This window comes from Microbacterium sediminicola (assembly GCF_039531125.1).
Lineage (GTDB): Bacteria > Actinomycetota > Actinomycetes > Actinomycetales > Microbacteriaceae > Microbacterium > Microbacterium sediminicola.
In genome coordinates this window covers 346029-402690 of the sequence record NZ_BAAAPL010000001.1, presented here as the reverse complement: position 1 = coordinate 402690, position 56662 = coordinate 346029, and the positions used below count along the sequence as shown (strand labels likewise).

Genomic DNA, 56662 nt, shown 5'->3' with positions numbered 1-56662 from the left:
CGGGTCGCGTCGATGACGAACCAGGAGCCGTCGAGGTAAGCCTCGGCCACGGCGTGGAAGTCCATCGGTTCCAGACCCGGCGCATAACAGGCGGTGTAGCGCGCAGGGATGTCCATGGCGCGCAGCAGTGCGATCACGAGGTGCGCATAGTCGCGGCACACGCCCTGGCCGGTCATCAGCGTCGTCACGGCCGAATCCGTTCCGAGGCTGAGGCCCGGGGTGTAGGTGACCGTCTCAGATACGAACGTTGAAACAGCGACGACGAGCTCCTCACCCGCCAACCCCTTGAACTGACGGCGTGCCTGCGCGAAGACCTCGTCCGACTGCGCATACCGACTCGGTCGCAGGTACGTGATGGCCTCGAGGTCACTCGTGGCTCGGGTCACGGTCTGCTGATCGATGACCGCCTCGTAGCGGACTTCGAGTGCGCCGGGCTCCCCCGTGAGGCGGTGGAGGCGACTCCCGGTCTGGTCGATGATCTCGATCGGGGCGTACACACGATCGCCCTGGGAGAAGCTCAGCGACTCGCTCACCACCGGCGTGTGCTGGGCCGCGGTGATTTGGAAGATGAGGTCGATCGAGGCTCGAAGATCGAGGTCGAGTTCGGCGGTCACGAGGCGTTGCACCGAGGAATCCTCGCATGGATTCGGGTCGCGGATGTTACGGCTCCGCCCCGCCTCGTCGGCAGGCGTGATCGCCGGTGGTAATCTCGATCAGTCCGCCTCCGTAGCTCAGGGGATAGAGCGTTGGTTTCCGGTACCAAAGGTCGCAGGTTCGATTCCTGTCGGGGGCACGACATGACGAAAGGGCCGTCCCGACGGGGCGGTCCTTTCGTTATCTCTACGCTCCAGTCGGAGGGGCCCCTGCCGCCCGAGGCTCCGCGCGCCCCGCAGCGGCGGGTGGAGCGGCGGTAGGGCGCGGGGGCACGACATGACGAAAGGGCCGTCCCGATGGGGCGGTCCTTCCGTCATCTCTGAGGCGCTCCTTTCCGATGTTGCCTTCCCTGTCGATGTCCACGGCGGTAGCCTGCGGTCACCACCACGGGAGGAATACGGCATGGCGCACCTCTTCGGCGAGCTCGGTCACACCGTTGTCGACACAGGCTTCTACCGCGGCGACTTCGATTTCGAGGTCCGCATTCAACTCGGTCAGGCACCATTCGGCGGCGCTGACATCGGCGAAATCTTGCGCACGATCGCAGGAGTGAGCGAGGGAGATCACGACGGCTGGTACGCGGCATGGTCGAGACTCGGTGAACGCCTGCGCACGCAGGCAGATGCGAGCGCGAACGACGACCGGCGCACGAGTGCGGCGTCAGCGTACCTGCGAGCGGCGAACGCCTTCTCGGTCGCTGTGAACGCCGCGGAGGCCCTCGACGACGAGGATCGGATCACGGCCTCCTTCGCCGCGCACCGCACTGCCTGGGACTCGTTCGTCGATCGCGCTCCCTATCCCGTGGAACGTGTCGCGATCCCCTATGAGGACACCACGATGCCGGGATACTTCTTCTCCGCATCCGCCGACGCTCCACCTGCACCCACGCTCATCTTGGTGAACGGCAGCGACGGTGCCGTCAGCAGCATGTGGGCCACCGGCGGCCTCGGCGGGCTGCAGCGCGGCTACAACGTCCTGATGTTCGACGGGCCGGGTCAGCAGTCGATGCTCTTCGAACGCGGCATCCCGTTCCGTCACGACTGGGAGGCTGTCATCACACCGGTCGTCGACATGCTGGTCGCCCGAGAAGATGTGGATGCCTCCAAGCTCGCGGCGTACGGCATCAGCCAGGCCGGATACTGGCTGCCGCGCGCGCTCGCTTTCGAGCATCGGATCGCCGCCGCGGTCGCAGATCCAGGCGTGGTCGACGTCTCGCAATCCTGGCGCGCAGGCATCCCGCACAGCGAGATGGCACTGGTGGAACGGGGCGAGAAAGAGAAGTTCGACAAAGAGATGGAGATGGCGATCAAGTATTCGCACGCCATCTCGACGGTGTGGAAGTTCCGCGCGCGCCCCTTCGGAAAGACGAGCCCCTACGACACGATCGTCGAGGTGCTGAAGTATCGGCTATCGCCGCAGGATGCCGCCCGGATCACGACGCCGCTCCTGATCACTTCCCCCGAGAAGGAGCAGTTCTGGCCGGGTCAATCCGAGCAGCTTGCGGCCATGGTGCCGGGGAGCACGCTCCAGCCGTTCACCGCGGAGGAGGGCGCGGACTACCACTGCCAGCCCCTGGCCCGCTCTCTGACCGACCAGCGCATGTTCGATTGGCTCGATGCGCAACTCGCGCGATGATCCGCAGACCAGGGTGAGCGGTGCAGCCTGGCTTCGCGCGAGGCTCAGGCGCGGCGGAGCTGGGAGCCGACGATGACAAACAGCGCGCCGAGGCCGGCAACCAGGGCGCTCACGCCGTAGGCGAGCACGGATGTCATGAGCGAGGTCCGCAGGGATGCCGCGGTCGAGAGCGCTGCGCTCTGACCACGCAATTTCTTCTGCTCGTCGCTGCCGTCCTCAACGTCCCGCAGCGCCGCGCTGATGTCGGCGAAGGTGCGCCCGCCGGCACTGCGTTCGGCATTGCCCTTGATCACCAGGGCCTCCACGTACGCGGTGACAGGATCCTGCACGGTCTTGCCGGCGAGGATCGGCGCGTTGTCGGGAACGATGATCTTTTCGTCTCGCAGCTGTCGCGTGACCGCCACCCACGCGGCAGTTCCGGCGATCACGAACAGCGAGCCGGCCAGTCCCATCACCGTTCCAGCGCGGCGGGTCGCGGGTAGTCCATACGTCGAAGTCATCGGAAGGCCTTTCGAGGGCGAGACATGGTGGGTCGGCGTTCGCCAGCGTAGTGCGAACGCCGTGCGACCGAGGACCACGATCAACCAGGCCGTGCGGGTGTCCCGGTGCATGAGATTCCCTTCAGACGAAGAACAGGGCGTCGAGCAGCCCCGGGTTGTGGGCGTGGACGAGCACGGCGAACACGACCGCGTCGAACAGCAGATGCACGGTCACGACGTACGCCAGTGAGCGGGTGACGAGGAAGATGTAGCCCTGCACGAGCGCGAAGGGGACCGTCAGCAACGGCCCCCACGCCTGGTAGCCCAGCTCCCAGAGGAACGACACGAACACGATCGTCTGCAGCGCGTTGGCGATGACCGGGTGCAGGTGTCGCAGGAGCAGCACGAACACCGTGCAGATGAAGAACAGCTCGTCCCAGATGCCGACCGCACCCACACCCACGAACAGTCTTGCGATCAGCTCGGGAGTGTCCACCACCGGCCAGTTCAGGTACACCCCGGAGGTGATGAAGTAGAACGGCAGGATCAGCCACCCGAGCACCAGCACTCCGGCCAGCCACGCCCACTGAAAGGTGCTCCACGCCCTCCCCCCGCGCCAGGGGAACCCGATCGCGCGGTCGCGGTAGACGAACCGCGAGAGCAGGTATGGCACGGCCACAGCCCCGCCCAGGACCACTCCGAAGCGGAGCATCGCGAGGTTGTCGAGCTCGGCTTTCAGCGGGATCGCGCTGACGATGAGCATCCCGATCGCCACGAGGGAGAGATCCCTTAACAGGACGGGACGGCGTGACACCACCCGCGCGTTCTCGTGGCGTGCACCGGCCGAGACGACCGGGCGGTCCACGGGCCGCGCGAATCGTTCGATCGCGAATGCGCAGCCGAGTCCCGCACCCAGGAGCACCCAGCCGACCCACGCGACCTGGAGCACGAAGAACGCGGGGGCCGCGAGCACCACGAGCAGTGCCGGGACGATGCGCCAGGTCAGCACCGGATGCCGGGTGCGGCCGACCGCCGAGAGGTGAGACATCGAACTCACATCGACACCAGTCGGTAGGTCAGGTCGCGGATCTCACGCCCGGCGCGGGCGCCCTTCCGCTCGAACGCCGTGAGGATGCGCCCCTCGAACCGCGGCGCCCACTCACCCTCGAAGGCGCGCGAGAACGCCGGCGCGGCATCCATCACCGTGCGCATCTGGTCGGCATACTCCTGCCAGTCGGTGGCGAGCCGCAGCACACCCCCGGGTCGGAGCGCGCGCGCGGCGAGTGCGGCGAACTCCGCCGTGACCAGACGCCGCTTGTTGTGCTTGGTCTTGTGCCACGGGTCCGGGAAGAACACCCACAGCTCGCTGAGCGATCCTTCGGGCAGCAGGTGCTGCAGCACCTCAGGGGCGTTCGCCTCCACCAGTCTGAGGTTGGTGAGTCCCGCCCGGTCGGCGTCGAGCATCGTGCGGGCAAGCCCGGCACGGAAGACCTCGATCGCGAAGAAGTCCTGGTCGGGGTGCGACGTCGCGGCGTGAACGATCGCGTGCCCCTGGCCCGAGCCGATCTCGGCGATCACGGGCGCTTCCCGACCCCAGATCGCGGGGGGTGAGATCGCGGACCCCGCGCGCACACTGGTGGCGGCGACATCGCGAGGGGTGTCGAGCAACATGCGCGGTCCGACCTCCCGCCAGGCACGCTCTTGAGCCTCCGACATGCGGCCGCTGCGCCGCACGAACGACACCGGACGGTCACGATAGCGCGGTCCCCCGCCCTCCCCTGCCGGGGCGTCCGCGGGACGCCCCGCGGATCCTGCGCGGCCGGTCACGGATACCCGATCGTCCAGAGCAGGAACACCGCCACAACCTGGAGTGCCAGGCTCCCCAGGAGCAGCCACTGCCGGCGGTTCCTGGTCGCCGAGAAGCGCTCGTCGCCCAGGAGGGGCGAGAGCGGCATCATCAGACGGAAGGTGCTCTGCTGGGGGAGGAAGACACCGAAGAGGTACAGCCCATAGCTGGCGGCAAATGCCACGACGACCAGCCCCAGGCGGCGGACCGGGCGCGAGAACATCCACCACGCGAACGCCGCCATGACCGCCAGCACGAACAGGATGCCGAACACGCCGAGGTAGGTACCGAAGAAGCGGAACCACGGCGTGAGCGGAACGAAGGCACCCTCGCCGACCAGCGGCACCCACCACGCCATCTCGGTGCGGAGGTACGCCTGCGGCTCGCCGGTGACGAGATCCGCGATCCAGGTCCACGACAAGCCGGCGACCGCGATCGCGAGGCCTGTTGCCGCGAGCGAGATCCGCTCACGCCAGGGGAACGGATCGGCCGACCGCCGCAGCCACCGGACGACGAACACGATGCCGAGGGCGAGGGCGAGGGCGAGTATGCCCGGCCTCGTATACGCAGCGAGCACTCCGATGGGCAGCACCCAAAGGTACTTCCGTCTGAGGGTGAGCAGCAGCGCGGTGAAGGTGAGGAAGAGGAAAAGCGACTCCGCGTACGCCAAGACGAACACGAACGACAGCGGCGCGAAGGTGAACAGCACCATTCCCCACCACGCTGCCGACGGGGTCGTCACCTCGCGCAGCAGCAGGAAGAGCGCCAGGGTCGCCCCGAGGCTCGCGGCAACGCTCACGAACACCCCCACGACTCCGGCATCCACGCCGGTGAGGTCGTGCACCGTCCGCTCGATGAAGGGCAGGACCGGAAGGAACGCCCAGTCGTTCTCCTGCACGACACCACCCTCGATGGGAAGTCGCACCGGGTAGCCGACCTCGGCGATGCTCAGGTAGTGGTCAGCGTCCCAGCCGGTGAGAAAGGTCAGGAAGTGCCGCACATGGATGCCGTGCGGACCGAAGCCGAGATCCGCGAGACGGGAGATCTCGAAGAAGAGCCAGATCAGCAGAAAATTCACGGCGCGGCCGACGGCCCAGATTCCGACCACCTTGGTGAGGGTCCCCGACCGGATCGGCTCGACACCTTCGCGGGGAGCGGTCAGGTCATCGACCCACTGACGCAACGCCCGCGGGCCGCGACCGGGCCGCGGGCGCCGGTTGACCACGACCTGCTGTGACGAAGATCCCACTCAGCACCTCTCGAGCGCACCAGAGGAGGCGAGACCCCCTCACCCCCGAGTATGCCAGGCGGGGAACCTCAGCCCGCAGCCGTGACGTAGTCGATGAGTTCCTCCACCCGACCCAGCAGGGCGGGTTCGAGGTCCCGATACGAGTGGACGCAGGCGAGGATGCGACGCCACGCCGCGGCCAGATCGCGCGGCGTCTCACTCGGCCAGCCGAGCGCCCGACAGGTCCCCACCTTGATGTCGGTCCCCCGCGGGACATCGGGCCACGCGGCGATCCCGACCGCGCGCGGGGCGACACACTGCCAGACATCCACGCGGGGATGACCCACGATGTGGAGGTGAGCCCCGTGGCGGCCCCGGGCGATCGTCTCCGCGATACGCGCTTCCTTCGAGCCGGGAACGAGATGATCCACCAACACGCCGTAGCGGCGTCCAGGCCCCGGGGGCTCCGCGTCCAGCATCTCGGCGAGGTTGTCGAGTCCGGCGAGGAACTCGACGACGACGCCCTCCGCGCGAAGATCCGCACCCCACACCTTCTCGACCAGCTCCGCGTCGTGCTTGCCCTCCACCAGGATGCGGCTGGCGCGGGCGACCCGCGCGCGCTGCTCGGGCGCTGCGATCGATCCCGATGCGGTCCGCGCCCGACGCGGGGCCGCGGCGGGACGGTGCGGCACCAGCACCACGTGCACGCCGTCGATCATGAAGCCCGGGCCGAGCGCGAACCGGCGGCGGGCGCCGACGCGGTCTTCCAACTCCACAGAGGCCGCATCCGACGCGGTCACGGCACCACAGAAACCATCCGCCATGACTTCGACGACCAGCCCCGGCTCGGCCTCGACACGGCGGCTGTCGACACGCCCATGGCCCTGCCAGCCGTCGGCGAGCACATCGATTCCGTAGCGATCGTCCATCCCGGATCCTTCCGTCCGGCCACCATCCAACCATCCACCCCTCGGCATCGAAGAGAGCTGTCGCGTGTCCACCGCCCCTGCGTAGGATCGAGGTGCGGAAGATCCGCACTCGGGAGGATTCTTCGATGCGCGCTCACTGGCCGATCTCGATCGTGCTGGCTGCGCTCCTTGCCGTACTGGCACCCGCCGGCGCGCACGCCGCGGATCCCGTGACGCTCGGCGCGGGGTACGTCCTCGATGAGGTCGGCGCCCTCTCGAGCGCCGAGACCGCCGCGGCCGAAGCAGAGCTGGCGCACCTCTACACCGAGACCGGCGTGGACCTGTACGTCGCCTTCGTCGACACGTTCGAGAATCCTTCCAGCAGTCAGGAGTGGGCCGACGAGGTCGCGGCGATGAACGGACTGGGCCCGTCGCAGTACCTGCTGGCGGTCGCGACCGAGTCTCGCCAGTTCTACACATCCGCCGACAGCGCCGGGCCCCTCTCCGAGGCCGAGCTCACGGCGATGGAGGCCGCCGTCAAGCCGGAGCTGAGTGACGGCGACTATGCCGGGGCGATCACGGCCGCGGTGGCGAGCGTGAGCGGGGATACCTCGACGAGCGGTGACTCCGGCGTGGGGGCGGGCCTGGTGTGGGCTCTGGTCGCGGTCATCGCGATCGGCATCGTCTGGTGGATCATCTGGGCGATGCGACGACGTCGCGCGCGGGCGAAGCGTGCCGCGACCGCGGCCGCCGATGCCGAGCAGCTCGCCCGACAGGCGTCGTCCGCCCTGGTGGCGACGGACGACGCGATCCGCACGAGCGCTCAGGAAGTGGAGTTCGCCCGCGCAGGGTACGGCGACGCGGCAGTGTCGCCCTTCGAGAGTGCGATCAGCGAAGCCCGCGCACTGCTGACCTCGGCGTTCGCGATCCAACAGCAGCTGGACGACGCCACACCCGACACCCCCGAGCAGATCGAGGCGTGGAACACGCAGATCGTCGAGCTGTGCGAGCGCGCGAACGGTCTGCTCGATGAGAAGGCGAGGGCATTCGATGAGCTCCGCCAGCTCGAGAAGAACGCCCCGGCGGCGTTGGCCGCACTCGCGCCGCTGCGCGAATCCACGTCGGCGGCCATCGAGAACGCCGAAGCCACCCTCGCGGGATTGGCGTCGCCCTACCACCCCGACGCGCTCTCATCGGTCGCGGACAATCCCCGACAGGCGCGGGACCGGATTGCGTTCGCCGACGAGCGGATCGTCGCCGCGCAGACGGCGCTGGAGGCGGGCGACACGGCACAGGCCGCCATCGACATCCGTGGCGCCGAGGATGCGCTCGCGCAGGCGGCCGACCTCGAGAAGGCCATCGACACGCTCGCGTCCGACCTTGCCGCCGCCGTCACCGCTGCCGGTGCCCTCATCGCCGAACTCGAAGGTGACATCGTCTCCGCCCGCGCACTCCCAGACCCCGACGGACGTCTGGCGGGCATCGCGACGTCGACCGCCCGCCACATCGACCAGGCCAGGGAGATGCTCGCACCGGGCGCGCAGCGACCGCTGCGTGCACTGCAGTCCCTCGAGGCGGCGAACGCCCAGATCGACCAGGTGATGCAGGCAGCGCGCGACGCGCAGGCGCAGGCGCAGCGGGCGTCGCAGATGCTCGCCCAGGTCTCGGCGCAGGCCGGATCTCAGATCAGCGCGACCGAGGACTTCATCGCGTCCCGCCGTGGGGCGGTCGGCGCGGAGGCGCGCACCCGACTGTCGCAGGCACAGGCGAGTCTCGCCGCCGCGCAGCAGTCGCCCTCGCCGACCACCGCGCTCCCCCATGCACAGCGGGCCGCCCAGCTGGCGGGGCAGGCGCTCAGCGCCGCCCAGCGGGATGTCGGCTCTTTCGGTGCTCCCGGATATGGGCAGCGCTCAGGCGACTCCGGTGCGATGCTCGGCGCCGTGCTCGGCGGCATCGTCATGGGGTCGATGATGGGCGGCGGCCGTCGCCGGGGCGGCTTCGGCGGCGGCATGCCGGGGGGCTTCGGCGGTGGACGCCGCTCGGGCGGCTTCAGCGGCGGTGGCCGCGGACGACGCGGGGGCGGGCGCTTCTGACGCCCGGCGATCACGACAGACCTCACAGCGCAGTGCACGACATCTAGAGAAGGAAGACATCATGGCAAAGCAATCGATCCTCGGCCGCATCTCGACCCTCATCCGCGCGAACGTCAACGCGCTGATCGACCAGGCGGAAGATCCCGAGAAGATGCTCGACCAGCTCGTGCGGGACTACACCAACAGCATCGCCGACGCGGAGTCGGCGATCGCTGAGACGATCGGGAACCTCCGCCTGCTCGAGCGTGATCACGCCGAGGATGTACAGGCCGCCGGGGAGTGGGGCGCGAAGGCGCTGGCAGCCAGCCGGAAGGCCGACGAGATGCGCCAGGCCGGTAGCGCGGCGGATGCCGACAAGTTCGATGCCCTCGCCAAGATCGCCCTGCAGCGACAGATCGGCGAGGAAAATGACGCCGCGGCCATCGCGCCGACCATCGCCGCCCAGACCGAGGTCGTCGCCAAGCTCAAGGACGGCCTGAACGGCATGAAGCAGAAGCTGGAGCAGCTGAAGTCGAAGCGGTCGGAACTGCTCGCGCGGGCGAAGGTCGCGGAGGCGCAGATCAAGGTGCACGATGCCGTCAGTTCGATCGACATCCTCGACCCGACCAGCGAGCTCGGCCGCTTCGAAGACAAGGTGCGTCGCCAGGAGGCACTCGCAGCGGGAAAGCAGGAGCTGGCCGCCTCGAGTCTGGACGCACAGTTCGCAGAGCTTGAGGACATCGGCGAGCTGACCGAGGTCGAAGCGCGTCTGGCCGCGCTCAAGGCCGGCGGCACGACCGCGATCGGCGGCTGAACCCGCGACTCGGCAGTTCGCACGCCTCGCAGACAGGAGAACGGATGGCGCACTTCGTCGTCGTCCCGCAGTGGCAGGGCTCGGCATCCGCGCGAGCCATGCAGCTGATCGACGGGGCGGCCGCGATCCGCGGGGATCTCCCCTCCTCGGCCTGCACGGCGGTGGAGGTGCCGGCAGAGGCCGGCGAGAGCCAGGGCACGGGGGTACGACGCCTGTCGTCCCTGGTTCGCACCTGGGAGCGCGTCCGCGAGGCGGTCGCGGCCGCTCCGCCACCGCCGATCGTGATCGGAGGTGATCGCGGCATCGCCGCAGCGGCGGCGGATGGCACTGTCGGCTCCGACGTCGGTCTCATATGGTTCGATGCTCGCGCCGCCCTCCACGATCCGGATCCTCTGACGCCGAGGGCTTTCGAGGATTCGACGCTGCGCGCGATCCTCGGCGGCGGTCCCGCGGCGCTGCGTCTTCCGGCCGGCCGGATCGACCCGACCCGTGTCGTGCTGGCGGGGGTCCGCGAGATCGAGGAGGCGGAGGTGCGGGCGATAGCCGACCTCGGCATCTCCCGCGTCACCGTCGAGGGGCTGCGCTCCCCCGACGCGCTGCGGGCCGCGCTGATATCGACGGGCGTGTCACGCGTGTTCATCCACCTCGATCTGAGCGTGATCGATCCCTCCGGCATCACCGGCGTCTCCGCTCCCGTGCCGTTCGGCCCGGATGCCGCGACACTCATCACGCGCATCCGCGATGTCCGCGCGATCGCCGAGATGACCGGCGCCTCGCTCACGGGCTTCGCGCCGGCCAGCCCCGACACCGCAATCGAGGACCTCCCCACGGTGCTCCGTCTGATCGGAGCACTCGCATGAGAGGAGCCTTCGACGAGAGCGCCGCCGAGGACGCCGTTGCGCGGGGTCAGCGGATGGACCAGTGGATCCCTCTCCTGGACTCCCCCGCTTCGCGCCTGGGTGCGGAGATCGCGACCGCCATCGGATTCGTCTGGGGAGCCCTGTGGAGCACGGGGCAGATCCGTCGGATCGACGGCCTGTGGGTGTTCGCCGGGATGCCGTCCTGGACCTTTCCCCGCGGCGGTGTGTGCGTGGGGTCGTGTTATCTGACCGCGGACAACACCGCGGCGCGCGTGCTGCGCCACGAGCGGGTGCACGTTCGTCAGTGGCGTCGCTACGGCCTGCTGCTGCCGATACTGAACGTGATGGCCGGACGCGACGCGCGACGCAATCGGTTCGAGATCGAGGCGGGACTCGAGGACGGCGGCTATCTTCCGCGCACCGGCGGGATCAGCACGCGGTAGGCAGGCCGTACACCGCGGGGGTGCGGATCGACGCCGCCGAAACACCGTGGATGCCGATGAGGTGATCGACGATGTCCGCAGTGGCGAGGTAACCGGCGAGCAGCTCCACACGTGTGCCCTCAGCGCCATCGCAAAGCATCTCATCCGCCCACGCGGTCACCGCACGGCTCAGCGCGTGCCCCGGGGAGCGCAGCGCAGCGCCCCGCGATCGCGCGAGCCATGTCACCGTCATCCGGGACGGCGCCGTCAACGGAACGATCCATGATGCGTCCGGCACCTCGATGAAGACGCGACCGGACGAGCACAACGGGAGCGACGCGAGCAGCGCATCGAGCGCCCCGAGGGCCTGCTCGTCTGCTGCGATCACGAACTGCGTGCGCGTGCGGCTCATGCCGCGTCGAGCGGTGCGGGAGGAAACGGCAGCGGAGGTCATGACTCCTCCACTATAGGTCAGAGAAGGCTCTCCTAACCAGGCGGTGTCGGTGACTGTCACCGCGCGATCAGGACGGCGCGCAACTCCGAGAGCTCGTCGTCCGACATGCCGTTCGCGCGCAGGTAATCCGACACCGACCCATACCGGGCATCGATGTCGGCCAACAGGGCCTGCATGACCGGTGCGGGCGACCGCGTCGCGAGATCTTCCAGGTGGACCGCATCCGGGAAATGTCGGCGTAGGCGCGCGAGAACATCCTGATTCCGGGCATCCGGCAGCAGACTCTCGGTGCGGGCATAGTCGTCCACGACGGCCGTCCGATCGACACCGGCGGCGGCGAGGGTCACGGCCACCGTGACCCCGGTTCGGTCCTTGCCCACCGTGCAGTGGACCAGCACAGGTTGATCCGTGATGATGCCGCGCACCACCTCGACCACACGCGGGGCCGAATCCTCGACGAGGCGTCGATAGAGCTCGGCGAGCGGGATGTCCTCGTGGAAGAACGAGGCCACCGAACCGAGGAACAGCGGCTCATGCTGTGTGATCGCCGCCGTCTGGTCGATACGGCTCGGCGCGTTCGCGACCTCCTGCTCATCGCGCAGATCGATCACTCGTCGGATACCGAGAGCAGCGAAGCTCCGCTCCCCCGCCGTATCGAGCCCCGCGAGGTTCCCCGAGCGGTAGAGCACCCCGGCCCGCGTGGCAGCCGTCCCGGCGGGCAGACCCCCCACGTCGCGAAAGTTGACCGATCCTGGGATCTCGATGGTGCTCACGCCCGGTAGCCTAACCGTGCCATGACCCCTGCAGACGATGAATTCCGTTTCCTTCCTGACGACGCCGTCACGGTCGGTCGGCGCGGTCCGCTGCCCTCCGTCGAACGGATCGCGATGACACTCGAGGATGGTCGCACCCTCAGCGCCCTGCGCTTCGGGGACGACGATCCCGTGGTGACCTTCCTCCACGGCGGTGGCCTCAATGCCCACACGTGGGACGCGACGATCCTCGCTCTCGACCTCCCCTCCTTGGCGATCGACCTGGCCGGACACGGCGACTCCTCCTGGCGCGACGACGCCGCCTACACCGGTCGCACGCTCTACCCGGATGTCGTGGCCGGCCTTTCCCAGTGGACGAACGCGCCACAGCTGGTCGTCGGTCACTCGTTGGGCGGACTGACCGGGGCGGCCCTGGCGGCCGGAGCACCGGAGGTCGTGCGCCACCTCGTGATGGTCGACATCACCCCGGGCATCGACCCGAACGCGGGGGCGGCACAGATCCGCGCCTTCTTCGCCGGACCCACCAGCTGGGCGAGTCGCGACGAGATGGTCGACCGCGCACTCGCATTCGGCTTCGGCGGCGGTACCCCCGAGCGCGCCGCCCGCGGGGTCTTCCTCAACTCTCGCGTCCGCCCCGACGGCCGCGTCGAGTGGAAGCACCACTTCGCCCACGCGGCGGCAGCGCTCGCGGCCGCCCCGGAACAGGCTGCCGCCGTGGATGCGCGAAGCGACGCCCTCACCGAGATCCTCAGCGCCGACGGATGGCACGATATCCACGCGCTGGTCGCGCCACTGGACCTCATCCGCGGGGAAAGCGGATTCGTGACCGCGGCGGACGCCGACGACCTCCTCGCGCATCAGCCGAGGGCGCGCGTGCATGTGATGCCCACCGGCCACAATGTGCAGGAATCCGCCCCCGCCGAGCTCGCGGCGCTGCTCGCCGAACTCGACCGATGAGGCAACGATGACGTCACGGTGCACACCGCCGATGCGCTGATATGCGCGGACGGACCCTAGGCTTAGCTACCGCAGATCCTCCGCGCCCGAAAACGCGGCTCCCTCCGGGAAAGGACCCCTATGTTCCGCCCCACAGCTTGGACAGCATCGGCGATCCTCGCCGCATCCGTCCTCGTCCTGTCCGCTTGCTCCGACACGTCAGCGCAGACGACCGTCACAGGTGACCCCGATCCGGATGCCAGCGTCGCGATCCGACTCGTCCTGGAGCCGACGAACCTGGACATCCGACAGACTGCGGGCGCTGCACTCGACCAGGTCCTGATCGACAACGTGTACCAGGGGTTGGTGTCCCGCACCCCCGAGCAGGACATCGTCCCTTCCCTGGCCACCGACTACGACGTCTCGGCGGATGGGCTTACCTACACCTTCGACATCCGCGAAGGTGTCACCTTCCACGACGGCCAGGAACTGACCGCGGACGACGTCGTGTGGTCTCTGACGGCACACCGTGACACCCCGGAGTGGGTGGATGCCGCTCGACTGGCCAACGTCGCCTCGATCACCGCAGACGGCCAGACAGTCACGCTCACCCTCAGCGAGCCGGACTCCAGCCTGCTGTGGAATCTCTCGGGACGCGCAGGCCTGATCTTCAAACAGGATGATGCGGTCGACTACGCCACCGCAGAGAACGGCACCGGTCCCTTCACGGTGGGCAGCTGGATCCAGGGCGACAGCATCTCGCTCGAGCGCTACCCCGACTACTGGGGAACGCCTGCGGGCGTCGCCGAGGTCATCGTCGACTTCATCCCCGACAACCAGGCGGCGCTCAACGCGGCACTTGCCGGTGAGGTGGACGTGCTGACCGGCTTCGATGCGTCGCTCGGCGACGCCATCGAGGCGGACGGAGACTTCGCCCTCGTGACCGGGCAGTCCACCGACAAGGGCACCCTCGCGATGAACAGCAACGCCGACTACCTCGACGACCAGCGGGTGCGTCAGGCGATCCGCCAGGCCATCGATCACCAGGCTTTCGTCGATGCCCTCGGCGCCGGCGAGACGCTCTACGGCCCCATCCCGGCGCTCGATCCGGGGTACGAGGACCTTTCGGATGTCGCGCCGTATGACCCCGATGCCGCGCGCGCATTGCTGTCGGAAGCCGGAGCCGAGGACATCGAGCTGACGCTCACGATCCCGAGCTTCTACCCCACGACGATCGCGCAGATCCTCGTGTCCGACCTCAACGAGGTCGGCATCACCCTCGTGGTCGACAGTGTCGACTTCCCGACCTGGATCAACGACGTCTACGTCAACCAGGACTACGAGCTGAGCTTCGTGCTGCACACCGAGGCGCGCGACTTCGAGAACTGGGCGAACCCCGACTACTACTTCACCTACGACAATCCTGAGGTCCAGGCCCTCTACGCACAGTCGCTGGCCGCGACCAGCGAGACAGAGGCCGCCGACCTGCTGGCCGAGGCCGCTCGCATCGTCTCCGAGGATGCCGCGGCCGACTGGCTCTACAACGGCGCGTCGGTGCTGGCGGTCGGAACGGGGGTCTCGGGGATGCCGGTGACGAATGTCAACTCCCGGATGAACCTCGCAGACCTCACCAAGACCGCGGACTGACGAGCGGTCGTGGCGAGCGCGGGCGCGCCGCGGGCGGCGGCGGGATCGAGCAGCGACGGATGATCCGATCGGTGCTCGTCCGGCTGGCACTGCTGGTCGTCGGGTTGCTCGTGTCGAGCGTCATCATCTTCCTCGCCCTCCGCGTCCTTCCCGGCGATGTGGCCCAGCTCATCGCCGGGACACAGAGCACGCCCGCCCAGATCGCGGCTATCCGCGAGCAACTCGGGCTGAATGAGCCGCTCCCGCTGCAGTACCTCGACTGGATGGCCGGCGTGCTCACCGGCGACCTCGGCTCGTCCCTGCTCACCGGCACACCCGTCATCGAGGAGATCGTGCAGAAGGCGCAGGTGACGCTCCCGCTCGGCGTCCTCGCGCTCACCATCGCGCTGCTGATCAGCATCCCACTGGGAGTCGCGGCGGCCGTCCTGCACGCCCGTCGCCGCGGGATCGCCCTGAATGTCGGCGCCCAGGCGATTGCCGCGGTGCCGGTCGTCTGGGCGGGGATGATGCTCGTGGTGGTCTTCGCGGTCTGGCTCGGATGGCTTCCTGCTCAGGGCTTTCCCCGCGACGGTTGGAGCGATCCGTGGGCGGCGTTGCGCGCGCTCATCCTGCCCGCCGTCACGATCGGGATCGTCGAGGGCGCCATGCTGATGCGCTTCGTGCGCAGCGCGACTCTGCAGGCCATCGGACAGGACTACGTGCGCACCGCCGCGGCAAAGGGTCTGACGCGCACGCACGCACTCGTGCGCCACGGCCTTCCCAACGTCGGGTTGTCGATCATCACGGTGCTCGGGCTCCAGGTGGCGGGCATCATCGTGGGAGCGGTCATCATCGAGGAGCTCTTCGCCCTGCCCGGCATCGGTCGGATGCTCGTCGACGACGTCGGCGCCCGCGACCTCCCCATGGTCCAGGGCGAACTCTTGGTGCTCACCGGGTTCGTGCTGGTGATCGGGTTCCTCGTCGACCTCGCGCATCAGGCGCTGGATCCCCGACAGCGGGAGGCGGCATGACCTCGCGGACGCGCACGCGCCGTCTCCTCTCAGGGCTGCGACGCCTGTGGGGTGGCGCGGCGGGACGCATCGGACTGGTCGTCGCCGCCGCCGTCGTCCTCACCGCCGGCGTGGCGCTGGTGTGGACGCCGTTCGATCCCGCCCAGGTCGAACTCGACCAGCGCTGGCTCGCGCCGGGATGGCCGCACATCCTCGGCACAGACGGCACCGGCCGCGACCTGCTGAGTCTGATCATGGCGGGGGCCATCACCACGGTGAAGGTCGCGGCCGGCTCTGCGGCGATCGCCGCGGTCGTGGGCATCGCACTCGCGGCGCTCGGGGCCCTGACCGCCCGCTGGATGCGCGAATCGATCGCGGTCGTGATCGACATCCTCATCGCCTTTCCCGTGCTGCTGATCGCGATGATGATCGCCGCCGTGTGGGGCGGGTCGCTCGGCGTCGTGATCTGGTCGGTCGGTATCGGCTTCGGCGTCAACATCGCGCGCGTGACCAGACCCGAGCTGCGCCGCGTGCTGCACAGCGACTTCGTGCTCGCGGGCACGGCGGCCGGCCTCACCGCCTGGCAGAACCTGTGGCGGCACCTGCTGCCCAATGTGGCCTCCGTGTTCATCGTTCAACTGTCGTGGGCGATGGCGGTGGCGGTTCTCGCCGAAGCGGGACTGTCCTACCTCGGCCTCGGCGCCCCCGTCACGGAGCCGTCGTGGGGCGTGCTCCTGCGCGATCTGCAGCAGTACCTGACGGTCCACCCGCTCGCCGTGCTCTGGCCGGGCCTGGCCATCACGGTGACGGTCCTGGGGCTGAACCTGCTCGGCGACGGCGTGCGAGAGGCGAGCGACCCCACACTGGCTCCGCGCGACGGCAGCGCACGGCGTGCCCGTACGCACATCCCGGAGGTCGTGTCGTGAGCCTGGAGGTCACGGACCTGGCCGTCGAGATCGGCGATCGCAGACTGCTCGAGGGGATCTCGTTCCACGTCCCGGACGGGGCGCGAGTGGGTCTGATCGGCGAGTCCGGGTCGGGCAAGTCTCTCACCGCCCTGGCGATACTCGGACTCCTGCCGGAGGGGGCGCGCGTGCGCGGCAGCATCCGCTGGGACGGCCGCGAGCTCGTCGGTGCGTCGGATCGCGAGCTCGCGCGGCTGCGCGGGGACGAGATCGGCATGGTCTTCCAGGATCCGCAGACCGCGCTCAATCCGATCCGCACCGTTGGTCGCCAGATCTCCGAATCGGTGCGCATCCACGAAGGGCTGTCGGGTCGCGCGCTGCGCTCCCGTGCGGTGGAGGAGGCCGCGCGCGTCGCGCTGCCGGATCCTGAGCGCATCGTGCGCCGCTACCCACACCAGCTGTCGGGCGGGCAGCGGCAGCGCGCGGCGATCGCGATGGCGCTGGCCTGCAACCCCCGGCTTCTGGTCGCCGACGAGCCCACCACGGCGCTGGACGTCACCATCCAGGCCGAGATCCTCCGGCTCCTGGGCGCGCTGACCCGCGATCAGGCGATGGGCCTGCTGTTCATCACCCACGACCTCGCCGTGCTGTCCCAGGTCGCGACCCACGCCGTTGTCCTGGCAGAGGGTCGTATCGTCGAACAGGCACCCGTGGCGGAGCTGCTGACGGCGCCCGCATCCGCGGTCGCCCGGGGCCTGCTGCGGGACGCCACGGCCACACTGTGGCGAGGCGGTGACGAGGCATGACCGAGCCGATCCTCCGAGCGCGCGGGCTGACGCGACACTTCCGCGAGCCCCGCGCGCGACTGTTCGAGTCCGCGCGTGAGAGCGTCGCGCTGCAGGACGTCGACCTCGAGGTATCGCAGGGCGGAAGCCTCGGGATCATCGGGGAGTCAGGGTCAGGAAAGACGACCCTCGTCCGGCTGCTGTTGGGATTGGATCGCCCGACCACGGGCAGTGTCGAGATCGGTGGTCGGCTCGTCGACCCACGGGCACGGGCCCGCGACCTGCGGTGGCTGCGAGCGCAGACCGGAATCGTCTTCCAGGATCCCTACTCGTCGCTGGATCCGCGCATGAGCGTCGGCCGCATCGTCGGCGAGCCGCTGTGGGCGCTCGGCATCGACGGTGACAGACGGGCCCGCGTGCACGAGGTCCTCACCCGCGTGGGCCTCGAGGCGGCATCCGCCGACCGCTACCCGCACGAGTTCTCGGGGGGGCAGCGTCAGCGCATAGCCCTGGCACGGGCGATCGTGCACCGCCCCCGCCTTCTGATCGGGGACGAGCCGCTGTCCGCGCTCGATGTCACCGTCCGCGCGCAGATCCTGGAGCTGTTCCGAGGGCTGCGGGACGAGGGCACGTCGATCATCATGGTCTCCCACGACATCGGGGTCGTGCAGCACCTTTGCGACCGTGTCGCTGTCATGAGCGAGGGTCGCGTCGTCGAACAGGGGCCGACCGCGCGGGTACTGACCCACCCTCGCCACGAGTACACGCGACGCCTGCTCGCGGCGATTCCGAAAATCTCACCGGATCACGTGTCGGGGTGACAATCCGCCCGCGGACTCAGCCGCGCCGGAACAGCCCCTTCTTCTTCGGCGTGCTGAGGGACTTCTGCAGGTAGATGGTTCCGAGCCACCGACCGAACTTGAAGCCGACGCGTCCCATCCGCCCCACCTCGACGAAGCCGAGCTTGCGGTGCAGGGCGACCGAGGCATCCGCGCCCCTGTCGCTGATCACCGCGACCATCTCGCGGATCCCCTTCTGCTCGCACGCCTCGATGAGAGCTTCCAGCAGCGCGCGCCCAAGGCCCTTGCCGGCGGCAGCCTGACCGAGATAGATGGAGTCCTCGACCGTATAGCGGTAGGCGGTCTTACCCGCCCAGGGCGCAACGAGCGCGTAGCCGAGGATCTGCCCCGTCGGGGACTGCGCCACCAGGAAGGGCAGATCGAGCTTGCGCAGATGCGCGAACTTCTCGCGCCACTTCCGGTGCGACCAGACCTTCTCGTCGAAGGTGACGACCGAGTTGGTCACGTAGTAGTTGTAGATCTCCCGGATGTCGGGGAGGTCCTTCTCCCGTGCGGGACGGATCTCGTAGGCGAAGTCCGGTTCAGCCGCGGGCACCCTCCGCAGGTGGAACGGAAGGACGCGCTTGCGCTCGTACTCCTCTTCCAGCATGCGCCCAGCCTACGCGTCGACCTCGACGCGCCAATCGATCGGTGCGCCACCCTGCTGTTCGAGCAGCGCGTTCGCGCGGGAGAAGGGACGTGACCCGAAGAAGCCCCGACTGGCGGACAGCGGTGACGGATGCGGGGACTCGATGGCGGGCGTGTCCCCCAGCAGCGGTCGCAGCGTCGCCGCATCCCGTCCCCACAGGATCGCGACCAGCGGCAGGTCCCGGGAGGCGAGCTCCCGGATGGCGTGCTCGGTGACAGCCTCCCACCCCCAGCCGCGATGCGACGCCGGCGCGCCCGGAGCGACCGTGAGCACACGGTTCAGCAGCAGCACGCCCTGATCGCTCCACCGCGATAGATCGCCGTGCGCTGCGGGCGGGATGCCGAGATCTGCCTCCAGCTCGCGGTAGATGTTCGAGAGGCTGCGCGGCAGCGGTCGCACATGCGCGTCCACCGCGAAAGACAGGCCGATCGGGTGCCCCGGCGTGGGGTACGGATCCTGCCCGACGATCAGCACCCTGACATCCGAGAACGGTCTGGCGAACGCGCGGAGCACCCGGTCACCTGCCGGGAGATAGCTCCGCCCGGCAGCCGTCTCGGCGCGAAGGCGGTCGCCGAGCTCCGCGATGCGCGGCGCCACCGGCGCCAGCCGCTGCGCCCACTCCGAATCGATGAGGCCGCTCGCGGCGAGTTCGGGAAGGGTCGAGGCCATCACCAGCTCCGCGGCGTTCAGGCGCTCGCAGGCGCCCCGGCGTCCTCTTCGATGACCGATCCCTGCCACGACCACGGGAAATCGATCCACAGGTCGGTGTTCTTCCAGCTGTAGTCGGGCTGGATGATCGTCGTCGGCTTCGTGTAGATGACCGCCGAGCGGACCTCCGCACCCTGATCTGCCAGCAGACGCACCGCCAGATCGAGCGTGCGGCCGCTGTCGGCGACGTCGTCGACCAGTAGCACGCGCCTGCCCTCGAGGTACGTCATGTCGAGCTCAGGAGGCAGCAGCTCGGGAGCCGGGAGCACCGTGCCGATGCCGGTGTAGAACTCCACGTTGATGGCGCCGCAGTTCTTCATCCCCAACCCGTAGGCGATCGCTCCCCCCGGCAGCAGCCCCCCGCGCGCGATCGCGACGACGACCTCGGGCATGAATCCGTCGGCGACGATCACACGGGAAAGCTCCCGCATCGCGTCTCCGAATCCCTGCCAGGTGAGGTGTTCCCGTTCGTGCTCCACGTGCTGCTCCTGTCGTCGTGTCCGCGAATCAGACTAGGCGACGGCGCAGTGCTAATGTCGCGGCATGTCTGCGCCTTCCCCGAGCGAACCGCCAGCATCTCTCCCCTCCGCGACGCCGCTCGACCGGCTCCGCGGCACGGGACTGGGCATCACGGCGGGCCTGATCGGCTGGTTCGTGCTCGTCGAGTTCGTCAGCGGGATCCTGCAGGGCTACTACGTGCCGCTCTTCAGCGACATCGTCATCGCGCTGGACATCCACGACTCGGATGTCAACTGGTTCGAGGCGGCGCAGTTGCTCCTGTCGGCGATCGTCGTGCCGATCCTCGCCAAGCTCGGCGACATGTACGGTCACAAGAAGATCCTGCTCATCTCGTCGCTGCTCACGGCGGGAGCGACCTGGTGGCTGGTGTTCGCGAACGATTTCTGGACGTTCCTCATCGCCTGGGCGCTGCAGGGCTTCTACGTCGTGTGGCTGCCTCTCGAGGTCGCCCTGATCTTCGAGCGTGGGCGGCGCCAGAACCGCGGCATCTCGGCGACGCGCCGCGCCGCGGGTCTGCTGGTGGTGGGACTCGAGGCCGGCGCGATCGCGGGCGCGCTCGCAGCCGGCCAGATCTTCAAGGCGACCGGCGACCTGACCGTGACCATGATGATCCCCGCGATCGCCGTCACCCTCGTGGCGATCGTCATCTGGCTCGGTGTCCCCGAGTCCGAGCCGGTTCCGGGAAGGGCGCTGGACACCTGGGGCTTCGTCCTGTTGACCTGGGGTCTGATCCTCGTCACCGGGGCCCTCGTCTACATGCGCCTCATCTCCCAGCTGGACCTCGGCCCCGCCGCCTGGTGGTGGGTTGCCGGCCTGTTCGCCGCCGGTATCGCGGTGTTCGTGTGGTTCGTGCGGTACGAGCTCGGCCACAAGGACCCCGCCATCGACATCCGCGTGTTGCGCCGTCCCGAGATGTGGCCGGTGCAGATCACCGCCTTCCTCGTCGGCATCTCGCTCCTGGGGGCGCAGGGGCCGCTGTCGACCTACGCGGGGACCGACTCGTCTCTCGGCTACGGGCTGGGACTGGGCGCATCCGAACGCTCTTACGTGATCGGGGTGTACCTGATCTCCCTCATCATCGGAGCCGTGATCTTCGCCATCCTCTCGCGCCGCGCGAACCCTCGGCTGATCCTCATCGGCGCCTCGGTGCTGGTCGGCGTGGGGTACACGCTGTTCCTGCCGTTCCACACTGAGCTGTGGCAGGTGCTGCTGAACCTGATGATCGCGGGCCTCGGCTCGGGTGCACTGGTGGGGGCGCTGCCGGCGGCGGCCGCCGCCGCAGCGCCACGGGGACAGACCGGTATCGCTTCGGCCCTGACCAACACCACCAAGACGATCGGTGGCGCGTTCGCCTCCGCCGTCTTCGGCGTCCTGCTCGCGGTCGGGGCGGGCACGCTCGCGAGCGAGACCGCCGCGTCCCTCGGCGGCTACCTGGCCGTGTGGGCGATCTGCGCCGGCGGCGGATTCCTGGCGGCCGTGCTGCTGCTGTTCGTGCCGAAAGTCGCCTTCGCCGACACCGATGACACCGCCGTCGTCCTCAGCGAGCCGCGCGCGGCCGGCTGAGGCGCGCCGAGGTCAGTCCGCGCGCACCCGGAGAGGGCCGCGGGCGACGACGTGCTGCGCAGCCTGAGCGACGGGACGAACCGTCACGAGGTCGAGGTTGACGTGGCCGGGTGCCATCAGTGCGTACCGGATGACATCCGCGACGTCGGCAGCGGTGAGGGGGTTCTGGACGCCCTCGTACACCGCGTCGGCGCCGGACTGGTCACCACGCAGCCGATTGAGGCTGAATTCTTCGGTGTGCACCATCCCGGGGGCGATCTCGATCACCCGCAGCGGCTCTCCCGCCAACTCCAGCCGCAGGGCGCTCACGAGCATCGACTCCGCCGCCTTGGCGGCGTTGTATCCCCCGCCGCCGGCGTAGGCGACCTGTGCGGCGGTGGAGGTCACGAACAGCAGGTCGGCATTGCCCGATTCCGAGGCGTCGCGTAGCAGCGGCAGCATGCCTGCCGTCAGTCGCTGGGCCGAGAGCACGTTCGCCTCGTACATCCAGCGCCAGTCGTCGAGGGAGCCGTCTTCGACACGGTCGACGCCCATCGCACCGCCGGCAACATGGGCCAGCGCGTGCACCGGGCCGGAATCCTTCAGGAACGCCAGCAGCGCCGCGACGTCGGCATCGCTGGTGAGGTCGGCGGCGAAGGCGACGGCGCCCGTCTCCTCCTCCAGCGCGGCGAGGCGCTCAGCGCGACGCGCGACGGCGACGACCTCCCACCCCGCGTGACGCATGGCGCGCGCTGTCGCCGCACCGATACCCGAACTTGCTCCTGTCACGACAACACGTCTGCTCACCCCACCACGCTAGTGCGATCGTGTTACGTCACATTTCCGTTTCCTTGTTGACAGCCGCCACGCTCTCTACCCTCTTTCTAGGCCGGTCAGCCGCCGACCGTCCCCGACAGATTTCAGGAGTTCCCATGTCCGCAGTCGAGAACTGGAAGTTCGAAACCAAGCAGATCCACTCCGGCGCCGCGCCCGACCCGGTCACCAAGTCCCGCGCGACCCCGATCTACCAGACGACCTCGTACGTGTTCGACAACGCCGATCACGCCGCGAACCTGTTCGCGCTGGCCGAGTTCGGCAACATCTACACCCGCATCCAGAACCCCACCCAGGATGTCGTGGAGCAGCGCGTCGCGGCGCTGGAGGGCGGCACCGGGGCGCTCCTGGTGTCCAGCGGGCAGGCCGCCGAGACGTTCGCCGTGCTCAACATCGCCGAAGCCGGGGATCACATCGTTTCTTCGAGCTCGATCTACGGCGGCACCTACAACCTCTTCAAGTACACGCTGGCAAAGCTCGGTATCGAGACGACGTTCGTCGAGAACCAGGACGACGCCGAGGAGTGGCGGCGCGCAGTCCGCCCGAACACCAAGCTGTTCTTCGCCGAAACCATCGGAAACCCGAAGATCAACATCCTCGACATCGCGTCGGTCTCCGCCGTGGCCCACGAGGCGGGCGTCCCGCTGATCGTCGACAACACGATCGCCACCCCGTATCTCATCCGCCCCCTCGAGCACGGCGCCGACATCGTCATCCACTCGGCCACGAAGTTCCTGGGCGGACACGGCACCACGATCGGCGGCATCATCGTCGACGGCGGGAAGTTCGCATGGTCGCAGAACGTCGACAAGTTCCCCGGACTGACCGAGCCCGATCCCTCGTACCACGGCGCCTCGTACACGACGGCGGTCGGCGACGGGCTCGCGTACATCATCAAGGCCCGCGTGCAGCTGCTGCGCGACCTCGGATCGGCGATCTCGCCGATCAACGCGTGGCTTCTGATCCAGGGCATCGAGACCCTGTCGCTGCGGGTGGAGCGTCACGTGCAGAACGCGCAGGAGATCGCGGAGTGGCTCGAGAACCACGACGACGTCGCCTCCGTGAACTACTCGGGTCTGCCCACCTCCCCCTGGTACGCGACGGCCAACACCTACGCTCCCAAGGGCGTCGGTGCGGTGCTCTCATTCGAGCTCAAGGGCGGCGTGGATGCGGGACGCGCGTTCGTCGACTCGCTCGAGCTGTTCAGCCACCTCGCCAACATCGGCGACGTGCGCTCGCTCGTGATCCACCCGGCCTCGACGACCCACTCCCAGCTCACCCCTGAGCAGCAGCTGACCACCGGCGTCACCCCGGGCCTCGTACGCCTCTCGGTCGGCCTGGAGAACATCGAGGACCTGAAGGCAGACCTCGCGCAGGCTCTCGCCGCCTCCCGCAACGTCGGAGCGGCCGCGACCGCCTGATCACCGCACTCCCACGCGAGGGGTCGCAACACGCCGCTGAGGCCATCGGGCCAGCGGCGTGTCGCGACCCCTCGTCGTTGACGCACGGCCCGAAATGTCACATTGCGGCATCCGGGGCCCGCGACCCGGGAGAATGGTCGACATGGACTGGCAGACCTCGGAAGACACGGTGCCCTCTGCGCCCGTGACCGAGGCTGACGCGCGACTACTCCTGGGGCGTCCCCCCGCGACCGGAGCCTGGCGCGACGGCGACCCGGTCGGCGAGCGGCACTTCGCTGCGTTCGGCGCCTTCCGCACCGAGGGCGGGCGCGAACTCCCTTCGTATCGGCTCGCCTACGAGTCGTGGGGTGAGCTCTCGCCGGGCCGCGACAACGCCGTCCTGTTGCTACACGCCCTGACCGGCGACTCGCACGTGCGCGGGCCTGCAGGCCCCGGACACGCGACCGACGGCTGGTGGGGTGACATCGTCGGCCCGGGAGCGGCCATCGACACCGACCGCTGGTTCGTCGTCGCCCCCAACATGCTCGGCGGCTGCCAGGGGTCGTCGGGGCCGGCCAGTATCGCCCCCGACGGCTACGAGTGGGCCGCCCGTTTCCCGTACCTGACGATCCGCGATCAGGTCGCGGCCCAGCGACAGCTCGCCGACGCCTTGGGCGTCGATGTCTGGGCCGCCGTGATCGGCGGATCGATGGGTGGGATGCACGCCATGGAATGGGCCATCGAGATGCCCGATCGCGTGCAGCGCCTCGGCGTCCTCTCCGCTCCGCCCACCAACACCGCCGATCAGATCGCCCTGAACTCGGTGCAGTTGGATGCCATCCGCATGGACCCGCGCTTCCAGGGCGGCGAGTACTACGACGCCGGAGACGGCGACGGACCGCACCGGGGACTCGCCCTGGCGCGGCGGATGGCCCTGCTGAACTACCGCTCCCCCACCGAGCTCAACCAGCGATTCCAGCGCTCCTGGCAGTCCGGAGTGAGCCCGCTCGGTCATGGCGGCAGGTTCGCCGTGGAGTCCTATCTGGACTTCCACGGCAACCGGTTCACGCGCCGCTTCGACGCGAACAGCTACATCGTCCTGGTCGACGCGATGAACTCACACGACATCGGGCGCGGGCGTGGCGGCGTCGAGGAGGCACTGTCGCGGGTGACAGCGACCTCCCTGGTCGTCGGCATCGACAGCGACCGGCTCTTCCCCATCGACGGCCAGCACCGGATCGCACGCGCACTTCCCACGAGCCTCGACGCGGATCGCGCCGCTGTGATCACCAGCGACTTCGGTCACGACGGTTTCCTTATCGAGACCGCCGAGGTCAGCCGTCACCTACGCCGACTGCTTGAGTCCTGAGGCATCGGGCGTGCGCGTTGCGGCACGTTCGATCCCATAGCTGACTGCGGCGATCCCGAAACCGGCCAGCGCCAGCACGACTCCCACCCAGGCGGGGGCGACGAAACCCAGGCCTGCGGCGATGACGGCGCCACCGAGAGCCGCGCCGAGGCTGTTGCCGATGTTGAGCGCCGAGTGGTTCAGTGCCGCAGCGATCGACTGATTGTCGCCGGCGACCTCCATCAGGCGGGTCTGGATGGCGGGGCTGAGCATCGACGAGACGAAGCCGACGCCGAAGACGAAGACCGCGAGCAGCACGATGCCGGTCATGGTCAGTGCGAGCAGGGACAGGACCGCGGCCAGAGCGATGAACCCGCCCAGGATCGTGCGGCGCAGATCGATGTCGGCCAGCGCCCCGCCGACGAGGTTTCCCACCGTCATCCCGAGCCCCATCCCCACCAGCACGAGCGGCACGCTCCATGCCGGAGAACCGGCCACCTCGGTGATCATGGGCGCAACGTAGCTGTAGACGGCGAACATCCCGCCGAAGCCGATGGCCCCCGAGCCGAGGGCCAGCCACACCTGACCGACTGTGAACACCGACAGCTCGGCGAGGAACGTGCGCCCCTTGTCACCGTCGTGGGCGGGCACGAAGACCGCGATCGTGATCGCCGCCAGCGCGAAGATGCCGGCGACGACGGCGAAAGCGGCGCGCCAACCCACCTGCTGGCCGAGGAAGGTTCCCAGAGGCACGCCGACCACGTTCGCGATCGTGAGGCCGGTGAGCACGAAGGCGACACCCTTGGCACGCTTTCCCGGCCCCATCACATCCGCCGCGACGAGCGCACCGATGCCGAAGTACGCGCCATGCGGAAGCCCCGACAGGAACCGCGAGACCGCGACCAGCTCGAACGTGGGAGCGAACACGGTGAGGGCGTTGAAGACCGTGAGCGCGAGGGCCAGTGCCAGCATCACCCGGTGGCGGGGGTAGCGGGCCACCGCGCCGGCGATGGTCGGGGCGCCGATCACGACCCCGAGCGCGTAGAGGCTGATGAGGATGCCCGCCTGGGCGATCGCGGCGTCAGGGTCGCTGGCCCACAGCGTGGGTTCCAGGTCTCGGGCGACATCCGGGAGGAGCCCCATGATGACGAACTCGGTCATGCCGATGCCGAAGCTGCCGATGGCGAGGGAGAGGAGCGCCCACTTCGCCGCACCCCTCGTCGAAGACGAGGAAGTCACCTCGCAAGTCTAGGGGCGCGCGGAGCGGTCGGGCGTCGCCGAGGCTCGCGGAGGTCAGTCAGCGAGTTCGTGGATCGCCTTCTCCAGGCGCTCGATCTTGCCTTCCATCTCGCCGGAACGCCCCGGGCGGATGTCGGCTTTCAGGACGAGCGATACGCGTGATCCAAACGGCTCGACCGCCGCGGTCGCGGCCTTCACAACAGCGAAGACCTCGTCCCACTCCCCCTCGATCTCGGTGAACATCGAACTGGTGCGGTGCGGGAGACCAGACTCGCGGACCACCGTGACGGCGGCGGCGACCGCATCGTGCACGGAGCCGTCCTCGCGGCCGGTTCCGCTGGGGGCGACGGAGAAGGCGACGATCATCGTGTGATCCTCTCGGTGTCGGGCGCGAGGGCGCGGTCAAGGGTCGAGGCGGCGAGCGCGACGCGCACGAGGCGCACCAGCGCCCAGACGAGCAGGGCGAGAAGGAGCACGTTGCGTGCGGTCAGAACCGCGACCACACCCCAGGGAGGGTGCGCGGTCATCAGGAAGTTGTAGAAGATCGGATACACGATCTGGGTGAGCACGGCGACGATCATGGCGAGGGCTGCGGGCGCCATCCAGCGGTGTCGATCGATCACCAGTCCGAATACCAGCGGAGCGATCATCCAGGTCATGTACTGCGGCGAGCCGACCTTGTTGACCACGATCAGCACCATCACCAGGGCGAAGGCGAAGGCCGGGAAGAGCGACACAAAGTGTGCGCCACGCCGGAGCGCCCACACGGCGAGAAGCGTCACGGCGATGGCGACGATCGCCAGCAGTGGCGTCATGACGGCGATCACCCCGTCGACCCCGGGACCGGTGGCTTCGAAGGTGAGCATCGACGACGAGTAATAGACCTGCGCATCTGCGATCCCCCACGAGGACAACCACAGGTAGACGGCCGACACCGGAGCCTCGATCTGCAGACCGCGCTCGGCCTGGTCCGACACGAACCCGAACAGGTACGGGGCGCCCCCCAGCACCACGACAACGAGGATCGTCCCCACGCTCACCAGCGCCGCGCCGCCGATGACGGCACGGCGACGGCGCACAGCGACGAGGGCTGCCGCCAGGAGCGCCGCCGGCCACACCTTGATCCAGGTCGCGACCGCGAGCAGGGCTGATCCCCACCGGGGCCTGCCGATCAGCCAGAGGACGCCGAGGATCGCCACCGGCACGGTGATCCCCTCGAGGCGATAGATCCCGACCGGCCCCAGCGCCACCATGAACGCGAGCCAGAACACCCCTGCCGTGACCCTGCCGCGCGAACGGGCATCCCCGATCAGTACCGCGAAGGCCACGGCATCCACGATCCCGACCAGGATCGCCCACGCAGGCGTATACGAGACGAGACCCTCGAAGGCCCACGCCGCGATCATCGGCACGAGCGCGAGGATCGGATACACCCACGACTCTGTGATGCCCACGACCTGCCACCCCGACGCATCGCAGTACTCGAGCATGCCCAGCGCGCAGCCCGACCACGGTTCGTAGACGAGATAGACATCCCCCATCGGAGCATGCGGCAGCTGATAGCCCATCACGGCCACGAAAGCATGGACGAACACGAAAGCCACCCACAGCCATCCGCGACGCCTCACGGGGCCATCCTACGAGGGCAACCTCAGCGGACTGCGCGCAGCGCCTCGGCCACAGCCTGCGGCACGTGCGCAGCGACATCCAGCGCGACGATCGGGCCGCCGCCGACCGCCTCGCTCGCGAGCCCCGCGGCTCGGCTGTGCAGCCAGACCCCGGCGGCAGCGCACGCGGCCAGGGGTGCGGCACGGTCGGCGGCACGCGCGCCCGCCACGACGGCCCCCACGATGCCGGCGAGGACATCCCCCGTGCCGGCGGTGGCCAGCCATGAGGTCGCCACCGGCATGCGCAGAATCGCGCTGCCGGGAGCGGCGATGACGGTCGCGGCACCCTTGAGCACCACGACGGCACCCAGCCGTTGGGCCGTGTCGTTCGCCGCCGCGAGCGGATCCTCTCCACCCGGCGGCTGGTCGAGCATCCGGCGCAGCCGCTCGTGTTCGCTCGCGTGTGGTGTGACGATCATCGGCGCATGCGCCTCGCTCGCCAGGTCGAGCGCTCCGGCATCCACCACCACCGGTTCCGACCCGGCGAGCACCTCTCGCAGAGCCCGCGTCTCGGACGCGGTGCGGGTGGCTGGGTCCGTGCCCGAACCGATGACCCACGACTGCACCCGTCCGGGCGCGATGACTGTCTCAGGACGCCGCTGCAGCACCAGCCGCGCCGCGCGGGAGGCGCCGAGATAGCGGACCATGCCGATCCCTGTCCGCCAGGCCGCCTCCACGCCCAACACCGCCGCCCCGGGGTAGGTGCGCGATCCCGTGCGCATGCCGACGACGCCGCGGGTGTACTTGTCGTCCGTCGGCCCCGGCGCCCGCAACACCGCGCCGGTCGCTCGCGCGTCCCATCCACCGGTCATACCGTCACGCTACTCGCGGTCAGCAGCGATCCGCCGTCCGGTCAGCGGGAGCGGGCCCACCCGCGCCGCGTGGCGTCCTGGACCTCGCCGACGAGCTCCTCGATGACGTCCTCGAGAAACAGCACACCCACCGGAGCGCCCGCGTCGTCGGAGACGAGCGCAAGATGACGGCCTCGCTCGCGCATCATCGCCAGTGCGTCCTCGAGCTCGGTCTCGGCCGTCAACGGCACCATCTGGTGGATGCGGGCCCCGTCGATCGGACGCACCACCTCGGTGGCTGCATCCTCGCCCTCCGCAGCGCGCAGGATGTCCTTGAGATGCACGTACCCGACGGGAGCGCCGGTGTCATCCACGATGACGTAGCGGGAGAACCCGTTCTTCGCGACGGCCCGCTCGATCTGCTTCGCGGTCGTGGTCTGTGGCAGCGTGATGATCTGTTCGAGCGGGACGGCGATGTTCCCGGCGGTCTTTTCGGTGAACTCCACCACCGCGGTGACGGTACCCGCCGCGTCCTCGAGCACGCCCTCCATCCGCGACTGCGCGACGATGGTGGCCACCTCTTCGAGGGTGAAGGTGGAGGCCGCCTCATCCTTGGGCTGCACCCGGAACAGTCTCACGATGTGGTTGGCGATCCAGTTCAGGACCACGATCACGGGGTGGAACAGCTTCGAGAACCAGACCAGGGGCGTCGCGAGCATGAGCACCGCGCGGTCGGGAACGGAGAACGCGAGGTTCTTGGGGATCATCTCACCGATCACGACGTGCAGGTAGGAGACCAGCACGAGCGCGACGACGAAGGCGATACCGTCGACGACCGCCTCGCTCCAACCGGTGAGTCCCAGCGGCTCTGCCAAGAGATGGTGGATCGCCGGCTCGGAGACGTTCAGGATCAACAGCGAGCAGATCGTGATGCCCAGCTGCGATGTCGCGAGCATGAGAGTGGCATGTTCCATGGCGTAGAGCGCGGTCTTCGCCGCACGCGACCCACGCTCAGCCAAGGGCTCGATCTGCGAGCGGCGCGCCGAGATGACCGCGAATTCCGCCCCGACGAAGAAGGCATTGGCCAACAGCAATACGACCAGCCATGCCAGTCCCGCCCAATCGTTCACGACCGGGCCTCGCTCTCATCGGCGCTGCTGGGCAGCGGCGTCGGTGTGAAGCGCACGCGATCGACACGGCGACCGTCCATCCGAACGACCTCGAGGGTGCCCTCCTCGGTCGGAACGACGTCGCCCACGACCGGAATGCGCTCGAGTTCGCTCATCACGAATCCGCCGACAGTGTCATAGACATCGCCCTCCGGGATGCGCACGCCGGTGCGGTCCAGGGCCTCGTCGGGTCGCAGATCGCCCGGGAACTCGACATGACCCTCGGCGCGCACCACGTCGAGGCGGCGACGGTCGTGCTCGTCGAGCACCTCTCCGACGATCTCCTCGACGAGGTCCTCGAGCGTGACCACGCCGGCCGTTCCGCCGTACTCGTCGACGACGATGGCCATCTGATAGCCGCGACTGCGAAGCTCCGCCAGCAGCGCATCCAGATGGACCGCCTCGGGCACCCGGATCGGCTCGGTCGCGATCGCTGAGACGGGAACCTCGGCGCGCTTGCCGCGCGGAACGCCCACGGCGGCTTTGAGGTGCGCGATGCCGACAACGTCGTCCATCGACTCCCCTGTGACAGGAAAGCGGCTGTGTCCGGTGCGGCGCGCCAGCTGGATGAGATCCTCCACGGGATCCTCCGCCGCAAGCGCATGGATGCTGGGACGCGGGGTCATGACGTCGGCCGCGGTGTGCCGCGCGAAGGTGAGAGAACGGTCCAGCAGCGACGCGGTGTCCTGCTCGAGCACGCCGGCGCTGGCGGAGCGTCGCACGAGGCTGGACAGCTCCTCAGCCGACCTCGCACCCGAAAGCTCCTCCTTGGGCTCGACACCCATTGCCCGGAGCACACTGTTGGCGCTGCCGTTGAGGACGACCACGGCCGGACGGAACACCGTTGTGAAGGCCATCTGGAAGGGCATGACCAGCTTCGCCGTCTGGCGAGGAACGGCGAGCGCGAAGTTCTTCGGTACCAGTTCACCGAGCACCATCGAGACCACCGTCGCGATACCGACGCCGATCACCGCCGCCGTGGGGGTGGTGACCGAGTCCGGCCATCCCCACTGCGCAAAGACCGGGCGCAGCAGATTCGAGATCGCCGGTTCCATCGTGTACCCGGTGAGGAGAGTCGTCAGGGTGATGCCCAGCTGCGCGCTGGAGAGGTGCGTCGAGGTGATCCGCAGAGCGCTGATCGTCAATGACAGACGCGACTCCCCCGCCGCGCGACGCGACTCGAGGTCTGCGCGATCGAGGTTCACGAGCGCGAACTCGCTCGCGACGAACAGGCCGGTTCCGACGGTGAGCACAAGCCCCACGCCCAGCATGACGAGTTCCATCACACATCACCCCCGGTCAGGGGTGCGGGTCGGTGGGGCGATCGTCGGCAACTCGGAGGGTCGTCCATCGTGCGCCCAGTCTAGCCGCCCGCGGGCGGCACGGCTCACCAGCTGACCGGGAGCGCCTTGCCTTCCTCGTACCCGGCCGCCGACTGCAGACCAACCAGGGCACGTTCGTGGAATCGGGGCACCGAATCGGCGCCGGCGTAGGTGAACGAGGACCGCACTCCCGAGGTGATCATGTCCAGCAGGTCCTCCACTCCCGGACGCTGTGGATCGAGGTAGATCTTCGAGGACGAGATGCCTTCGGCGAACAGCTCCTTGCGGGCCCTCTCGTACGCGTCGAGTCGACCGAAGCGGGCCTGCACTGCTTTCGTTGAGGCCATTCCCCAGGATTCCTTGAAGATCCGTCCGTGCTCGTCACGCTGCAGCTCCCCCGGCGCCTCGATCGTCCCAGCGAACCAGGACCCGATCATCACCGAGGCAGCCCCTGCGGCAAGCGCCAGCGCCACGTCGCGGGGGTAGCGCACACCGCCGTCCGCCCAGACGTGGGCTCCGGCGGCACGAGCCGCTTCGGCGGTCTCGAGCACCGCGGAGAACTGGGGACGGCCGACAGCGGTCATCATGCGCGTCGTGCACATCGCGCCCGGTCCCACGCCGACCTTGAGGATGTCCGCACCGGCGTCGACCAGATCGGCGACGCCGGCAGCGGTGACGATGTTGCCCGCGACGATCGGGATGCCGGCCACGGCACCCGACACCTCCCGCAGTGCACGGAGCATTCCTCCCTGATGGCCGTGGGCGGTGTCCACGACGAGGACGTCCACACCGGCCGCGGCCAGCGCGCGCGCCTTGGCCGCGACATCACCGTTGATACCGATCGCAGCGGCGACGATCAGACGGCCCTGCGCGTCGACCGCGGGACGGTAGAGATTGGAGCGCAGGGCACTGCGTCGCGACAGGGTTCCCACGAGCTCGCCGTGGCGCACGACGCACACCATCTCGGCCTCGGCCGCCTCGAGCAGGTCGAACGCCGCCCGCGGCGAGCTGATGTCCTCGGCCTCGATGGCGGCGGGGCGCCCGCGGGTCAGATCTCCGAGTCGCGCATCCGGCAGCGCCGTTCCCAGGCGCACCGCTGAGACGATCCCGTGCACACCCTCGATCGAGGTCCCGTGCTCGGCATCGGCGACCACGACCCCGTGCCCCTCGGTCGGAGGCAGCAGGCGCAGGGCGTCGGCGACTGTCGCATCCGGGGACAGGAGCACCGGTGTGTCCCAGTCGACGGGCTGGGCCTTCACCCATCGGATCGCGCTGTCGAGCTGCTGCAGCGGGAGGTCCTGCGGCAGTACGCCGACTCCACCGCGACGCGACAAGGTGGCGGCCAGTCGGGGCCCCGTGACCGAATTCATGTTGGAGGCCACCAGCGGAATCGTCGCCGTCGTGCCATCCCTCGGTGACAGATCGACATCCAGGCGGCTGCTCACCTCGGAGTGACGAGGGACGAGGAAGACGTCGGAATAGGTGAGGTCGTAACTCGGCGAGGGCCCGTAGAACTCCATGTGCGCCAAGCGTACCCGCCGAACCCGCACGGTAATCGTGACGGATTCGAGTCGATCGGGGCCGGTGCGCGGCGTCGGCTCCCTCGATCACGGACTATCCTGGATAGTCGAGTGCCGCGGCCGCAAAGACGAAGGACCGCGACGAAACCGTGACGAAAGCGGGCGATCGAGCGTGTCGAGTCAGACAACCGGCGTCGGAACAGCGAGCGAAGGCGTGTTCGGCGCCAATGAGTGGCTCGTTGAAGAGATGTACGAGCAGTTCCGAGTCGACCGGAACTCCGTCGACAAGGCCTGGTGGCCGGTGCTCGAGGCCTACCAGCCCGCGGACGCCGCGACCCCCGCACCTGCGGCACCGCCGGCCCCCTCTCCCGCGACGGATGCGCACCCCGTGACGGCACCGGTCCCCGTGATCGGTGCCCAGCCGGTCGCGAAGACGACTGCTCGCCCGGCCGCATCGCAGCCGATCCCCGCGCAGGCCCCGGCGACCCCGCGCGTCGCCGCCTCCGAGCAGACCGAGGAAGACGTCGTCACGGTGCTCAAGGGCATGCCCAAGGCCCTCGCGGCCAACATGGACGAGTCGCTCACGGTACCCACCGCGACAAGCGTGCGCACGATTCCGGCGAAGCTCCTGATCGACAATCGCATCGTCATCAACAACCACATGTCGCGTACCCGCGGCGGCAAGGTGAGTTTCACGCACCTGATCGGGTGGGCGATCATCCGCACGCTGGGCGAGTTCCCGAGCCAGAATGTCTTCTATTCGGAGGTCGACGGCAAGCCCTCGGTGGTCGCTCCCGCGCACGTCAACTTCGGCATCGCGATCGACATCCCCAAGCCGGACGGCACCCGTGCACTGTTGGTGCCCTCCATCAAGAAGGCCGACACCCTGACCTTCGGCGAGTACCTCGCGGCCTACGAGGACCTCGTCTCGCGCGCCCGCAAGAACAAGCTGACGGCCGCGGACTTCCAGGGCACGACGGTGTCACTGACCAACCCCGGTGGCATCGGAACCGTCCACTCTGTTCCCCGCCTCATGAAGGGGCAGGGTTGCATCATCGGTGCGGGCGCCCTCGAATACCCCGCCGAGTTCCAGGGCGCGAGCGACAAGACGCTCAACGAACTGGCGATCGGCAAGACGATCACCCTCACCAGCACGTACGATCACCGCGTCATCCAGGGCGCAGGATCCGGCGAGTTCCTCAAGAAGGTGCACGAGCTGCTCATCGGCCAGCGGGACTTCTACGAGGACATCTTCGCCGAGCTGCGCATCCCCTATGCGCCCATCCACTGGGCCAGCGACATCAACGTCGACGTTGCCGAGCGCATCGACAAGACCGCTCGCGTGCACGAGCTGATCAACAGCTTCCGGGTGCGCGGCCACCTGATGGCCGACATCGACCCCCTGGAGTACAGCCAGCGCACCCACGCCGACCTCGAGATCGAGTCGCACGGTCTGACGTTCTGGGACTTGGACCGCGAATTCGTCACGGGCGGATTCGGCGGCAAGCGCACCATGAAGCTGCGAGAGATCCTCGGCGTCCTGCGCGACTCGTACTGCCGCACGATCGGCATCGAGTACATGCACATCCAGGACCCCGAACAGCGTCGCTGGTTCCAGCAGAACGTCGAGGTGAAGTACCAGAAGCCCAGCCACGACGAGCAGCTGCGCATCCTCAGCAAGCTCAACGAGGCCGAGGCCTTCGAGACGTTCCTGCAGACCAAGTACGTCGGCCAGAAGCGCTTCAGCCTCGAGGGCGGCGAGTCTCTGATCCCGCTGCTGGATGAGGTTCTGCAGGGGGCAGCGGAATCGGGCATGGACGGCGCGGCGATCGGTATGGCTCACCGCGGACGCCTGAACGTACTCACCAACGTGGCCGGAAAGACCTATGGACAGGTCTTCCAGGAGTTCGAGGGCCGCATCGCGATCGGCTCGAAGAAGGGCTCGGGTGACGTCAAGTACCACCTGGGCACAGAAGGCACCTTCGTCGCCGACGGCGGTGAGCAGCTGCCGGTGTACCTGGCCGCGAACCCGTCGCACCTCGAGACGGTCGACGGCGTCCTGGAGGGCATCACGCGCGCCAAGCAGGACCGCAAGCCCATCGGAACGTACTCGTGGCTCCCCGTGCTCGTGCACGGCGACGCCGCCTTTGCGGGTCAGGGCGTCGTGGTCGAGACCCTGCAGATGTCCCAGCTGCGCGCCTACCGCACCGGCGGCACCGTGCACATCGTGGTCAACAACCAGGTGGGCTTCACGACGCTCCCCCAGGACGGCCGCTCATCGATCTACGCGACCGACGTCGCAAAGACCATCCAGGCGCCGATCCTGCACGTGAACGGCGACGATCCCGAAGCCGTGGTGCGCGTCGCCCAAGTCGCCTTCGCCTACCGCGAGCGCTTCCATCGGGACGTCGTGATCGACCTGGTCTGCTACCGCCGCCGCGGTCACAACGAGGGCGACGACCCATCGATGACCCAGCCGCTGATGACCAATCTCATCGAGGCCAAGCGGTCGGTGCGCCGCCTGTACACCGAGGCTCTCGTCGGTCGTGGTGACATCACCGAGGAGCAGTACGAGCAGGCGAAGAAGGACTTCCAGGGACGTCTTGAGCTCGCCTTCGCCGAGACGCACGCGGCAGAGACCGGCGCCTCAGAGGTCGTCCCCGCTCCCGCGACCGGTCCCATCGAGACTCTCGGCGCGCCCGCGACCACCGGCGTTTCGCGTGACGTCGTCCACCTCATCGGCGACGCTTTCGTGAACAAGCCCGAGGGCTTCACCGTCCACAACAAGCTGCAGCAGCTGCTCGACAAGCGCCACGACATGAGCCGTAACGGCAACGTCGATTGGGCCTTCGGCGAGTTGCTGGCCTTCGGAACCCTTCTGGTCGAGGGCACCAACGTGCGCATGGTCGGACAGGACTCGCGTCGCGGCACGTTCGTGCAGCGTCATGCGGTGTTCCACGACCGCGCGAACGGACAGGAATGGCTGCCGCTGGTCAACCTCTCCGCCTCGCAGGGCCGGTTCTGGATCTACGACTCGCTGCTGAGCGAGTACGCCGCGATGGGCTTCGAATACGGTTACTCCGTCGAGCGTCCGGACGCTCTCGTGCTGTGGGAAGCACAGTTCGGCGACTTCGCGAACGGGGCCCAGTCGGTGATCGACGAGTTCATCTCCTCCGCCGACCAGAAGTGGGGCCAGCAGTCGAGCGTCGTCCTGCTGCTCCCCCACGGCTACGAAGGACAGGGGCCGGACCACTCGTCGGCGCGCATCGAGCGCTACCTGCAGATGTACGCGCAGGAGAACATGACCGTCGCACGGCCGTCCACCCCGGCCTCCTACTTCCACCTGCTGCGTCGCCAGGCCTACGCCCGCCCGCGCCGCCCGCTCATCGTCTTCACGCCGAAGGCGATGCTGCGGCTGCGCGGAGCGACCAGTCCCGTCGAGGACTTCCTGTCCGGAAAGTTCGAGCCGGTGCTCGATGACGACCGGACACTCGACAAGAACGCCGTCACCCGGGTACTCCTCCACTCCGGCAAGATCCACTGGGATCTGAAGGCCGAGCTCGACAAGAACCCGAACCCGCAGGTCGCCCTCGTCCGCCTCGAACAGTACGCGCCGGCGCCGATCGATGAGCTGAACGCCGTCATCGACAGCTACCCGAACGCCGAGCTCTTCTGGGTGCAGGACGAGCCCGAGAACCAGGGCGCCTGGCCGTTCATCGCGCTCGAGGTCGTGAAGCACCTGCATGGCCGCACGATCCGGCGGATCTCGCGTCCGGCCGCCGCATCGACCGCGACCGGATCGCCGAAGGTCCACGCGGCAGAGCAGGCGGAGATCATGGCGAAGGCCCTGAAGTTCTAATCTCCCCGACGGGGATGCCCACGGCCCTGGCCGCGCTCGCAGCGACACGGTCGGGAGGCCCATGGACATCACGGTCCTGGTGAACCCGTCGGCTCGCGGCGGGACCGCCGGTGGGTTCGCCGACCGCGCGATCGCGCGGCTCGCCGAACGCGGCCTCGCACTGAGCGTCATCCATGAGACCGACGCCACCTCATCCAGATCCCGGCTCCGCACCGCGCTCGCGGGCGGCGTCGACGGGCTCGTCGTCGTCGGCGGTGACGGCACCGTCGCGCTTGCACTGCAGGAGCTCGCGGGCACCGACATCCCGCTCGGGATCATCCCGGCCGGCACCGGCAATGACATCGCCGCCGCGCTCGGCATCCCCGAGCAGGACCCCGAGCGGGCCGTGGATCTCGTCGTCGACGCGCGAACGCGGGCAGTGGACCTCGCCCGCATCACCCGCCCAGACGGCACGTCGACCGTCTTCTGCTCGGTGCTCGCGACGGGTTTCGATTCGCGTGTCAACGATCGCGCGAATCGCATGACATGGCCGCGCGGCGCCGCACGTTACCAGATCGCGATCCTGCAGGAGCTCGCGCGCCTACGCACCTCCCGCTACCGCGTGACCTGGCAGGATGCAGACGGCGAGGGACACGAGCGGGTTCAGGACCTTCTCATGGCGAGCGTCGCCAACGGCCCGACATACGGCGGCGGCATCCCGATCTGCCCTCCGGCCGACCCCGCGGACGGACTGCTCGATCTGTTCCTCGTGCGCAGCGTCGGACGCATGCGCTTCCTCCGGCTTCTTCCCCGCGTCAACCGTGGGACGCACCTCGGGCAACCCGAGATCGAACTCCATCGCGCACGGTCGGTGACGGTCGCGGCTGCGGACATTTCGGCGTACGCGGACGGCGAGCCCGTCGGCGCACTCCCGTTGACCGTCGACGTCCTCCCGCGAGCGCTGCGGGCTTTCGCACCGGTCTGACCCTGGCTACGCCAGGTCGTGCTGCGCTTGGACGGCCCGCAGCTTTGCGAGAACCTGGTCGCGCAGCTGCTCCGGAGCGGTCTCCTTGCACGCGCGCGCGACGGCATCCGTGAGCGTGGTCGCCACCAGCGCCTCTTCGCGGCAGGCAGGACAGTTCTCCAGGTGCTCGCGGATGTCGGCGTGCTGTGTCTTGCACACCTCGTCGCGCAGATACTCCTCGAGGTCGCGCGTGGCCTTCTCACAGCCGCAGTCGGTCATTTCGTGCTCCTTGCGCCGGCCGAGATCCCGCGCTCGGCCGCGTAATCTGCCAACAGCTCACGCAACAGACGCCTGCCTCGGTGGAGGCGGCTCATCACGGTGCCGATGGGTGTCTTCATGATCTCGGCGATCTCCTGGTACGCGAATCCCTCGACGTCGGCGAGGTACACCGCCAGTCGGAAGTCCTCGGGAATCGATTGCAGCGCGTCTTTGACGACCGATGCCGGCATGTGATCGATCGCCTCGGCTTCGGCCGATCGGGTGCTCGTGGCTGTCGTGGACTCCGCGCCACCGAGCTGCCAGTCCTCGAGGTCGTCGATCGCGCTCTGGTACGGCTCCCGCTGACGCTTGCGGTACGTGTTGATATAGGCGTTGGTCAGGATGCGGTAGAGCCACGCCTTGAGGTTCGTGCCCTGGGTGAACGTCGACCACGATGCGTAGGCCTTGACGAAGGTCTCCTGCACGAGATCGGCGGCATCCGACGGGTTGCGGGTCATGCGCATTGCGGCCGCATAGAGCTGGTCCATGAACGGCAGTGCCTGAGCTTCGAATTGCGCGCGAGGATCGACCGGCGCGGGCGACGGGTCTGTCATCGTGCGCAAGTCTACGTCCAGCAAGGTGGCGGTCGACATCGGGCTCCTCCGAGGGCTTCGTTAGGCTATGAACCGATGACGGGCGACACCTATTCCCACTCCGCCTCGGACACACCGGCGTCGCCGCGGCAGACACCGGGCGGCTGGCACGCTCCGAGCGCCTTCGGCGCGCTGGATGCGCGGCTGGCGATACCGGGATCGAAGTCTCTGACCAATCGTGAACTCCTGATCGCCGCGCTCGCGGATGCGCCGGGCACCCTCCACGCCCCCCTCCACTCCGAGGACTCGGATCGCATGGTCGAGGCGTTGACGGCGCTCGGCGTGCAGATCGAACGCGTTCCGAGCGAGAGCCCCTTCGGACCGGACCTGCGCGTCACACCCCCCGCCCGGCTGCGGGGCGACGTCACCGTCGACTGCGGCCAGGCCGGCACTGTCATGCGGTTCGTCGCAGCCGCGGCGGGACTCGCGACGGGAGACGTGACCCTCACGGCGCACCCGAGCGCACTCCACCGCCCGATGGGCGCCCTGATCACCGCCCTGCGAGACCTCGGCATCGACATCGACGACGAGGGCCGCTGGGGCCTGCCCTTCCAGGTACGAGGTCACGGGCATGTCCGCGGCGGTGAAGTCGTCATCGATGCGAGCGCGTCGAGCCAGTTCGTGTCGGGCCTGCTGATGGCCGCGCCCCGCTTCGACACCGGCCTGCACCTCATCCACTCGGGCGAGCGTCTTCCCAGCCTTCCCCACATCGACATGACGGTCGAGTCGCTCAGCCGTCGCGGCATCCACGTCGAACGTCCCACCTCGCGCGAGTGGATCGTCCCCCCGGGCACGCCGCGCGGAAAGGATGTCCCGATCGAGCCGGACCTGTCGAACGCGGCGCCGTTCCTGGCCGCCGCGATGATCGCCGGAGGGTCGGTGGCGGTGACCGGATGGCCCTCACGCTCGACGCAGCCGGGCGCGCTGCTCACGGACCTGCTGTCCGGCCTCGGCGGACGCGTGTCGCGCCGCGGTGGCGCGCTCACGGTCACGGCCGGGCGCGCCGGCATCCACGGTGTCTCGCTCGACCTGTCGGCGGCCAGCGAACTCACCCCGACGATCGTGGGTCTGGCGGCTTTCGCGGATGCCCCCACGACGATCACGGGCGTCGGCCACATCCGGGCGCACGAAACGGATCGGATCGCGGCGCTCGTCGGCAACCTCCGCGACCTCGGCGGCGACGCCGAAGAACTGCCGGACGGACTGCGCGTGCACCCTCGCCCCCTCCACGGCGGCGTCTGGCGCGCGCACCACGATCACCGCATGGCGACGACGGGAGCCCTCATCGGACTGGCTGTGCCCGGCGTGGTCGTCGACGACATCGGCACCACGGCCAAGACCCTCCCCCAGTTCACCGAGCTCTGGGACCGGATGCTCTCCGGCCAGATCACCCGGTCAGGGGATGCCGACGCGTGAGCTGGCTGGGTGACCTCGACGACGAGGATGACGATGCGCTCGATGAGAGCGACATCCGCGTTCGTCCCAATCCCAAGGCGAATCGCCCGCGCACCAAGCGGCGGCCCGCACATGAGGATGCCGAGATCGGTCGCGTGCAGGGCGTGGACCGCGGCCGCTACAGCATCCTCGTCGCTGAAGACCTCCCCTCGGAGCGAGAGATCACCGCGGCTCGCGCCCGTGAACTGCACCGCACTCCGATCGTCACCGGTGATCGGGTGCGTGTGGTCGGCGATACCTCGGGCGAGGAGGGCACCCTCGCGCGGATCGTGCGGATCGAGGAGCGTGCGTCGCTGCTGCGCCGCAGCGCTGACGACACCGATCAGGTCGAGCGCGTCATCGTCGCCAATGCCGACCAGATGCTGATCGTGGTCGCCGCGGCCGATCCGGAGCCCAGACCGCGCCTGGTCGACCGCTACCTCGTCGCCGCGCTGGATGCGGGTCTGCATCCGCTCATGGTGGTGACCAAGACCGACCTGGCCGACCCGACGGATTTCCTGTCGCACTTCGACGGCATCGATCTGGATGTCTTCACCAGCGCCCGCGGCGACATGCCCGTCGAGCGGATCGGTGAGGCTCTCGTGGGGCACAGCACGGTGTTCGTCGGCCATTCCGGCGTCGGCAAGTCCACCCTCGTGAACGCGCTCGTGCCCACCGCCCAGCGCGCGACCGGACACGTGAACGAGGTGACCGGCCGTGGCCGCCATACCTCCAGTTCCACCGTTTCGCTGCGCTATCGCGGCGCGGGCGGGTCCGGGTGGGTGATCGACACTCCCGGGGTCCGATCGTTCGGACTCGGCCATGTGGAGCCCGACAATCTGCTGCGCGCCTTCACCGACCTGGCCGATGCCGCGCGTGACTGCCCCCGAGGGTGCACGCATCTCCCGGACGCGCCCGACTGCGCGCTGCCCGATGCCGTCCGCGCGGGACGGCTCGGAGCGGGCGCAGCTGCGCGGCTGGATTCCCTCCAGCGCCTGCTCGCGACGTTTTCCGACCGGCCGTGAGCGCCCCGGGTCGTAGGCTGAGGGCATGACGACACGTCTCGAACCCGGCACCGCGGCGCCCGACTTCACCCTGCCCGACCAGGACGGCGCGGAGGTCTCCCTCAGCTCCCTGCGCGGCAGCGGGGTCATCCTGTTCTTCTACCCGCAGGCGATGACGCCCGGCTGCACGACCGAAGCGTGCGACTTCCGGGACTCGCTGGCTCCCCTGGAGGCCGCGGGGTACCGCATCCTCGGTGTCTCCCGCGACCTCCCGCCCAAGCTCCAGACGTTCCGTGAACGCGACGGGCTGACCTATCCCCTGCTCAGCGATCCCGACAAGGCGGTGCACCTCGCGTACGGAGCATGGGGCGAGAAGACCAACTACGGCAAGACCGTCGAGGGCGTGCTGCGCTCGACGTTCGTCGTCGACGCGGACGGCATCCTCACCCACGCCCTGTACAACGTGAAGGCCACCGGCCACGTCGCACGCATCCGAGGGCTACTCGGCGTCTGAGTCGTCGTTCGTTCTGTTGCGGTCGCGGAAGAAATTGCGAACGTAGGAGAAATCGGCGCAGCAGGACGAACACGCCGTGAGCGGTCCTACTTCGGCGATTTCTCCTACCTCGGCGATGTGCGACTACTCGGCGTCTGAGCCGGTCTTGGCATTCTGCCCGGCCCGCCGCGCGGCGGCGAAGAGCAGGATGAGGGTCACGGCCGAGGGTGCGGCGATAGCCAGAGCGGTGAGCGGGTGAGCGTACGCGCCGGTCGCAGCGCCGAGTGCGACCGCCAGGATCAGCACCTGCGCGACGATCGAACCGGACCGGCCCCACGATGCGTCCCGCCAGGTCGCCACCCCGAACGTCGCGAGGATGGCAACGCCGGCGAGTGTGAGAACCAGCAGCGCGATCGCACTGTCGAGTGCCGCCGTGTCACCGGCGACCATCGCCATCAACTGCCAGATCGCCAGCAGCGCCAGCCCGAGACTCTGGGCGAGCACGATCACTGCCGCGGTACGGCCGGCGGGATTCATCGACACCGGATGTCGCTCTCTCTCGTTTCGCGTCCGTTCCAGGCTCATTCACAGCCTCGGCGTGCCGAACTCGCCGTGCCACCCTTGATACCGGTGAACAGCTGTGGGACGATGGATGAAGCCGTGTGCTCCCACAAGGTCGTGGGACGAGCAACGAACTCGTACACCTGACAGAGTATCCGACCCCCCGATGGTCCGACACTCACACCCCCACAAGGAGCACCTCTATGGATTGGCGCGACAAGGCCGCCTGCCTCACTGTCGACCCCGAATTGTTCTTCCCCATCGGGAACACCGGACCGGCCGTCGACCAGATCGAGAAGGCGAAGTCCGTGTGCGCCCGGTGCACCGTGACCGAGATCTGTCTGCAGTACGCACTCGAAAGCGGCCAAGATTCCGGCGTCTGGGGTGGACTCTCCGAGGACGAGCGGCGTGCGCTGAAGCGGCGCGCGGCGCGCGCCCGTCGCGCGAGCTGACCCAACAGCACCGTTGCGCGAGCTGACCCAACAGCACCGTCGCGCCAGCTGACCCACGCCCTCCGCGCGTCACTCGGGGGCGATGTAGCGCAGCGGGATGTCGATCGTGACCTCTGTGCCGCTCCCCACCAGCGTGTGCCAGTCGATCGTCCCTCCCAGCTCACCCTGGATGAGGGTACGCACGATCTGCGTTCCCAGTCCCCTGCCGACCTGCCCTTCGGGCAGTCCCACCCCGTTGTCGCGCACCCGCACCTCGAGCATGTCGGGGTCGCGCTCGGCGATGATCTCGACGTCGCCTTCTTGACCCGCCAGTCCGTGCTCGACGGCGTTGGTGACCAGCTCCGTCAACGCCAGCGCCAGCGGTGTCGCGTACTCACTGGGCAGGGTTCCGAATCGTCCTGTGGTGCGCGTCCGCGCACGGGTGTTCGGGGCCGCCGCCACCTCTGCGACGAGCTTGAGGACGCGGGCGAAGACGTCATCGAAGTCCACGCGTTGCGTGAGTCCTTCGGAAAGCGTGTCGTGGACGACCGCGATCGCCGAGACCCGGCGCATCGCCTGCGTGAGCGCCTCCCGCGCTTCCTCGGTGTGCGAGCGACGCGCCTGAATGCGCAGGAGGGATGCGACCGTCTGCAGGTTGTTCTTGACGCGGTGGTGGATCTCTCGGATCGTCGCGTCCTTGGTGATCAGCTCCTGCTCTTGGTGACGCAGCCCGGTGACATCCCGTGTCAGCAAGATCGCGCCGATACGCACGCCATGATCGCGCAACGGTATCGTGCGCAGGCTCACGGTGACGCCGCGGGCCTCGATGTCGGCACGCCAGGGGGCGCGGCCGGTCACCACGAGCGGCAGAGACTCATCGAACTGCCGCTTCTCGGGAAGGATCTCGGTGGTCACCTCCACAAGGAATTCACCCTCGAGCTCGTCTTCGAAGCCCATTCGGTTGAACGCCGACAGCGCGTTCGGGCTGGCGAAGGTCACGACACCGTCGACATCGAGCCGGATGAGGCCGTCAGAGGCGCGCGGCGCTCCCCGCCGCGGCGCTGTCGGGGCGCTGAGGTCGGGGAAGTCGCCCGAGGCGATCATTCCGAACAGGTCATCGGCGCACTCGTTGAAGGTGATCTGCTGACGCGACGGTGTGCGCGCCTCCCCCAAGTTGGTGTGGCGGGTGAGCACGCCGATCGGGGACGCGGACTCGGCGCCCACGCGCACGATCGGCACGGCGCGCACACGGGTGGGGGTCTCTTCGAACCAGTCGGGCGATGCCGAGTCGACGATCTCGCCAGAGAAGAACGCCTCCCGGATCTGGGACCGCCACTGCGGACGAACCGGGTCGCCGACGATATCGCGGTAGAACAGCGTCGCCGCACCACTGGGACGGGTGTGTCCGACGGCGACGAAGGAATCATCTGCCGTCGGCACCCAGATCACGATGTCGGCGAAGGCGAGGTCGGCGAGCATCTGACCGTCGCCCGCGAGGCGGTGCAGCCACTCGATGTCGGGACCGGTGGAGCGCCCTTGGGCGTAGACGAGATCACTGAGCGTCGACACATCCCCAGCCTAGGACGGTGAGGCCGTCACCACGATGCGCCGCCGACGATGTGCCGGCTCGTGCCGGCCGTGATCAGGAGCGCTGATCGTGTCGGCGACGAGCCGGTCGAGTGCCGTCACGATGGGCGAACGCGGCGCCACAGCGCCAATCGGCTTGCCCGCGAGCAGCGCGGCATCGGCGGAGCGGGGATCGGGCGGGACGAACCACACGTCGCCGATCCCGGCGAAGCGCGCAAGCGAGCGCCTCACCTGACCGCGCGCGTCGATTCCCAGCGCTCCGGGTCGTAAGCGGTTGGCGATGACGATGGTCGGTGTCACTCCGATCGTCTCGCGCAGTTGCGCGTGGGCGCGCAGGAACCGGGCGACACCGACCGGATCGGCCCCGGCGACCGCGATGACCAGGTCCGCGGCGAGCAGCGCCCCCAGCGTCGCGCCGTTGCGACGGTCTCCGACGAGGTCACTCACGATCTCCTCATCGCGCTCCAGCGGTGCGGCGACGTCCACCACGGTGTGCGATGACCACCCGCGGCACGCCGTCAGTGCCGCCCTGACCCGATCCTGGGGAAGCTCGGGCCATCGGCTCGGACGATTGATGCCTGTCAGCACACGGAGGCCGCCGCCGAGGTCCTGCGAGATGCGGGCGAGCTCTGTCGCATCCAGCTCCTGACGCTGTGCCCGACGGCACGCAGCCGGGAAACCCGGTCCCTCATCCCCCAAGCCCAGGGCCAGGGCGACGCCGGCACCGTGGGTGTCTGCGTCCACGAGCAGCGCGGGATCCTGCCGCGATGCGAGCCGGTGGGCGAGCTCGATGGCCAGTGTCGTCCGACCCGGTGCCCCACCCGGTCCCCACACAGTGATCACCCGTCCGCCGCGAGGGAGGGAAGCCCCCTGTGTCGGTAGCGGCGCGGCGATCATCTCTCGCACCCGGTTCGCGCTCGCCGAAGCCGGAACCGGCGCCGAAAGCCCGTAGGCCCCGGCAAGTCGGTGCGCGATGTCGGAATCCCCGACCGCGACCACGCGCACACCCGCTGCGTCACAGTGAGCGATCAGGTCGGCCGTGAGGGTATCGTGCCGCGCTGTCACCAGCAGCAGGTCTGGGATCGCCTCGGCATCGGACGCTTCCCCAGCGGCCGACCACGGCACGACCTGCCAGTCGATGGCCGCGAACTCCTTCTCCAGACGCGTACGATGCGGTTCTTCCAGGGCGATGGTCACACGCACGGAGGTCATCCTCGTGTCGGCACGATCGACAGCGCATCACCGCCGGCGACGGCGTCGAGCACACCGGCGACATCGCTGCGTGGCACCGAGATCTCGACACTCATTCCGTCGCCGGCGATCACAGATTCCTCGTCGAGGATTCCGGCGACGACGACGTCGGCGACCAGGATGCGTGGCGCGTCGTATTCCCCCTGTCCGAGAGAGGGAGCGCTCCACAACTCGACCACGGACCCCGGCACCACCGACGCGGGAACGTCGCCCGACGTGCGCACGACGACGGTGGCGGTCTTCACGGTGGCGACCGCCACGATGTCATCGGCGGGGACGAGCTCTCCCGAGCGGATCGTTCGCGTCACGACGGCCTCTCCCGGAAGTGGCTCGCGCGACAGATACCGGCCCGCGCTGGCGCCGAGCGCGACATCCACGACAACGAGGTCACCGGCCTCGACCGTCTGACCAGCCACCAGCGTGTGGGCTGCGGCGTATACCGGCTCTGTCGTGCGCGCACCGGCGACCACGAGCCAGACTCCGGCGATGGATCCGGCGATCAGGACGATCCCGAGCACGAAGCGGAGGTCTGCCCAGATTCTCGGTCGAGAGCGCGAGTCTGTTGCCATGCGACCATGGTGAGCGATGCGACGCGCGGTCCCTGCGCCTTATCCACAGCCCCGCCTCGGGGTCCGTGATGTCGGAGGCGCACGCCATAATGGCTCCATGCTCCCCACGCCCTTGCCCGCCGGGCACCTGCTCACCCCCGCGCAAGTGGCCGATGTGCTGAGCCTCGATGTCGATGATGTCATCTCGCTCGTGCTCTCCGGACGCCTGCGCGGTGCACGTGTCGGTATGCGCGCCCAGTGGCGCATCGAGCAGGCCAGCGTCGCGGAGTACCTGGACGACCAGGTCGAGGAAGCCCGACGCATGGCGCTGTGGCAGCAGTCGCAGACCGCGAGCTTCCCCGAATTGTGGGGCTCCGGCGCCGTGCGCCACGCCGACTGACCGCGCTCTGGCGTGGCCGCGCGACGGCGGCTGGGTCACAGGTCGACGTCGAGCTGCTCCACGCGCACGCACGAGATGTTCCCCAGGGCCAGTGTCCATATCTCGGCGACGGATGCCGCCCGCCGCGCCTGCCCTGGATCGTGCTCGGCCAGATCGCAATAATCAGCGCCGACACGGTCGAGCGTTCCGTTCAACTGGGCGCCGTTGGTGAGGCGCACGCGAACGGCCCGTCGGCGGCGCGCACAGTCGCGCAGCGCGTACGCGAAGGACAGGCGGTCGCTGAGCGCGGATTGAATCGGCGGTGCGACAGGATCACCCGCGGGCAGTCGGAGTGCGTCGATCGCCCCGATGCGGATGATGCTGACGGCACCCTCCTCGTGCGCGATCGCCACGACGTCCTCCCCCACCAGCACGACGCGTCCTCGCAGCGCTTCCCCGGCGAGACGGAGCAGCGCAGGGGGCGCGATCCGGCCTGGATCCCGCCACGGGATCAGTCGCTCCCTCATGGTCGAGCGGGCGATCCTTACCCGCTCCGCTTCACCGGCGAGGTCCGCGCGGGCCCACTCCTCGTCCGCTGCGGCCTGCAGCTCGACGTCCTCGAACAGTCGCTCCCATCGCATTCGGCGAGCGTAGGGCGAACATGAGGATTCGATGAGAAACCATCCCCACCCCCTGTGGACGGCAGCGGGAGGCCCGTCGCCGCGTGTTCTACTTCTCGGCATCCTTCGAGCGAGAGTGAGTTTCCCGATGGCCTCCCCGAGTCCTGCATCGCCCCGATCCCGCTTCGCCCGCGCCTACCGCGCAGCGGACGAGGAGGACGCGGCCAATCGCTACTTCGCGCCGCAGCCGACCTCGACGAGCGACCTTCCCGATCCGGACGTGTTCCTCCGCAACATCGCACGGGGTGTGATGGAGGTCTTCGCCGGCGTGCGCGACGTCGATCAGCTCGCGCGCTGGCTCGCCGAGGATGCCTACCGCAAGCTCGTGACCCGATCGAATCTCGCGGCGCGCGCCCGGAGTGCGCGAGGCCAGGCCCCGCAGCGCCCTGTGCACACGATCATCGCGGTGCATCACTCGTCGCCTCGCGACGGCGTGGTCGAAGGGGTCGTCGTGGTGCGCGGCCCCGCGCGCACCCGTGCGATCGCGATGAGATTGGAGGGGACCGACGGACGCTGGCGCACGACCTCGCTGGCGCTGCTGTGAGCGATCCTCGGGTGGCTACTGCCGGTACGAGGACAGGAAGTTCCCCAGTCGCTCGATCGCTTCGGTGAGTACACGTGACTCCGGCAGCGTCACGATGCGCACGTGATCGGGCGTCGGCCAGTTGAAACCCGTGCCCTGCACGAGCAGCACGTGCTCGGCGACCAGGAAGTCGTACACGAACTTCGCGTCATCACGGATCTCGTAGACGTCGGGGTCGAATCGAGGGAACGCGTACAGCGCACCCTCGGGCTTGAGACACGACACCCCCGGAATGGCCTCCAGCCCCTCCCAGGCGGCATCGCGCTGCTCGTGCAACCGCCCGGTGGGGGCGATGAGCGCGTCGATCGACTGCACCCCACTGAGAGCGGCCTGCACGGCATGCTGGGCGGGGACATTCGGGCACAGGCGCGTCGACGCCAGCAGCTGGATGCCCTCGAGGAAGCCCGCAGCGTGCTTCTTGGGGCCGGTGATGACCATCCACCCGGAACGGTAACCGGCGACCCGATAGGTCTTGGACAGCCCGTTGTAGGTCAGACACAGCAGGTCGGGCGCGAGGGTGGCCAGCGGGATGTGCCTGGCGTCGTCGAACAGGATGCGGTCGTAGATCTCGTCGCTGAGCAGCAACAGCGAGTGCTCCCGAGCGATCTCGACGATACCTTCGAGTACTTCCCGCGAATAGACGGCGCCGGTCGGGTTGTTCGGATTGATCACCACGATCGCCTTGGTCCGCGGCGTGACCTTGGAACGGATGTCCTCGAGGTCGGGCTGCCACCCGTTCACGTTGTCGCACAGGTAGTGCACCGGAGTTCCGCCGGACAGACTCGTCATCGCCGTCCACAGCGGATAGTCCGGCGCGGGGATGAGGACCTCGTCTCCCTCATCCAGCAGCGCCTGCATCGTCATCGTGATCAGCTCACTGACCCCGTTTCCCAGATACACATCGTCCGGGTCGAAGGAGGGGAACCCCGCCTCCTGCTCGTACCGGGAGACGACCGCGCGTCGTGCCGACATGATCCCGCGGCTGTCGCTGTAGCCGTGGGCCGTGGGCACGGCCTCGATCATGTCCCGCACGATCTGGAACGGTGACTCGAAGCCGAAGACGGCGGGGTTGCCGGTGTTGAGCTTGAGAATGCTGTGACCCTCAGCCTCCAGCCGGTCGGCCTCGATCAGCGCCTGTCCTCGGATCTCGTACAGGACGTTCTTGAGCTTGCTCGACTGATCGAGAGGACGCGGGTGGTTCATCCGAACAGGATAGTGCGCGAGCGTGCGGACCAATGGACAGGCACTGGCCCGCTCCGCGCGCTACTTCTTCTTGCCGGACGCGCGACGCTGCGCGCGGTTCTGCGGCTGAGCGGGGGCCTGCTGGCCGCCGCCCGTGCTCGTCGGCTGCCCGAACGCGCCACGTGCGGGAGGCTCGGCGGCCGCGGGAGGGGCCACCGGCACGGATGCCGCTGCCTGGCGCGCGCGGGACGTCGCTCCCTGCTGCACCTGACCGCGGTCGTTGCGCACCTCGACCTCGCCGGCGTCGTTGGCGGCCGAGTACTGCAGTCGCTGGCCGTCGACGGGGGCAGCTCCCAGGCCCTTGGCATCCACCTGCGCCGGGTGCTCGCCGTCGGCGCGACGAACCTCGACATCGAGGTTGTAGAGGTAGCCGACCGACTCCTCCTTGATCTGCCCCATCATCGACTGGAACATCTGGTAGCCCTCGCGCTGATACTCGATCAGCGGGTCGCGCTGCGCCATCGCGCGCAGACCGATCCCGTCTTTGAGGTAGTCCATCTCGTACAGGTGGTCCCGCCAGCGCCGGTCCAGCACCTGCAGCACGACGCGACGCTCGAGCTCGCGCATGGCGGCCTCGCCGAGGGATTCCTCTCGCGCCTTGTAGGCGATGCGTGCGTCGGAGACCAGCTCGCGCTTGAGAACGGCCGGGGTCACCTTGCCCTTACTGCCGGACTCCGCGACGACCTCGTCGATCGTCACGGACACCGGATAGAGCGCCTTCAGTTCTGTCCACAACGCATCGAAGTCCCAGCTCTCGGTGTGACCGGCACCGGTGTGATCGTCGATCAGGTCGCTGATGGCATCCTCGACGAAGTGTTGCACCCGGTCGGCGATGTCGTCGCCGTGCAGGATGTGGCGACGATCGGCGTAGATCGCCTCGCGCTGACGGTTGAGCACGTCGTCGTATTTCAGCACGTTCTTGCGCACCTCGGCGTTGCGGGACTCCACCTGCGACTGTGCGCTCTTGATCGCGCGGGAGACCATTCCCGACTCGATCGCGACATCATCGGGGAAGTTCGTGCGGGCGAGGATCGCCTCGGCCGCACCCGACTGGAACAGCCGCATGAGATCGTCGGTCAGAGACAGATAGAACCGGCTCTCCCCGGGGTCTCCCTGACGTCCCGAGCGTCCGCGCAACTGGTTGTCGATGCGCCGCGACTCGTGACGCTCGGTGCCCAGCACGTAGAGGCCACCGGCGTCGATGACCTTGTCGGCCTCTTCGGCGACGTGTGCACGGGTCTGCTCGTAGACCGCGTCCCACGCCGCCTCGTACTCGTCGGGCGTCTCGACGGGGTCCAACCCCTTGGCCTTCATTTCCTGAACGGCGAGGAACTCGGCGTTACCGCCGAGCATGATGTCGGTTCCACGTCCCGCCATGTTGGTGGCCACGGTCACCGATCCCAGACGCCCGGCGCGCGCGACGATCTCGGCCTCGCGAGCGTGGTTCTTGGCGTTCAGGACCTCGTGCTTGATGCCCTTCTTGGCGAGCAGTCGCGACAGGTACTCGCTCTTCTCCACGCTCACGGTGCCCACCAGCACCGGCTGACCCGCCTCGTGGCGCACCGCGATGTCTTCGACGACCTGCGCGAATTTGGCGGGCTCGTTCTTGTAGACGAGGTCCGGCTGGTCCTTGCGCACCATCGGGCGGTTGGTCGGGATCGGGACCACGCCGAGGTTGTAGGTCGACATGAACTCGGCGGCCTCGGTCTCGGCGGTACCGGTCATGCCCGCGAGCTTGTCGTACGAGCGGAAGTAGTTCTGGAGCGTGACGGTCGCCAGCGTCTGGTTCTCCGCCTTGACCGGGACGCCCTCCTTCGCCTCGATCGCCTGGTGGATGCCCTCGTTGTAGCGGCGACCGACGAGGATGCGTCCGGTGTGCTCATCGACGATCATGACCTCGTCGTTCATGACGACGTAGTCGGTGTCGCGCTTGAACAGCGCCATCGCCTTGATCGAGTTGTTCAGGAACGAGATCAGCGGGGTGTTGGCCGACTCGTAGAGGTTGTCGATGCCGAGGTAGTCCTCGACCTTCTCGATGCCGGGCTCGAGCACGCCGATCGTGCGCTTCTTCTCGTCGACCTCGAAGTCGATCCCGGGCTCGAGCGTCCGGGCGATACGGGCGAACTCGCCGAACCAGCGGTTCGCCTCCCCCGACGAGGGTCCCGAGATGATCAGCGGCGTACGGGCCTCGTCGATCAGGATCGAGTCGACCTCGTCGACGATGGCGTAGAAGTGGCCACGCTGAACAAGGTCCTCCTTGCGCCACGCCATGTTGTCGCGCAGGTAGTCGAAGCCGAACTCGTTGTTCGTGCCGTAGGTGATGTCGGCGTTGTATTGCTCGCGGCGCACCTCGGGCGTCTGTCCCGCGACGATCGTGCCCGTCGTCATCCCCAACGCGCGGTACACCCGACCCATGATCTCGGCCTGATACGAGGCGAGGAAGTCGTTGACGGTGACGACGTGGACGCCCTTGCCCGCGATCGCATTGAGGTAGGCGGGGAGGGTCGCGACGAGCGTCTTGCCCTCACCGGTCTTCATCTCGGCGATGTTGCCGAGATGAAGCGCCGCGCCGCCCATGATCTGCACGTCGTAGTGACGCTGGCCGAGCGTGCGCTTGGCGGCCTCTCGGACCGCGGCGAAGGCTTCGGGCATGAGCTTGTCCAGCGTCTCGCCGGCCTCGTACCGGCCACGCAGCTCCGCGGTCTCACCGCGCAGCTCCTCGTCGCTGAGATGGCTGTACTCGTCCTCGAGGGCGTTGACGGCTTTCGCGACCTGCTGAAGACGTCGCAGCAGGCGTCCTTCACCGGCACGGAGCAGTTTCTCGAGAGGGTTGGCCACGGAGCATCTCCATCTATCGGCTGCGGCACCACGTGCCGAACCCGGGCGAACTGCGCCCGGACATACCCACCCATGCTATCGAGGGTCGACCTTGACGTGGGCTGGATGTGTGTCCGCCGCCGACCGGGTGGACTCCCGGCGCCTGCCGTCCCTCGCGAGGGGTCGCACTGCGCGGCCGCCTGCACGGATCCTGCGGCGTGTTGCGACCCCTCGCGCAAGAATCCGGATGCCGGGGCGGCCGCACACATGACGGATGCCGCGAGCCGTGTGGCTCGCGGCATCCGTCGGTGAGGAGCTCAGCCAACCAGGGCGGCGGGGGCCGTCTCCGTCGTCAACGAGATCACACCGTAGTCCCAGCCCTTGCGGCGGTAGACCACGCTCGGGTGGTCGGTCTCGGCATTGATGAACAGGAAGAAGTCGTGGCCGACCAGCTCCATCCGGTCGACCGCGTCACCGACGGTCATCCACTCGGCGTCGAACTCCTTGGTGCGGATGACGACCGGCGTGTAGACCTCGTCGTCCTCGGCGGCCACGACCGGCACCTCTCCGGTCGCGACGGCGCGCAGCACGTCGACCGAAGCCGGCTCGATGTCGATGCCTTCGAGCTCACCTCTCTCCTTGTCGAAGGTCGCCTTGCGCGGGTGGTTGCGCGCGTCGATCCTCTTGTCCTTGGCCCGACGCAACTGCTCGCACATCTTGTCGACGGCCATGTCCAACGCGGTGAACTTGTCCGCATCCCGCGCCTCCGAGCGCACGATCGGCCCCTTGCCGGTGAGGGTCAGCTCGACGGTGTCGTCCTCGACCCGTCCGGTGCGGTGAGAGCGGTGCGTGACCTTCACATCCACGCGCTGCGCGCGAGGTGCGAGGTGTTCAATGCGGGCAACCTTCTCGTCAACAACCGAGCGGAAACGGTCGGTGATACCGACTCCCACGCCGACGATGTTCGTGTCCATCATGACCTCCTTGTTCCGGTCCACCCGGCCAAGGGCGGACCATCCAGTCGCCTTGTTCCACACACGTTAGACCCTGACCCACCCGATGTCACCACCCATTCTTGGGACCTTGGTCTGCATTCTCTGAGTGTGCGCTGCGCCGCGGCGTGGATGCCACAGTGAGCGCACCCAGAACCTCTCCGCCAGCCGCGCGCAGCGCCCGTGCGGCCTCACGCAGGGTCGCCCCCGTGGTCACGACATCGTCCACCACGACGACCAGGGACCCGTGCATCGGAGCCGAGCGGAACAGACCAGCGACGTTTCCGCGACGGGCCTCGCGCCCGAGCCGGCGCTGGTCGGCCGCCGCGCGCGTGGGCGCCAACGCCGGCGTGCAGACGATGCCCGCGCGGCGGCACAGTGTCTCCACCACCCGGAAGCCGCGGCTCCCGAACGCGGCCCGTGTCGTCGGGACGGGGACGAAGCGCGTGCTCTTCGGCGCGTCCAGCGCATCCGCAGCCCCGGCCAGACTCCGGCCGAGTGGTCGGGCAAGGCCGACCCGACCATCGTTCTTGAGGGATCCGATCACCCGTTCGACAACGCCCTCATAGCGGTGAGCGCTCACGACGCGCATCCCGTCGAGGTTCCGGATCACCGGCTGCACACGCACCAGATGCGCGCGACAGCTGTCGCACAGCGCCACATCCGGCAGATCGCAGCCCGCGCACTCGACCGGAAGGATCCAGGACAGTGCCTCCTGCATCGCACGCACGACGGTCGATGTGGGAGGCATACCCCGAGCATCCACGATTCGATACGTGCGCCCCCGCCGGCATCGCGCGCACCCGCAGGTATCGCGCCCCACGGAGCTGGGGAGGACGATGCCTGCCGACGCAGAGCGGGAGGCTGCTACTGCGGGGACCCCTGCTGCACGGCGAGCACATCGATGCCGGTGTCGGTCTGCAGCCAGTTCGCGCCGCGTCTCAGGTAGAGCGCGCCGTCCTCGGCGCGCAACCGGACGGATGCCGCGGTGGCGACCGACGTGATCGCGGCTCCCACCGGGCCCGCCGTGGTGGATGCGGCCCCGCCCACCGGTTGGGAGACGACCAGCGACGAGGAGTCGCCGCTGACCACGATCGACAGGGTGGCGTCATCGGCCCACACCATCGAGGCCGCCGGCCCCGACAACACACCCACGAGAATCGGTTCCCCGAGCCGGGTCGGTACGCCGTCCGCGTCCCGGACGATGCCCGAGACCCAGACCTCGCGGAGAGAACCGACCGACACGACACCGGCCATGCGCGTGCCATCACGCGAGACCGCGATCGCCGAGACATCCGTGGCTCCGGCCGAGACCCACGACGACGACAGCGCCGGCACCTCGGCGTCCTCGCCGTAAGCGCCGAGACCCGCCGGCGCGCCCCGCGGCATGCTCCAGACGAATCCCAACGGGTCGATTGTCGGCGCGAGGAGCCCTGAGCGGGTGTCCAGCGTCGTCACCGCACCATCGGCTGTCGCACGCGCCACGGTGCCGTCCTCGAGCAGCACTGCGGCGCGCACACGATCGGGTCCCACGGTGATGGCGCGAGCGGCGGTCTGCTCGATGACATCCGACAACCCCGGGATCGGGGTCAGCTCGGTTCCGGAGAGGAACCCGAAGCCGGCCGCCGTGAGCACCAGCGGGGCTCCGGCGACGGCGGTGGACCGGGTCGTCACGGTGGATGTCTCCAGCGGCGTCCCGTCAACCGTGAGCTGCACGTCCAAGATTCCGGCGGTCGCGAGGCTCGCGCCGAGCTGAGTCGCCATCCGATCCAGGGTGAGCGGCTCGAGGGCGAGGACCTCCGGCGACAGCTCGACCTGGGCGGTTCCCGAGCTCACGGGAACCGACGACCATGCGAAGGTCACATCCTCGGGGAAGGCGGAGAGCACCGCGCCCTGCAGCCACGCGGTGGGCGGCTCGTCGATGAGGGCGCTCGCGATGCGCACGGCGGCGTTGGTGGTCGGGTACCACCGGATGTCGGGGACGAGGTATTCCCACGTCGTATCGAAGTACATCACCGAGTAGGCATGGAACACCGCGGCGAACACGCTCTGATCGAGCACGATGCCGTCGGGCGCCTCAGAGATCCGCCACTCGCCGTCCACCTCCACCAGGGTGAAAGCGAGCGTCGTCACCGTCCCGGTCGTCGGATCGTATCGTCCGGTCTCGTCGACGGTCGCGCGTGGGGACAGCGAAACAGTCGCCGACAGGTCCTCGACGTCCGGCTCGATGAACGCGCCCACGGAGATGACCGTCACGCCCGCCGACGGGTCCCAGACATCCTGGATCGCGGGCGCGAGGAACAGTCGCGCGGTGGCCCAGTCGCCGCTGGTGCCCGATCCCGCGCGCAGGAATCCCTCGATGATCTCCTCGGGCGATGCCCCCGGCTGCGGACCGTCGGGGAGGAAGCGCACCTCGGGACCGGTCTCGGTCTCGCCCGCAGCGCGACCCGCGGTGACGGGCCCCGAAACCGGCAGGCCCGCGCAGCCTGCCAGAACGAGGGCGACGAGCAATGCCGCCGCGGTCAGAGCGAAGCGCCTCATGCGACCCCTCCCTCTTCAGGTGCATCCGGACGGTGCTCCGCCGGTCTCACCGTGACGATCGGCTGTGTGTGTTCGAAGGACTCGAGCGTCCCCTCCTCGCCCGGGTCGAGCCGGATCGGCGAGGGTCCGTTCAACCCAGCCGCGTGCCTCGGGAGCGTCAGGACGAAGTGCGAGCCCGCGCCGGGCCGTGACCATACGGTCAGGTCACCGCCGTGAAGGCGCGCGTCGCCGAGCGAGATCGCAAGACCCAGCCCGGTGCCGCCGAGCGTGCGCTTGCGCGACGGGTCAGCGCGCCAGAAGCGGTCGAACACGTGCTCGAGATGCTCTTCCCGGATGCCCATCCCGAAGTCCCGCACCCCGACGGCGACGGCGTTCTGGTTGCTGTCCACCGTCACCACGATGGGCTTGCCCTCACCGTGCTCGATCGCGTTGCCGACGAGGTTGCGCAGGATCCGGCGAACCCGGCGGGGGTCCATGTCAACCGGGGAATATCCACCCGGGGCGACGACCCGTACTTCTGAGCCGTGCTGCTCGGCGACCTGCTCCATCTGCCCGATCACGTCTTCGGCGAGCTGGGCGAGGCTGGTGGGCTCGAGCTCCAGCTGCACCGACCCGGCGTCGTACCGGCTGATCTCCAACAGGTCTCCCAGCAGCACCTCGAAGCGCTCGACCTGGGCACTCAGCAACTCCGCGGCGCGGGCCGTGGCCGGGTCGAACTCCTCGCGACGGTCGTTGAGCATGTCGGCGGCCAGGCGGATGGTCGTCAGGGGCGTGCGTAGCTCGTGGGAGACATCCGAGACGAACCGCTGCTGGACGAGGGACAGGTCCGCCAGCTCCTTGATCTGCTTCTCGATGCTGTCAGCCATCGCGTTGAAGGACTGGCCGAGGGTCGCCAGCTCGTCCTCGCCGCGCACCGGCAGGCGCACCGCGAGATCCCCCGAGGCGAGCTTCGCGCTGGTGAGCGCCGCCTCGCCGATCGGCGTCGTCACCGAGCGCAGCACGAACCACGCGATCACGCCGATGAGGACGACGAGGGCCACCCCCACGACCCAGAGCGTCGCCTGGACGAACCCCAGGGTCTGCGACGCGCCGGCCAGGTCGTAGGCGAAGTACACCTCGAACGCGCCGACCTGAGGGAAGATCAGCTGCTGTCCGACGACGATGCCCGGCGTGCCACTCGCATCGAGGGCCACAGACTGCCACCACTGTTGGCCCGCGTCGGCCTGCACGCTCTGGCGCAGTCCCTCGCTGATGATCGAGGTGTCGAAGTCACCGATGCTGAAGTCCACCGCGGCCGAAGGTTCGCCGATGCGGAAGGTCGCGATCATGTCGCTGGAGGACTGCTGGTACAGCGTCGTGCGCACCCCACCCCACACACTCTGGATCTGAGAGCTCTCTCCCTGGGTGTCGGCGGAGTCGAGCGTCGTCTGCGCGTCGATCGTGGCGCGCTGG

At 68.7% G+C, this 56662-nt stretch carries 54 protein-coding genes and 1 tRNA gene (2 of these 55 only partly in view); 23 read left to right on the top strand and 32 right to left on the bottom strand.

Annotated features, from left to right (window positions below; genetic code table 11):
• Positions 1–626, bottom strand: the 5' portion of a protein-coding gene (locus ABD206_RS01725) for a transglutaminase-like domain-containing protein (protein WP_344068367.1). Its footprint begins 184 nt before the window's first position; the window shows 626 of its 810 coding nt (coding positions 1–626); it begins with the start codon at positions 624–626; the stop codon falls past the left edge of the window.
• A 94-nt stretch (positions 627–720) separates the two neighbouring features.
• On the opposite strand from ABD206_RS01725, the gene ABD206_RS01720 reads away from it, so the two are divergent.
• Together ABD206_RS01720 and ABD206_RS01715 are read left to right on the top strand one after the other, a co-directional pair.
• Positions 721–793, top strand: a tRNA-Arg gene (locus ABD206_RS01720).
• 263 nt (positions 794–1056) lie between these two features.
• Positions 1057–2289 carry an alpha/beta hydrolase family protein gene (locus tag ABD206_RS01715; protein WP_344068363.1) on the top strand — a complete coding sequence of 411 codons (1233 nt, stop codon included), beginning with the start codon at positions 1057–1059 and terminating at the stop codon, positions 2287–2289.
• A 44-nt stretch (positions 2290–2333) separates the two neighbouring features.
• Here the strand turns inward: ABD206_RS01715 and ABD206_RS01710 are convergent, their stop codons facing one another.
• The 5 genes from ABD206_RS01710 to ABD206_RS01690 form a co-directional block, all read right to left on the bottom strand.
• Entirely contained in the window at positions 2334–2789 is a 456-nt protein-coding gene (locus ABD206_RS01710) for an aromatic ring-opening dioxygenase LigA (protein ID WP_344068360.1), read from the bottom strand.
• Positions 2790–2910: 121 nt separating this feature from the next.
• A complete protein-coding gene (locus ABD206_RS01705; protein WP_344068358.1) occupies positions 2911–3816 on the bottom strand; it encodes a CPBP family intramembrane glutamic endopeptidase in 906 nt (301 codons plus the stop codon).
• Positions 3817–3821: 5 nt separating this feature from the next.
• Positions 3822–4484 (bottom strand): tRNA (guanosine(46)-N7)-methyltransferase TrmB, encoded by a 663-nt coding sequence (trmB, locus tag ABD206_RS01700; RefSeq protein WP_344071380.1) that lies wholly within the window; start codon positions 4482–4484, stop codon positions 3822–3824.
• Positions 4485–4591: 107 nt separating this feature from the next.
• Positions 4592–5863, bottom strand: a complete 1272-nt coding sequence (locus tag ABD206_RS01695; protein ID WP_344068356.1) for a mannosyltransferase family protein — start codon at positions 5861–5863, stop codon at positions 4592–4594.
• 68 nt (positions 5864–5931) lie between these two features.
• Positions 5932–6771, bottom strand: a complete 840-nt coding sequence (locus ABD206_RS01690; RefSeq protein WP_344068353.1) for a DUF3097 family protein — start codon at positions 6769–6771, stop codon at positions 5932–5934.
• A gap of 125 nt (positions 6772–6896) precedes the next feature.
• On the opposite strand from ABD206_RS01690, the gene ABD206_RS01685 reads away from it, so the two are divergent.
• The 4 genes from ABD206_RS01685 to ABD206_RS01670 all read left to right on the top strand — a co-directional run bounded on the left by ABD206_RS01685 (position 6897) and on the right by ABD206_RS01670 (position 10939).
• Positions 6897–8843, top strand: coding sequence for a TPM domain-containing protein (locus tag ABD206_RS01685; RefSeq protein ID WP_344068350.1), 1947 nt, complete (start codon positions 6897–6899; stop codon positions 8841–8843).
• A 61-nt stretch (positions 8844–8904) separates the two neighbouring features.
• Positions 8905–9636 carry a PspA/IM30 family protein gene (locus ABD206_RS01680; RefSeq protein WP_344068347.1) on the top strand — a complete coding sequence of 244 codons (732 nt, stop codon included), beginning with the start codon at positions 8905–8907 and terminating at the stop codon, positions 9634–9636.
• Between the two features lie 44 nt (positions 9637–9680).
• Positions 9681–10496 carry an arginase family protein gene (locus ABD206_RS01675; RefSeq protein ID WP_344068344.1) on the top strand — a complete coding sequence of 272 codons (816 nt, stop codon included), beginning with the start codon at positions 9681–9683 and terminating at the stop codon, positions 10494–10496.
• Positions 10493–10939, top strand: coding sequence for a Fe-S oxidoreductase (locus ABD206_RS01670; protein ID WP_344068342.1), 447 nt, complete (start codon positions 10493–10495; stop codon positions 10937–10939). Before ABD206_RS01675 ends, ABD206_RS01670 begins: the two co-directional genes overlap by 4 nt.
• Here the strand turns inward: ABD206_RS01670 and ABD206_RS01665 are convergent.
• Positions 10926–11372 carry an SIP domain-containing protein gene (locus ABD206_RS01665; RefSeq protein ID WP_344068339.1) on the bottom strand — a complete coding sequence of 149 codons (447 nt, stop codon included), beginning with the start codon at positions 11370–11372 and terminating at the stop codon, positions 10926–10928. The genes ABD206_RS01670 and ABD206_RS01665 overlap by 14 nt on opposite strands.
• 56 nt (positions 11373–11428) lie before the next feature.
• A complete protein-coding gene (locus tag ABD206_RS01660) occupies positions 11429–12145 on the bottom strand; it encodes a tyrosine-protein phosphatase (protein WP_344068336.1) in 717 nt (238 codons plus the stop codon).
• Positions 12146–12166: 21 nt separating this feature from the next.
• Between ABD206_RS01660 and ABD206_RS01655 the strand changes: the two genes are divergently transcribed.
• The 6 genes from ABD206_RS01655 to ABD206_RS01630 all read left to right on the top strand — a co-directional run bounded on the left by ABD206_RS01655 (position 12167) and on the right by ABD206_RS01630 (position 18228).
• A complete protein-coding gene (locus ABD206_RS01655) occupies positions 12167–13102 on the top strand; it encodes an alpha/beta fold hydrolase (RefSeq protein WP_344068333.1) in 936 nt (311 codons plus the stop codon).
• Between the two features lie 120 nt (positions 13103–13222).
• Complete coding sequence (locus tag ABD206_RS01650; RefSeq protein ID WP_344068330.1) at positions 13223–14728, top strand: ABC transporter substrate-binding protein; 1506 nt, start codon at positions 13223–13225, stop codon at positions 14726–14728.
• A gap of 59 nt (positions 14729–14787) precedes the next feature.
• Complete coding sequence (locus ABD206_RS01645) at positions 14788–15738, top strand: ABC transporter permease (protein ID WP_344068328.1); 951 nt, start codon at positions 14788–14790, stop codon at positions 15736–15738.
• On the top strand, positions 15735–16643 hold the full coding sequence (locus tag ABD206_RS01640) for an ABC transporter permease (RefSeq protein ID WP_344068325.1): 909 nt from the start codon (positions 15735–15737) through the stop codon (positions 16641–16643). The genes ABD206_RS01645 and ABD206_RS01640 overlap by 4 nt, the downstream gene beginning before the upstream one ends.
• Complete coding sequence (locus ABD206_RS01635) at positions 16640–17428, top strand: ABC transporter ATP-binding protein (RefSeq protein ID WP_344068322.1); 789 nt, start codon at positions 16640–16642, stop codon at positions 17426–17428. The genes ABD206_RS01640 and ABD206_RS01635 overlap by 4 nt, the downstream gene beginning before the upstream one ends.
• Entirely contained in the window at positions 17425–18228 is an 804-nt protein-coding gene (locus ABD206_RS01630) for an ABC transporter ATP-binding protein (protein ID WP_344068319.1), read from the top strand. Before ABD206_RS01635 ends, ABD206_RS01630 begins: the two co-directional genes overlap by 4 nt.
• A gap of 16 nt (positions 18229–18244) precedes the next feature.
• On the opposite strand, the gene ABD206_RS01625 is transcribed toward ABD206_RS01630, so the two are convergent.
• From ABD206_RS01625 to ABD206_RS01615, 3 genes are read right to left on the bottom strand one after another with little or no spacing between them, the layout of a single operon-like run.
• Positions 18245–18856 carry a GNAT family N-acetyltransferase gene (locus ABD206_RS01625; RefSeq protein WP_344068316.1) on the bottom strand — a complete coding sequence of 204 codons (612 nt, stop codon included), beginning with the start codon at positions 18854–18856 and terminating at the stop codon, positions 18245–18247.
• 9 nt (positions 18857–18865) lie between these two features.
• Complete coding sequence (locus ABD206_RS01620; protein ID WP_344068314.1) at positions 18866–19564, bottom strand: uracil-DNA glycosylase; 699 nt, start codon at positions 19562–19564, stop codon at positions 18866–18868.
• 17 nt (positions 19565–19581) lie between these two features.
• The gene (locus ABD206_RS01615) at positions 19582–20082 is read right to left on the bottom strand and encodes a phosphoribosyltransferase (protein WP_344068311.1); all 501 of its coding nucleotides are present in this window, start codon (positions 20080–20082) and stop codon (positions 19582–19584) included.
• A 64-nt stretch (positions 20083–20146) separates the two neighbouring features.
• Here ABD206_RS01615 and ABD206_RS01610 point away from each other — a divergent pair, with 64 nt between their 5' ends.
• Positions 20147–21685, top strand: a complete 1539-nt coding sequence (locus ABD206_RS01610; protein ID WP_344068308.1) for an MFS transporter — start codon at positions 20147–20149, stop codon at positions 21683–21685.
• Between the two features lie 12 nt (positions 21686–21697).
• Here the strand turns inward: ABD206_RS01610 and ABD206_RS01605 are convergent, their stop codons facing one another.
• Positions 21698–22471 (bottom strand): SDR family oxidoreductase, encoded by a 774-nt coding sequence (locus tag ABD206_RS01605; RefSeq protein WP_344068305.1) that lies wholly within the window; start codon positions 22469–22471, stop codon positions 21698–21700.
• 125 nt (positions 22472–22596) lie between these two features.
• On the opposite strand from ABD206_RS01605, the gene ABD206_RS01600 reads away from it, so the two are divergent.
• Together ABD206_RS01600 and metX are read left to right on the top strand one after the other, a co-directional pair.
• Positions 22597–23919: a bifunctional o-acetylhomoserine/o-acetylserine sulfhydrylase gene (locus ABD206_RS01600; RefSeq protein ID WP_344068302.1), complete on the top strand. Its 1323-nt coding sequence runs from the start codon at positions 22597–22599 to the stop codon at positions 23917–23919.
• A 142-nt stretch (positions 23920–24061) separates the two neighbouring features.
• Positions 24062–25267 carry a homoserine O-acetyltransferase MetX gene (metX, locus tag ABD206_RS01595; protein WP_344068299.1) on the top strand — a complete coding sequence of 402 codons (1206 nt, stop codon included), beginning with the start codon at positions 24062–24064 and terminating at the stop codon, positions 25265–25267.
• On the opposite strand, the gene ABD206_RS01590 is transcribed toward metX, so the two are convergent.
• From ABD206_RS01590 to guaB1, 7 genes are all read right to left on the bottom strand, one after another.
• On the bottom strand, positions 25244–26485 hold the full coding sequence (locus tag ABD206_RS01590) for an MFS transporter (protein WP_344068296.1): 1242 nt from the start codon (positions 26483–26485) through the stop codon (positions 25244–25246). The two genes, metX and ABD206_RS01590, sit on opposite strands and share 24 nt — an antisense overlap.
• 54 nt (positions 26486–26539) lie before the next feature.
• Complete coding sequence (locus tag ABD206_RS01585) at positions 26540–26851, bottom strand: thiamine-binding protein (RefSeq protein ID WP_344068293.1); 312 nt, start codon at positions 26849–26851, stop codon at positions 26540–26542.
• Positions 26848–28113: a glycosyltransferase 87 family protein gene (locus ABD206_RS01580; protein WP_344068290.1), complete on the bottom strand. Its 1266-nt coding sequence runs from the start codon at positions 28111–28113 to the stop codon at positions 26848–26850. Before ABD206_RS01580 ends, ABD206_RS01585 begins: the two co-directional genes overlap by 4 nt.
• 23 nt (positions 28114–28136) lie before the next feature.
• Positions 28137–28964, bottom strand: coding sequence for an ADP-dependent NAD(P)H-hydrate dehydratase (locus tag ABD206_RS01575; protein ID WP_344068288.1), 828 nt, complete (start codon positions 28962–28964; stop codon positions 28137–28139).
• Between the two features lie 41 nt (positions 28965–29005).
• Positions 29006–30073 (bottom strand): hemolysin family protein, encoded by a 1068-nt coding sequence (locus tag ABD206_RS01570; RefSeq protein WP_344068286.1) that lies wholly within the window; start codon positions 30071–30073, stop codon positions 29006–29008.
• Positions 30070–31395: a hemolysin family protein gene (locus tag ABD206_RS01565; RefSeq protein ID WP_344068284.1), complete on the bottom strand. Its 1326-nt coding sequence runs from the start codon at positions 31393–31395 to the stop codon at positions 30070–30072. Before ABD206_RS01565 ends, ABD206_RS01570 begins: the two co-directional genes overlap by 4 nt.
• 104 nt (positions 31396–31499) lie before the next feature.
• Complete coding sequence (gene guaB1, locus ABD206_RS01560) at positions 31500–32954, bottom strand: GMP reductase (RefSeq protein WP_344068281.1); 1455 nt, start codon at positions 32952–32954, stop codon at positions 31500–31502.
• Positions 32955–33126: 172 nt separating this feature from the next.
• On the opposite strand from guaB1, the gene ABD206_RS01555 reads away from it, so the two are divergent.
• Both ABD206_RS01555 and ABD206_RS01550 read left to right on the top strand, forming a co-directional pair.
• Positions 33127–36813 (top strand): multifunctional oxoglutarate decarboxylase/oxoglutarate dehydrogenase thiamine pyrophosphate-binding subunit/dihydrolipoyllysine-residue succinyltransferase subunit, encoded by a 3687-nt coding sequence (locus ABD206_RS01555; RefSeq protein WP_344068278.1) that lies wholly within the window; start codon positions 33127–33129, stop codon positions 36811–36813.
• Positions 36814–36874: 61 nt separating this feature from the next.
• Positions 36875–37777, top strand: coding sequence for a diacylglycerol kinase (locus tag ABD206_RS01550; protein WP_344068274.1), 903 nt, complete (start codon positions 36875–36877; stop codon positions 37775–37777).
• 6 nt (positions 37778–37783) lie between these two features.
• Here the strand turns inward: ABD206_RS01550 and ABD206_RS01545 are convergent, their stop codons facing one another.
• Together ABD206_RS01545 and ABD206_RS01540 are read right to left on the bottom strand one after the other, a co-directional pair.
• Positions 37784–38035: a zf-HC2 domain-containing protein gene (locus ABD206_RS01545; RefSeq protein ID WP_344068271.1), complete on the bottom strand. Its 252-nt coding sequence runs from the start codon at positions 38033–38035 to the stop codon at positions 37784–37786.
• Entirely contained in the window at positions 38032–38628 is a 597-nt protein-coding gene (locus ABD206_RS01540; protein WP_344068268.1) for a sigma-70 family RNA polymerase sigma factor, read from the bottom strand. Before ABD206_RS01540 ends, ABD206_RS01545 begins: the two co-directional genes overlap by 4 nt.
• A gap of 75 nt (positions 38629–38703) precedes the next feature.
• On the opposite strand from ABD206_RS01540, the gene aroA reads away from it, so the two are divergent.
• Genes aroA through bcp form a run of 3 tightly spaced genes read left to right on the top strand, consistent with a single transcriptional unit; the run spans position 38704 to position 41619 of the window.
• Entirely contained in the window at positions 38704–40083 is a 1380-nt protein-coding gene (gene aroA, locus ABD206_RS01535; RefSeq protein WP_344068266.1) for a 3-phosphoshikimate 1-carboxyvinyltransferase, read from the top strand.
• Positions 40080–41126 carry a ribosome small subunit-dependent GTPase A gene (rsgA, locus tag ABD206_RS01530; RefSeq protein ID WP_344068263.1) on the top strand — a complete coding sequence of 349 codons (1047 nt, stop codon included), beginning with the start codon at positions 40080–40082 and terminating at the stop codon, positions 41124–41126. The genes aroA and rsgA overlap by 4 nt, the downstream gene beginning before the upstream one ends.
• Positions 41127–41151: 25 nt before the next feature.
• Complete coding sequence (gene bcp, locus ABD206_RS01525; protein WP_344068260.1) at positions 41152–41619, top strand: thioredoxin-dependent thiol peroxidase; 468 nt, start codon at positions 41152–41154, stop codon at positions 41617–41619.
• A 123-nt stretch (positions 41620–41742) separates the two neighbouring features.
• On the opposite strand, the gene ABD206_RS01520 is transcribed toward bcp, so the two are convergent.
• Positions 41743–42135, bottom strand: coding sequence for a histidine kinase (locus ABD206_RS01520; protein ID WP_344071378.1), 393 nt, complete (start codon positions 42133–42135; stop codon positions 41743–41745).
• Between the two features lie 227 nt (positions 42136–42362).
• Between ABD206_RS01520 and ABD206_RS01515 the strand changes: the two genes are divergently transcribed.
• Positions 42363–42611, top strand: a complete 249-nt coding sequence (locus tag ABD206_RS01515; protein WP_344068257.1) for a WhiB family transcriptional regulator — start codon at positions 42363–42365, stop codon at positions 42609–42611.
• Between the two features lie 69 nt (positions 42612–42680).
• On the opposite strand, the gene ABD206_RS01510 is transcribed toward ABD206_RS01515, so the two are convergent.
• From ABD206_RS01510 to ABD206_RS01500, 3 genes are read right to left on the bottom strand one after another with little or no spacing between them, the layout of a single operon-like run.
• Positions 42681–44159 carry a sensor histidine kinase gene (locus ABD206_RS01510; protein WP_344068254.1) on the bottom strand — a complete coding sequence of 493 codons (1479 nt, stop codon included), beginning with the start codon at positions 44157–44159 and terminating at the stop codon, positions 42681–42683.
• Positions 44160–44168: 9 nt separating this feature from the next.
• Entirely contained in the window at positions 44169–45380 is a 1212-nt protein-coding gene (locus ABD206_RS01505) for a CpaE/TadZ family protein (RefSeq protein WP_344068251.1), read from the bottom strand.
• Positions 45381–45385: 5 nt separating this feature from the next.
• Positions 45386–45997, bottom strand: a complete 612-nt coding sequence (locus ABD206_RS01500; protein ID WP_344068248.1) for an SAF domain-containing protein — start codon at positions 45995–45997, stop codon at positions 45386–45388.
• A 97-nt stretch (positions 45998–46094) separates the two neighbouring features.
• On the opposite strand from ABD206_RS01500, the gene ABD206_RS01495 reads away from it, so the two are divergent.
• On the top strand, positions 46095–46376 hold the full coding sequence (locus tag ABD206_RS01495; protein ID WP_344068245.1) for a helix-turn-helix domain-containing protein: 282 nt from the start codon (positions 46095–46097) through the stop codon (positions 46374–46376).
• A gap of 35 nt (positions 46377–46411) precedes the next feature.
• Here the strand turns inward: ABD206_RS01495 and ABD206_RS01490 are convergent, their stop codons facing one another.
• Positions 46412–46996: a hypothetical protein gene (locus ABD206_RS01490; protein ID WP_344068242.1), complete on the bottom strand. Its 585-nt coding sequence runs from the start codon at positions 46994–46996 to the stop codon at positions 46412–46414.
• Between the two features lie 127 nt (positions 46997–47123).
• Between ABD206_RS01490 and ABD206_RS01485 the strand changes: the two genes are divergently transcribed.
• Positions 47124–47579: an Rv3235 family protein gene (locus tag ABD206_RS01485; RefSeq protein ID WP_344068239.1), complete on the top strand. Its 456-nt coding sequence runs from the start codon at positions 47124–47126 to the stop codon at positions 47577–47579.
• A gap of 15 nt (positions 47580–47594) precedes the next feature.
• Here the strand turns inward: ABD206_RS01485 and ABD206_RS01480 are convergent, their stop codons facing one another.
• The 6 genes from ABD206_RS01480 to mtrB form a co-directional block, all read right to left on the bottom strand.
• Positions 47595–48821: a pyridoxal phosphate-dependent aminotransferase gene (locus tag ABD206_RS01480; protein WP_344068236.1), complete on the bottom strand. Its 1227-nt coding sequence runs from the start codon at positions 48819–48821 to the stop codon at positions 47595–47597.
• 60 nt (positions 48822–48881) lie between these two features.
• The gene (gene secA / locus ABD206_RS01475; protein WP_344068233.1) at positions 48882–51698 is read right to left on the bottom strand and encodes a preprotein translocase subunit SecA; all 2817 of its coding nucleotides are present in this window, start codon (positions 51696–51698) and stop codon (positions 48882–48884) included.
• 296 nt (positions 51699–51994) lie between these two features.
• Positions 51995–52651 (bottom strand): ribosome hibernation-promoting factor, HPF/YfiA family, encoded by a 657-nt coding sequence (hpf, locus tag ABD206_RS01470; RefSeq protein WP_344068230.1) that lies wholly within the window; start codon positions 52649–52651, stop codon positions 51995–51997.
• Between the two features lie 88 nt (positions 52652–52739).
• Positions 52740–53420 carry a ComF family protein gene (locus tag ABD206_RS01465; RefSeq protein ID WP_344068227.1) on the bottom strand — a complete coding sequence of 227 codons (681 nt, stop codon included), beginning with the start codon at positions 53418–53420 and terminating at the stop codon, positions 52740–52742.
• A gap of 116 nt (positions 53421–53536) precedes the next feature.
• Positions 53537–55210: an LpqB family beta-propeller domain-containing protein gene (locus ABD206_RS01460; protein ID WP_344068224.1), complete on the bottom strand. Its 1674-nt coding sequence runs from the start codon at positions 55208–55210 to the stop codon at positions 53537–53539.
• On the bottom strand, positions 55207–56662 hold the 3' portion of the coding sequence (gene mtrB / locus ABD206_RS01455; protein WP_344068221.1) for an MtrAB system histidine kinase MtrB. Its footprint extends 233 nt past the window's final position; the window shows 1456 of its 1689 coding nt (coding positions 234–1689); its start codon lies beyond the right edge, outside the window; its stop codon occupies positions 55207–55209. Before mtrB ends, ABD206_RS01460 begins: the two co-directional genes overlap by 4 nt.

Bases quoted from the DNA above. Each gene is read 5' to 3' on its own strand.
- ABD206_RS01715 (WP_344068363.1), top strand. From the start codon at position 1,057: ATGGCGCACCTCTTCGGCGAGCTCGGTCACACCGTTGTCGACACAGGC.
- ABD206_RS01710 (WP_344068360.1), bottom strand. From the start codon at position 2,789: ATGACTTCGACGTATGGACTACCCGCGACCCGCCGCGCTGGAACGGTG.
- ABD206_RS01705 (WP_344068358.1), bottom strand. From the start codon at position 3,816: ATGTCTCACCTCTCGGCGGTCGGCCGCACCCGGCATCCGGTGCTGACC.
- trmB (WP_344071380.1), bottom strand. From the start codon at position 4,484: ATGTCGGAGGCTCAAGAGCGTGCCTGGCGGGAGGTCGGACCGCGCATG.
- ABD206_RS01690 (WP_344068353.1), bottom strand. From the start codon at position 6,771: ATGGACGATCGCTACGGAATCGATGTGCTCGCCGACGGCTGGCAGGGC.
- ABD206_RS01685 (WP_344068350.1), top strand. From the start codon at position 6,897: ATGCGCGCTCACTGGCCGATCTCGATCGTGCTGGCTGCGCTCCTTGCC.
- ABD206_RS01680 (WP_344068347.1), top strand. From the start codon at position 8,905: ATGGCAAAGCAATCGATCCTCGGCCGCATCTCGACCCTCATCCGCGCG.
- ABD206_RS01675 (WP_344068344.1), top strand. From the start codon at position 9,681: ATGGCGCACTTCGTCGTCGTCCCGCAGTGGCAGGGCTCGGCATCCGCG.
- ABD206_RS01670 (WP_344068342.1), top strand. From the start codon at position 10,493: ATGAGAGGAGCCTTCGACGAGAGCGCCGCCGAGGACGCCGTTGCGCGG.
- ABD206_RS01665 (WP_344068339.1), bottom strand. From the start codon at position 11,372: ATGACCTCCGCTGCCGTTTCCTCCCGCACCGCTCGACGCGGCATGAGC.
- ABD206_RS01655 (WP_344068333.1), top strand. From the start codon at position 12,167: ATGACCCCTGCAGACGATGAATTCCGTTTCCTTCCTGACGACGCCGTC.
- ABD206_RS01650 (WP_344068330.1), top strand. From the start codon at position 13,223: ATGTTCCGCCCCACAGCTTGGACAGCATCGGCGATCCTCGCCGCATCC.
- ABD206_RS01645 (WP_344068328.1), top strand. From the start codon at position 14,788: ATGATCCGATCGGTGCTCGTCCGGCTGGCACTGCTGGTCGTCGGGTTG.
- ABD206_RS01640 (WP_344068325.1), top strand. From the start codon at position 15,735: ATGACCTCGCGGACGCGCACGCGCCGTCTCCTCTCAGGGCTGCGACGC.
- ABD206_RS01630 (WP_344068319.1), top strand. From the start codon at position 17,425: ATGACCGAGCCGATCCTCCGAGCGCGCGGGCTGACGCGACACTTCCGC.
- ABD206_RS01625 (WP_344068316.1), bottom strand. From the start codon at position 18,856: ATGCTGGAAGAGGAGTACGAGCGCAAGCGCGTCCTTCCGTTCCACCTG.
- ABD206_RS01620 (WP_344068314.1), bottom strand. From the start codon at position 19,564: ATGGCCTCGACCCTTCCCGAACTCGCCGCGAGCGGCCTCATCGATTCG.
- ABD206_RS01610 (WP_344068308.1), top strand. From the start codon at position 20,147: ATGTCTGCGCCTTCCCCGAGCGAACCGCCAGCATCTCTCCCCTCCGCG.
- ABD206_RS01600 (WP_344068302.1), top strand. From the start codon at position 22,597: ATGTCCGCAGTCGAGAACTGGAAGTTCGAAACCAAGCAGATCCACTCC.
- metX (WP_344068299.1), top strand. From the start codon at position 24,062: ATGGACTGGCAGACCTCGGAAGACACGGTGCCCTCTGCGCCCGTGACC.
- ABD206_RS01585 (WP_344068293.1), bottom strand. From the start codon at position 26,851: ATGATCGTCGCCTTCTCCGTCGCCCCCAGCGGAACCGGCCGCGAGGAC.
- ABD206_RS01575 (WP_344068288.1), bottom strand. From the start codon at position 28,964: ATGACCGGTGGATGGGACGCGCGAGCGACCGGCGCGGTGTTGCGGGCG.
- ABD206_RS01565 (WP_344068284.1), bottom strand. From the start codon at position 31,395: ATGGAACTCGTCATGCTGGGCGTGGGGCTTGTGCTCACCGTCGGAACC.
- guaB1 (WP_344068281.1), bottom strand. From the start codon at position 32,954: ATGGAGTTCTACGGGCCCTCGCCGAGTTACGACCTCACCTATTCCGAC.
- ABD206_RS01550 (WP_344068274.1), top strand. From the start codon at position 36,875: ATGGACATCACGGTCCTGGTGAACCCGTCGGCTCGCGGCGGGACCGCC.
- ABD206_RS01545 (WP_344068271.1), bottom strand. From the start codon at position 38,035: ATGACCGACTGCGGCTGTGAGAAGGCCACGCGCGACCTCGAGGAGTAT.
- ABD206_RS01540 (WP_344068268.1), bottom strand. From the start codon at position 38,628: ATGACAGACCCGTCGCCCGCGCCGGTCGATCCTCGCGCGCAATTCGAA.
- aroA (WP_344068266.1), top strand. From the start codon at position 38,704: ATGACGGGCGACACCTATTCCCACTCCGCCTCGGACACACCGGCGTCG.
- bcp (WP_344068260.1), top strand. From the start codon at position 41,152: ATGACGACACGTCTCGAACCCGGCACCGCGGCGCCCGACTTCACCCTG.
- ABD206_RS01520 (WP_344071378.1), bottom strand. From the start codon at position 42,135: ATGAATCCCGCCGGCCGTACCGCGGCAGTGATCGTGCTCGCCCAGAGT.
- ABD206_RS01515 (WP_344068257.1), top strand. From the start codon at position 42,363: ATGGATTGGCGCGACAAGGCCGCCTGCCTCACTGTCGACCCCGAATTG.
- ABD206_RS01500 (WP_344068248.1), bottom strand. From the start codon at position 45,997: ATGGCAACAGACTCGCGCTCTCGACCGAGAATCTGGGCAGACCTCCGC.
- ABD206_RS01495 (WP_344068245.1), top strand. From the start codon at position 46,095: ATGCTCCCCACGCCCTTGCCCGCCGGGCACCTGCTCACCCCCGCGCAA.
- ABD206_RS01490 (WP_344068242.1), bottom strand. From the start codon at position 46,996: ATGCGATGGGAGCGACTGTTCGAGGACGTCGAGCTGCAGGCCGCAGCG.
- ABD206_RS01485 (WP_344068239.1), top strand. From the start codon at position 47,124: ATGGCCTCCCCGAGTCCTGCATCGCCCCGATCCCGCTTCGCCCGCGCC.
- ABD206_RS01480 (WP_344068236.1), bottom strand. From the start codon at position 48,821: ATGAACCACCCGCGTCCTCTCGATCAGTCGAGCAAGCTCAAGAACGTC.
- hpf (WP_344068230.1), bottom strand. From the start codon at position 52,651: ATGGACACGAACATCGTCGGCGTGGGAGTCGGTATCACCGACCGTTTC.
- ABD206_RS01465 (WP_344068227.1), bottom strand. From the start codon at position 53,420: ATGCCTCCCACATCGACCGTCGTGCGTGCGATGCAGGAGGCACTGTCC.
- ABD206_RS01460 (WP_344068224.1), bottom strand. From the start codon at position 55,210: ATGAGGCGCTTCGCTCTGACCGCGGCGGCATTGCTCGTCGCCCTCGTT.